Source organism: Novosphingobium mangrovi (assembly GCF_022818885.1).
Taxonomy (GTDB): Bacteria; Pseudomonadota; Alphaproteobacteria; order Sphingomonadales; family Sphingomonadaceae; genus Novosphingobium; species Novosphingobium mangrovi.
In genome coordinates, this window is record NZ_JALHAT010000024.1 from 1 (window position 1) to 56,909 (window position 56,909).

The window sequence follows — 56,909 nt, forward strand, 5'->3', positions numbered from 1 at the left end:
CTCCGCCGCCAGCGCCGCGCGCGCGCGTGTCCGCGCCTCGCCGGGCGTGATCGCAAGCCCCGCGCGCTCTTCCGGGATTTCCAGCAGGCTCGCCATGGGGTAGGCGAAGAGGCTCTCACTCTCACAACGCAGCTGCTGTTCGCCCGCGGTGAAGTACGAGACACCCTGCTCCTCCACCACGATCACGCAGGCCCCCGGTTCCAGAAAGCGCACGAGCCGGGGCGTGCGCGTGCCTTCGACAAGGCAGACCGGCCCGGACACATCATCCAGCAGCGGGGCGAAGAAAGCCCGCGTCGCCGCTTCCACCGCGAAAGGCAGCCTCGCGAGGCGCTCGACCACCACGCCCGCCGTCGCCGTGCCCAGATCCGGATCACAGGCGACATCGAGAAAGCCGCTTTCAGTCAGCGCCCGCGCAAAGTCCGGGCTGGCGGCCACCAGAGGCGCCTCGTGCACCGGAGCTTCCTCGAAGGGGCGGGTCAGGGCATCGAGCGCGTCGCGGATGGCGCGCTGGTCCTCGTTCAGGGCAACCTGCATCAGCGCGCCTCCCATGGCAGGCCCAGCACGTCGCTGGCGATGATGTTGAGCTGGATCTCGGCGGCGCCTGCCGCAATTCCCGCAACGATGCCGCGCTGGTGGTGCATCTTGAGATAGGGGTGCGCGTCGGCCAGCGCTTCGGGCAGATGCTCGACGATGAATTCGCACACCCGCCGCTCGCACATGACCGTGGCATAGCGCGCCGAGGAACTTTCCTGGCCGATGGTCTCCCCCTCGGCGCGGCGGGTGACGATGGCGTAGCTCGCGAGCCGGGCCGCCTCGCACAGCGCAGCCGCGCCTGCCGCCTCGATCCGCACCGCCTCGCGCACGAAGTCCCCCCGCTCCTGCAGGATGGACACGGCGCGGTCGAGCGCACTGCGCGCAAGGGCATAGCGCGGGATGCCCAGCCGCTCGTTGCGCAGCGAATAGGCGATGATCTCCCAGGCCTGCCCTTCCTCGCCCAGCCGCGCGCTGGCGGGCACGCGCATATCATCGAAGAAGACCTCGTGGATGTCCCCCTCGCCGATGATCGAAGGGATCTGGCGCACGGTGATGCCGGGCGTGTCCATCGGCACAAGCAGAATGGTGATGCCCCGCTTGCGGTCCTCGCTCGTCCGGCACAGAAGGAAGCAGGTGTCGGCAAGCCCGGCGTAGCTGGTCCAGATCTTCTGCCCGTTGACCACGTAGTCCCCGCCATCGGTAACCGCGCGCGTACGCAGCGAGGCAAGGTCCGAGCCGGAACCGGGTTCGGAAAAACCTTGGCACCACAGCGCCTTGCCCTGCGCAATCGGCGGAAGGTAGCGCGCCTGTTGCTCGGGTGTGCCGTAGCGGATCAATGTGGGGCCGATCCAGTTGACGTTCATGTACTGCCCGCCGCGCGGCTCGCCCGCGATCCACATTTCCTCGGCCAGAATCGTCTGGTGCCAGGGGTCCTGCCCCTGCCCGCCGATCTCGACCGGCCAGTGCGGGATGAGCAGGTCTTCCTCGGCCAGCGCGGCGCAGAAGGTCTGCGCATAACGCGTCAGGTCCGGGGAGGCCGGGCCATGCTGCGAGAAGCGGTCCCAGTCGTCCGGCAGGGTCGTGTCGAGAAAATCGCGCAGGCGCTCGCGGAAGGCCTGCTCGTCGGGCGTCCAGTCAAAGTCCATGCACAGGGGCCTAACCCGCCCCACCCCTGCGCGGTAGCATCGTGCGCCCGATATCGCGGCGGCGGGCTTGAAGGTCGCGCGCACAATGGGGCCTAGCTTGCTCCATGACGCAAGAAGACGACGCCTTGAGACGCGAAATCCGCGACTGGATCGCGCGCGAAGCGCCCCGGGACTGGCGCACGGCCTCCACGCACGAAGCCTTCGTCGCTTCGCAGCGCTCCTGGTTCGCCAAGCTGGTGGGCGCGGGTTACGCCGTGCCGCACTGGCCGAGGGAATGGCCTGGTGGTGGGCGCTCGCTGGCCGAACAGAAGATCATCTACGAAGAACTGGCGCGCGCCGACACGCCGCGCCTCCTCCTCTCCTTCGTGTCGACCTATCACGCCTTTGCAACGCTGGCCGAATGTGCAAGCGCACGGCAGCGCAGCCATTACCTGCCGCGCATCCTCGAGGGCGAGACCTGGTGCCAGGGCTTTTCCGAGCCGGGCGCGGGGTCCGATCTGGCCGCGATCCGCAGCCGGGCCGAGCGGCGCGGCGATGTCTATGTCGTCTCGGGCCAGAAGGTCTGGTCGACCATGGCGCAGTACGCCGACATGTGCCTGCTGCTGGTGCGCACCTCGGCCGATGGCCCCAAGCAGGCAGGGCTCACCTACCTTCTGATGGACATGCGTCTGCCCGGCGTCAGCGTGCGCCCGATCCACCAGATCCAGGGGGACGAGGAATTCGCCGAGATCTTTCTCGACGAGGTCGAGATCCCGGTCTCCCAGCGCGTGGGTGAGGAAGGCGCAGGCTGGGCCGTCGCGCAAGCCACGCTCGCCTCCGAACGCGGGCTGACGCTGATGGAACTCTCCTACCGCATGCGCGGCGCAATGGTGCGGCTGAGCGAAGCGGTCCACGCCGCCGGGCGCACCTGCGATGCCGGTGTCCTGCGCAAGCTGGGCGCGCTCGCGACGCGGGTCGATGCGGTCTGCGCGCTCGCCGACCGCTTCCTGCAAAAGCGCATGGACGAGGACGAACGCGTGGGCGATGCCTCTATCGTCAAGCTCGCCTACTCGCGCTGTCTGCGCGCCTGGACGAACCTTGGCGTCGAACTGGCGGACCTCGCCGGACAGATGCAGGCGCCGATCACCTTCGGCGATCTCAACAGCGGCAACTGGATGGCCGATTTCATGAACAGCTATGCCTGGACCATCGCGGGAGGAAGCGACGAAGTGCAGCGCAACATCATTGCCGAACACATGCTGGGCATGCCCCGCGAGCCGAAGAACTGGGTGCTGGAGGCGGGACAATGAGCGAGATGCGCCGCGAACTGGAGGACAGCGCCCGCAAGGTCTTTCCCGACTGGCAGGCCGCGCAGGATGCCGAAGGCTCCTGGGCGCAGATGGCCGAGCTGGGCTGGTTCATGGCTGGCGTGCCCGAAGCACTGGGCGGCCTTGGCCTCGAACGCCGCGACCTCGCCGTGATATTCACCGAGATGGGCCGCGCGCGCATGCCCGGCCCGGCTCTCGCCCAGTTCCTCGCGCTTGAGGCCCTGGTCCAGGCCCCGGACTTTCCCGGACGTGCAGAGCTTCTGGAAAACGCCATGGCGGGCGCAGCGATCACGGCCTCACTCACCATCGCCGGAGACGGCCTTACCGCGGTTCCCGATGCCGATACGGCAGACCGGATCCTTGTGCGCAGCGCCGACGAGGTGACCCTGGCCGACCTTGCAGGCGCAAAGATCACGCCCTTTCCCACCTGGGATGGCTCGCGCCGCCTGTTCACCGTCGCACCGGCGCCCGATGCCCCGCGCATCCCGCTGGCGGCGGGTGTCGAGGCCGCGGCCCTGACCGAACGGCTTGACGGTCTTTTGTGCCTTGGCCTTGCAGGCGATGCGCTGGGCGGAGCCGACGCCGTCCTGGCCATGGCGATCGAGTACCTCGGCACCCGCCGCCAGTTCGACCGGCCGCTCGCGATGTTCCAGGCCCTCAAGCACCGCGCCGCCGACCTCAAGGTCGCGCTGGAAACCGCAACCGCGCTTTACGAGGCCAGTAGCGAAGCCGCTCCCCTCGCGCTCGGCGCGATGAAGGCCCACTGCTGCGAGGTCTACAAGCAGGTCGCCGAAGAGGCGGTGCAGTTCCACGGCGGGATCGGCCTCACCGTCGAGTATCCGGTCCACCTGTTCCTGAAACGCGCGTTCCTGAACCGCGCGCTGGGTGGCAGCGCGGCATTCTGGAACGAAAGCGCGGGCGATGCGGTGCTGGAACGGACGTCTGCGGGGTAGTCAGGAAGAGATTTCCAAACGGGCAACCACACCTTACTCGCGCTGCCTTGGCCGAGACTGGTGAGGTCGCCCATTCGGGGGTCAAGGGGCGATGGCCCCTTGAATCAAACCGTTCTTCTTCACCCCATCAGCGCCTGCGCAGCGGCCACCATCTGGTCAGGCTGAACGATGTAGGCGTCTTCCAGCACCTTGGCGAAGGGCACCGGGCACTTGGGCGCGCCAAGGCGGCGAACCGGGGCCTTGAGAACTCCGAACAGTTCTTCCGAGACAGTCGCGGCGATCTCCGCTCCGGGCCCAAAATCGCGCACGGCCTCGTGCGCGACAAGGAGCCGCCCGGTCTTGCGCACCGAGGCGAGCACGGTTTCGCGGTCCCAGGGCGAGATGGTGCGCAAGTCGATGAGTTCGACCGACAGGCCCGCCTCGGCCAGTGCGGGGAGCGCCATCTGTGCACGCACGGTCTGGCTCGACCAGGTGACGATGGTCAGGTCCGAGCCTTCCTGCACAACACGCGCCTTGCCGAGGGGGATCGGCCCCTGGTCGTCGGGCACTTCGGCGGGCACGAACAGCGAGCCCGCGCTCTCGATGAAGATGCACGGGTCCGGATCATCGATGCACGAAAGCAGCAGGCCCTTGTAGTCGACCGGGTTGGACGGCGCGACGACCTTGATCCCGGCCGCGTGGGCGTACCAGCCTTCGAGGTGATCGGCGTGCTGGCCCGCGGTCTGCCAGCCGGCGCCGGTCAGCGTGCGAATGGTGATCGGCACCGAGGTCTGCCCGCCCGACATGAAACGCAGCTTGGCCGCGTGGTTGAAGATCATGTCCATCGCGACCGTGGTGAAATTCATCAGCATGATCTCGGCCACCGGTTTGTACCCGGCAAGCGCGGCGCCGATGGCCGCCCCGATGATGGCCTGCTCCGAGATCGGGGTGGAGCGCACGCGCTCGCCCCCGAACTTCGTTGAAAGGCCCGCCGTCGCGCCGGTCACGCCGCCGCCTTCAGGATCCGCAATGTCCTCACCAAGCACAAGGACCTTGTCGTCGGCGGCCATGGCCTGGTGCAACGCCGCGTTCACGGCCTGGAGGCTGTTCATCTTGCTCGTGCCGGCGGGCTTAACCGCGCTGGTTGTCGTCGTGCTCATGCCATCATCTCCTGGGCAAAGACATCGCGGCGGATCTCGTCCACCGGGGGCAGTTCGCTGGCGAGGCCGAAGTCACGGGCCTCGGCCACCTCGGCCTCGATCTTCTCCTGCATCGCGGCAAGCGTCGCCTCGTCGACGTGCCCTTCGTCGAGCAGGCGCTGGCGGAACAGAGGCAGCGGGTCCTTCTCTTTTGCGGCGGCCAGTTCGCCCTCGTTCATGTACTTGTTATCATCGCCAAGGACGTGCCCGAGGAAACGGAAGGTCGTGCATTCGAGCAGGGTTGGCCCCTCTCCGTCGCGCGCGCGCGCAATCGCAGTGGAGACCTGCGCGTACATCTCCCAGGGGTCATTCCCGTCGACGGTGAAGCCGGGCATGCCGTAGCCGATCGCGCGCTTGGAGATCTGGTCGACCGAAGTGCCGTTCTCGAAGCGGGTGTGTTCGGCAAAGCCGTTGTTGGGGCACACGAAGATGACCGGCAGCTTCCAGAGCGAGGCCAGATTCAGCGACTCGTGAAAGGCCCCGATATTGGAGGCGCCATCGCCGAAATAGGCAATGACCACGCGCCGCGAACCGTCGAGCTTGGCCGCCCAGGCAAGGCCATTGGCAATCGGCATCGAGGAGCCCACGACGCCCGTCGTCACCATCACGCCCGTCGGCGGATGCGTGAGGTGCATCGGGCCGCCCTTGCCCTTGCAGGTGCCATCGACGCGGCCCGCGATCTCGGCCCAGAGGGGCTTGAGCGGCATGTCCTTGGCCACCATGTCCTGGATGCCGCGGTAGATCGTGCAGATCTGGTCCTCGTCGGTGAGGAAGTGGGAGATCGTTGCCGGGATCACCTCCTGCCCGCGCGCGGAGTAGTAGGGCATCTGCAGGCGCCCCTTGCGGATGGTGGAGAGGATCGCGTTGTCGTTGCGCTCGATCCGCAGCATCCGGCGGAAGATGTCGGTCAGCGCGGCGGAATCCGGCTGGGGGGCGTTACTGGGTTGGGTCATGGGAAAACCTCGCTCGCTTCAGGCGTCGAGGGGAACTGTCAGGGGCCACGCGGGCAAGGTCAACGAGAGCCGCTGCGCCACGGCGATATCTCGGGAACACCCCGAACAAGTAGCTGTAAACGAAACGTATTCAGACAACCTCGGACAGTGCGATCCAGCGCCTTTCCGCCTGGGCGCGGGACATCGCTTCCTGACAGCGCTCGACCTCCAGCGCACGGGCGAAGTCGGGCGCGGCGGTGCCCTTGCCTGCGATTGCCGCGACCATGCGCTGCATGGCCAGCGCCATCGGGAAGCAGGGGGGGATCGGGAAACTGGCATCAATGGCCAAGTCCGGGTCCACCCGGTAGGCCTCGGGAATGTCGAGCGCACTCAGGTCAGTCGGCGCGTGCGGGTTGGGCTTGTCCTGCGCCCTCAGGCCCCAGAGCGTGCAGTCCTGCGCGCTCGGAAAGGTCGGCGCGCGCGTCACCAGTCGCCCGTGTGTTCCGTAGATGTCGAGCAGCCAGCCATCGTGCATCGTCATCGCCCAGCCCGCCTGGAGCTGCACGATCGGCCCGTTCGCAAAGCGCAGCAGCGCGTTGCCGGTGTCGGTCGTCTCCGGGGTAACCCTCTCGCCGTCCTCGTAGACCCATTCGGAGAGGACCTGGCGATCATCGGCCACGACCTCTTCGACCGGCCCCAGCATGGCCAGAAGCGGGTAGAGCGCGTGGCTGCCATTGTTGCGCAGGCCCGAAACGCCCGCATCGCTGCGCGCGAACCAGTTGTAGGGAAACTGCTTCGAGGCGCGGTTGAACAGCGAAATGTTGAGATGGCAGGTCCCGCCGATGGGCGTGCCGATATAACCTTCGTGCACCAGTTCGATCTGGCGGCGCACCGCGGGCACGTATTCGATGAAGGCATCGACGACGCCCACCGCGCCCGAGGCCTGCCAGGCCGCGTCGATGGCCTTGGCGCCCTCCCATCCCGGCGCGTGGGGCGAGGCGTTGTAGACGTGCTTGCCATGGGCGAGCGCGGTCTCGAGCCAGGGCTGGCGGAAATTGGGCCGGGTGCCCAGGTCGACGATGTCGATATCGGGATCGCGGCACATTGCGTGGGCGTCCCAGAAGGCGCGCTCCACCCCCAGCTTCTGCGCGGCCGCGCGAGCCGTCTCCTCGCGCGAGGTGCAGATCGCGGTCACCTCGACGCCGGGCACCGCGCGCCAGGCGGGAAGATGGGCCATGCCGCCCCAGGCAGCGCCGACGATACCGACCTTGAGCGTCATCGGCTGCGCCTTACTCGATGGTGCCGACGATGGTGCCGACCTGGACCGTCTCGCCCTCGGGCACGGTGATGCGCAGGATGCCCGACGCCGGGGCCTCCACCTCGTTGGTGGACTTGTCGGCTTCGAGCAGGAACAGGCACTCGCCCTCGGTCACTTCCTCGCCCTCGCCAAAGGTCCACTCCGCGATCTGCCCCTCGGTCATCGAGAAGCCGATCTTGGGAAAGATGATCTCGGTCGCCATGCTGCTCTGCCTCCGCCCTCATGTTCGTGAAGTAATGTCGGGATCTGTTCTGACCCCGCGCCCGACCGGCTGCAATTGCGCGTTTGCCTGCCCGCCATTCTATCGGCCCGGCGATGGCGCGCGGGCCGGGGATGCAGGCTCAGGCCTGGTTGCGCGTTGCCCAATCGTCGACCTCGCCCGGCTTGAAGGTACGGGTCGGCCCGTCCCCCGAAGCGGTCTTGAGATCGAAACCGATGGGATCGACATCGCCCTCTATCGGCACGCCGAAGGAGGACAGGGCCCAGCTCGTCATCACGTAGTGGCCAATGGACATGACCAGATCCATCATCTGGCGCCGGTCGTAATGGCGCGCGAGGCCCTCCCAGGTCGCCTCCGAAACGATGTGCCTCTCCATCAGATCATCGACCGCATCGAGCACCAGCCGGTCCGCCTCGACCCAGCGCACCGCGCCTTCGGGATAGTCGCGGATCGCGGCGATATCCTCAATGGTGAGCCCGGCGTTGAGGCCATAGCCGACATGGTTGTGCCATTCGTAGGCGCTCTTCACCCGCCAGGCGACACGCAGGATCAGAAGTTCGAGCGCGCGCGTGGGCAGCGTGTTGGTCATCAGGAGGTGCTTTGCCCAATGGTTGTAGGGCATGGCCATGTCCGGATGGTTGGCCAGCACCATCATGATGTTGGTGCGCGAGCCTTCCTCACGCGCGTTGGGCTCGCCCCAGAAGGCGAAGACCTCGCGCGCAGGATCGCTCCACTCTTCGCGGGGCAGATTGGGCAGGCGGCGGGGCGGTGTCGTCATCACGGGGTCTCCCTGTCGGGATGGGGGATGTCGGGCCGCCCGGCATCGCGGGCGAGCTGGCGTTCGCTCTCGGCAAGGTCCGCGCGGTAGTGGCGTGCGGCCATGGCGAAGCTGAAGGTGGCGGGAAGCGCCAGGACCGTGCTGGAGAGGAGCGCAATGCGCAGCGCATCCTCTCCAAAGGACGGGGCAAGCGCATCGCTGAGGACGCCCAGCAGCGCCGGTCCGAAACCGTAGCCCACGAGGTAGACCGCCATCAGCGTCATCGCCGCCGTCGTCGCGCGGGCCCAGACGGGCGGCAGCGTGGTGCAGACCATGATGAGCGGGGCCGCGAAGATCCCGCCGGTAAAGGAGAGAAAGCCCGCAAGGCCATAGAAGACGGCCATCGAAGGCGCGTTGAAGAGCACGACGATGGTGAGCGCGGCGCCCAGACTGGCGGCGATACCGATCCCCATCTGGCGGCGCGGATCGCGGCGCCCCACCCAATCGGCGAGCGGCCCGCCGACAAGGTGGCCAACGAAACTGCCCGTACCCACCGCCGCGCCCAGCCAGGCGCCGAACTCGACCGGCGCGAGCCCCTGCGTGCGGGTGAGATAGGCCGGAATCCAGCGCAGCAGCCCGTTGACCATGAGCGCGAGGCAGGCGAGCGCCACGATCATCCAGAGGATCGTGCGCAGGGCCGCGATAGCCTTGAGCGTCCGCCCCAGCCCCGGCTGCGGAGGATCGGCGCGCAGCCCGTCCGCCAGCCCCTTGGGAACATTGCGCACGGTGAGATAGAACAGCGCGGCCAGCACCAGGCCGGGAAGCCCGGCAACCAGGAATGCCGCGCGCCAGCCATAGCCGGCCACCACGTAGCCACCAATCGCATAGGCAAGGCCCATCCCGATCGCGGGGCCTGTCATGTAGATCGAGGTCACCGTGCCGCGCTGGTGGCGCGGGAAGAGATCGGACAGGAGCGCGGGGCCGGGGGAACTGAGCCCCCCCTCGCCCAATCCCACGCCCATGCGCGCAACAAACAGATGGGTGAAATTGCGGGCAAGGCTGGAGGCGGTCGTGGCCAGGCTCCAGATGACGATGCCCGCCGCAATCACCACCTTGCGCGGATAGCGATCCGCCAGCCGCGCGAGCGGAATCACGGCAAGCGCGTAGACACCGGCATAAGCGATGCCGTTGAGCGCCCCGAGCTGGCCGTCGGAAAGGCCGAAATCGGCGCGGATCGGCTCGACCAGGATGTCGAGGATCTGCCGGTCCACCGCGCTCAGCGCCGAAATCAGCGTCAGGAGAGCGAGGACATAGGCGCGGTAGGCCATGCCCGGAAGTTCGGGCGGCGCGGCAGTTGGACCGGCCCCCTCTCCGGTCGCACCCTCGCCCTCGGCGATGGAGGTTTCGGTCAGCACGCGCCTCAGTACCTGTAGCCGATCTCGACACCCCAGGTGCGTGGCTGGCTCCAGGTCGCGCCGAAACCGAAGTTGTTGTACTGGACCTGATTGACGTAGCGGCTGTCGGTCACGTTGTCGCCGAAGACGGCGAGGAAGAAGCGGCTTTCAGGGTCGTCCCACTGCGCGCGCAGCGCGAGGGTCTCGTAGTCACCGCCCTGGAACTGGGTGCCCGACGGGCCGAAGAAGAACGAGGACGTGTAGTAGAAGTTGCCCGACAGCGCGAGTTCGCCGCCGGCCAGTCTCACGTCCCAGCGCGCGCCAAGATTGCCGGTGAACTCGGGCGTACGCTGCATGTCGACGTTCTTCAGATCGACCGGCACATTGAGATAGGACACACCGCTGCCCGCGCACGAGGCCGCAACATCCGGCCCGAAATCGGCGCAGGGCATGTAGACCGGGGCGCCCGGGAAGTCGGTGTAGCGGCCATGGACATAGGCGCCTCCCGCGGTGATCGAGAACCCGCCGCCCAGCCGCAGCGCCAGCGCGGCTTCCGCGCCGTAGACCTCGGCCTTGGCGGCGTTGATGATCTCGGCCCGGCCATCGGTGAAGAGCGAGACCTGCAGGTTGCGGTAGTCGTAGTAGAAGGCCGCCGCCTCGAAGCTGAGCAGCTCGCTCTCGGTCTTGAAGCCGATCTCGAAGGCATCGATGTTCTCGGGCGAGACATCGTTGCACACGAAGTCGGGCGGGTTCTGGCACGAGCCGCCGACATCGAGGATCGCCGCCTTGTAGCCGCGCGCGTAGGAGGCGTAGATGCTGGTCGTATCGCTCGGCTTGTAACGCACCACGAGGCGCGGGGTGAAGCGGTCGCTTTTCACGTCCGCAACATCGAAGGCCTCCTCCCCTACGTTGTAGAACGCGTTGGTGATCGTGTCGTGGGCATAGCGCAGGCCGCCTGTCACGAAGAGGCTGGGCGTGACTTCATATGTGAGGTCGACGAAGGCCGCGTAGCTGCGCGTGGGCGCGTCCGAGCCGCCCAGGCGCACTCGGACAAAGCCAAGCGGCACGGCGTTGTCCGCGTACGTCTTGTAGCGGTCCGAATTGAACAGGTAGAACAGCCCCGCGGTATATTGCAGCGCCGGGCCAGGCTTGGAGGTCAGCAGGAATTCCTGCGTGAAGGTGCGGTTGAAGACCGGCAGGCCGTACTGGAAGATCGTCAGCGCGGTCTTGTCGAGATCGAGCGAGGCATCGACGTCCTGGTCGCGGTACTGGGTGAAGGAGGCGAGATCGGCAAAGCCCAGGTCTGCCTCGAGCGTCAACTGCACGATGTCGTTGTTGGTTGTGATGAAACTGCGATCCGGCCCCGGCGCGTAGAAGTCGGGATCGGTGGTGTAGGTGGAGGGCGGCGCAAAGCTGGGCGCACCGACCCCCAGCACATCGTCGACGAAGATGTTGTAGAGCAGCGGGCGCGGATCGTCTGTCTCCACATGCTGGTAACGCAGCTTGGCAGTGACATCCCCCAGATCGAGTTTCAGCCCCGTGCGCACCTGCCAGTTGCGGTAACGCCGGTCGCGCTCCCCGCTTGCCATGTTGCGCTGGAAAGCCTTGCCGGTCGCGTAGTTGACTTCGAGGTCGAGCGCGAGGCGGTCGGTCAGCCCTGTCGTGACGTAACCTTGCGCGCGGATCGCCTCGAAGCTGGCAAGCGAGGCGCGAAATTCCATCGCCGGATCGACACTGGGATCGGCGGTCTCGACCAGGATCGCCCCGCCCGTGGTGTTCCGGCCGAAGAGCGTCCCTTGCGGGCCTTTCAGGACCTGCACACTGCGCACCTTGAGCAGGTCGAAGTCGGCCTCGGCCGGGTTGGGCGAATAGAAGCCGTCGACATAGATCCCGACATTCGAGCCCCCGCCCGAAGTGGTGATGCTGGTCCCGACGCCGCGGATGGTGGGCTGGACGAACTGGCTCTGACGATCAAAGCGCAGCGCGGGGACCATGCTCTGGATGCCCGAAAGCTCACGCACATTCGCGGTTTCCAGCATCCCGGCATCGAGCGCGGTGATCGAGATCGGCACGTCGACTTGCGCCTCGGCGCGGCGCTGCGCGGTCACGACGATGACCCGCTCGGCCTGAATGCTCTCGCCCTGAGGGATGGTGTCCCCGGCTGCCCTGTCCTGCGCCGCGACAGGCGCGGCGGCCAGCGCGAGCGGCAGGCATGGTGCCGTTGCAAGAAAAGCCCTTCGGGTCCTCACACCCTTCTCCCCTTTCGGGCACGGCTCATGACAGGCGCGCTGCAGGCGCCTTCACGTCCATGCACTCTCTCAGGACGCGAGGTTAGAGCGCCCCCCGTGGCCTGTCACAAGGAAAGGGCAAAGTTCGCTCCCGCGATCACGCCCTACGATCACGCCCGACTGCAGGTGAGCTGGGCATCACGCAGTTCGTAACTCATCAGCTGTGCATTCCAGATGATGTCGGGCGCACGGGCCAGCTCAATCCCGGGCACGCGCAGCAGCTGATCGATGAAGGTCCGGGTCTCATGGAGCGCCACCTGCCAGCCGGGACAGTGGTGTGGCCCATCGCCGAAGCTCAGGAATTCGGCCTTCTGCCCTTCGCGCCGCGCGCGCTCGGCATCGATCGCATGGGGGCAGGCACCCACCGACTGCGCATCGCCATGGACCGCGCGAAGGTCGATCGCGAGCCGCTCGCCGCCCGGAACCTCACCCAGCGCCTGGTCGCACAGGCCTTCGCCCGCGCGGCGGTAGAGCACCGAGGCAATCGGTTCGAGCCGCAGGATTTCGAGGAGGATCGCCATCTGCGCGTCCTCGTCGCCTTCGAGGAACTGGGCGCGCAGTTCGGGATTGTCGAACAGGTGCCAGGCCACCATGACGATGAATTCGCGCGTCGTGACCATGCCCGCGGTCGCATAGGTCATGCACTCGATCAGGATGGCCTTGTCGGAATAGCCCTTGGCGAGGCACTGCGAGATGATGTCGTCGCCCGGCTCGGCCCGCCGCCGCGCCACGGCCGGGCGCACATCGGCGTGGTAGAACCAGACGCCATAGACGCTGCGGATGATCCGGTCGCGCAGCTTGCCCAGTCCCGTCGCCGGACTGAATGCGGTGCGCAGCAGGCACTGGAGGCGCGGCGCCATCTGGCTGGGCGAGGTCTCGGTCAGGCCGACGATGTTCGCGGCCACCGCCACCGTCAGCTCAAAGGCGATGCGGTCGAGCCGGGCCGAGCCGGTCGCGCGCAGATCATCGAGCAGGCGCGCGGTCGTCTCCTCCATGATCGTGCGGTAGCGGGTCTGGATCGCCTTGGGCGTGAAGAAGCGGGCGATGGCCGCACGGCGCTGCGCGTGCGCGGGCCCGTCGAGATAGAAGACAGGGACGTGCTCGGGGTTACCCCCGGCCACATCCTCCGATCCCGGACCGTCCTGAAGCAGGCCGGCGCTGCGCAGCGCCGCGCGCGATTCGCGCAAGCTCGCCAGCCGCCGCGCCTTGGCGTCGAGACGAAACCCCTCCTGCGCCACGGCGGCCGACTTGCGATGGTCTGCAAGAGCCTGTGCCTCCATCGTCCCCTCTCCTCGCTCTCTTTTTATGATGCGCAAAGTATCATATCGAGACGAAGGCCCGTCAAGATCGGGGAAGCTACGAGGCGCGCCTCAGTAGCTGAAGGGGCGGGGCTGATCGGGGCCGGGATCGGGCACATCGGCACGCCAACGCACCGATCCGAAGGGCCGCATCAACCGCCGACGCAGCCGCGAGCCATCGCGCAGCGTATTGAAAGTCTCCACCTTTTCCTGGAGATCGAGGTCGGCCTGGGTGAAGCGGTTGCGCATGTGCAGATAATCGCCCCAGGTCGGGCATTCGTAGCGCTCGATCCACAACTGCGTGTCCGCGATATCGCGCGCCAGCGACCAGGCGAACCCGCCGTTGCGCCGCCGCGCCTTGCCCACCTCCTGCATCAGGCGGAAGAACTCGCGCGCATTGGCCGGCTCCACCCGATAGTCGATCTCGATCTCGACCGGCCCGGAGCGCGCGGTCAGCCCCAGCGCCACCTCGGGGCTCTTGCCCAGCGACACCGGTGCGCGGCGGTCCTCGCCCTCGTGCGCCATGGGTAGGACGAAGCCCAGCGCCACCGTCGCCGCCAGCGCCAGGCCCGAAACCAGCACCGTTGTCTGGAGGCCGAGCCCGTTGCTGATTGCGCCCCAGCCGATCGAGCCCAGCGCGATGCCCCCCGTGACCGCCGAGGAATAGAGCGAGAGCGCGCGCGCCGTCACCCAGCGCGGCGCCGAAAGCTGGACAGCCACGTTGAGCATCGCGAGCACCATCATCGTCCCCATGCCCTGAAGCAGGAAGCATGGTGCCGCGACCCAGATCGAGCGGCTATAGGCAATGCCGACAAGCGCACCCGCGGTCACCAGCGTGCCGATCCGGATGGCGAGTTCAGGCCCCAGCCGCGCGCGCAGGGTCGCGGTCGAGAGCGAGCCCAGGATCGCACCGACACCGCCCGCGCCCAGAAGAACGCCATAGGACGCCGCGTCGCCCGCGAGCTGGTCGCGCGCGATCAGCGGCGCGAGCGCAGAGGCTGTCGCCACGCAGAAGCCGAAGAGGAAGACGCGCACGATGGCGTTGCGCACCCCGCCTGCGTGCAGCGCGAAGCGCATGCCCGAGACGAGCGCACGCCCCAGGCTTTCAGGTGGCAGGCGCGAGGCGGGCTGCTCGCGCTTCCAGAAATAGAAGGCGAGGAGGAAAGGAATGTACCCCAGCGCATTGGCCCCGAAGGCGACGTGCGCGCCGGCGGCCAGCACCAGAAAACCACCGATGGCGGGGCCAACCGAGCGGGCCAGGTTGAAGCTGACCGATCCCAGCGCGACCGCAGGAGGCAGCAGGCGGGGCGGGACCAACTCGCTGATCGAGGCCTGCCAGGCCGGTCCGAAGAGCGCCACGCCCGAGCCGATTGCGAAGATGAGGCCCAGCATGAGCCAGGGCGTGACCAGTCCCATAAGCCCGCACAGCGCCATGACGCTGCCGCCAAGGCACGCGAAGGCCAGACCGCACATGGCCACGATGCGCCTGTCGAACATGTCCGCCAGTGCGCCTGCGGGCAGCGCCACCAGCATGAGCGGCAACATGAGCGCGGTCTGCACCCCGGCCACCATGGCTGGCGAATCGGTGAGGCGGGTCATTTCCCAGGCCGCGGCCACGCCCAGGATCTGGTGCCCGAGATTGGAGCACACGCTGCTCGACCAGATGCGCCGGAAGGGCGCCACGGCCAGCGGCGCGAAGGTCCCGGGCGGCGCTTCAGATTCGCGCACGGTACCTGACACGGTCTCGGGCGCTGTCTCCTGCCCGTCCTTCGCGTCCTCAGCCATTACCCCTGCCCCATTTCCAGCTCGCCCATCCCTGGTGCGCATTCTCGTTTCATCCCGCGATGATCCGGCCCCGTGCCGGACAGGTCCAGTCATATTCGACGCGCCATCGCCCGGGCGGAGATATGCCCCGCACACGCGCCCGAGCCTTGGCCTATCCCGCCTGCGGTGCCAGACCAAGATGCACGCGCCCACAGTCCGTCCAGCGGAACAGCGCGTGGCGGGGACCGCCAATTGCCAGGGGAGAGCTTGCATGGCCGAGGCCTACATCATCGACGCGGTGCGCACGCCGCGCGCCATCGGGAAGACTGGCAAGGGCGCCTATTCGGGCCTGCACCCCCAGCACATCGCCCGCACGGTGCTCGCCGCGATCCGCGCGCGCAACGGCCTCGACACCGCGACCATCGACGACGTGATCTGGGGCACCAGCGCGCAGATGGGCCTGCAGGGCGGCGACCTTGGCCGCATGGCCGCGCTTGATGCGGGCTACGACGTGACGGTCAGCGGCGTCACGCTCGACCGCTTCTGCGCCTCGGGCCTTACCGCCACCAGCCTGGCGGCAGGGCAGATCATGGCGGGCCTCGAAGACTGCGTGGTTGCCGGGGGCAGCGAGATGATGAGCCATGTCGTCGACTACGGCACGATGCTGCGCGAGAAGAAGGTGCACATTGCCGGGGGGCTTGGCACCAACAACCCCTCGCTCGATGCCCGCCACCCCCAGACCAACCAAGGCGTGGCCGCCGATGCCATTGCCGCGATGGAAGGGATCTCGCGCGCCGAGCTCGACGCCTTCGGGCTCGAAAGCCAGCGCCGCGCGGCACAGGCCATCGCACAAGGGCGCTTCGAGGGCTCGCTCGCCCTCGTGACCGACGCAGACGGAAAGGTCCTGCTTGACCACGAGGAATATCCCCGCCCCCAGACCACCGCCGAGGGCCTCGCCGAGCTGAAACCCGCCTTTGCCATGTTCTACGATCTGCCCGCGACGCGCGAGGGCACCAGTTTTGCCGGCCAGATCCGCAGGCGCTATCCCGATCTCGAGTTCGCGCCGGTCCACCATGTCGGCACATCCTCGGGCGTGGTCGACGGGGCCGCCGCGCTGCTCCTCACCTCGCCCGGATACGCCAAGGCGCACGGCCTCACCCCGCGAGCCCGCGTGGTAACCGCCATCAACATCGGCGATGACCCCACGCTCATGCTGAACGGGCCGGTCCCCGCCGCGCGCAAGGCGCTCGCCCGCGCCGGGCTCACCCCGGACGACATCGACGTGTGGGAAGTGAACGAGGCCTTCGCGGTCGTCGTCGAGAAGTTCATCCGCGATCTTGGCCTTGCCCGCGAGAAGGTGAACCCCAATGGCGGCGCCATCGCGCTGGGCCACCCCATCGGGGCAACGGGCGCGGTCCTCCTCGGCACCGCGCTCGACGAACTGGAACGCACCGGCGGGCGCTACGCCCTCGTCACGATGTGCGCGGCTGGCGGCATGGCCCCCGCGATCATCATCGAAAGGGTGTGAGCGGCCCGCTGCCCCACGCGGCCTCGGCCACCTGCCCGGGCCTTCCGGATACGTCCGGGACGGACGGCCGCAAGGCCGCGCCCGACACGCTCAAGCGCGACGTGGCGCTCAAGATGGCGATCGTCTCGCGGCTCATGCGCAAGCACTTCGACGAGGCAATTGCCGAACTGGGCGTCACCCGCTCGCAATGGACGGTCATTGCCGTCGTCTCCTCACGACCCGGCGCCACACAGCGGGTCATCGCCGAGACGCTGGAAATCTCGGAAGTCTCCGCCGGCCGTCTGGTCGACCGGCTGATCGCCGAGGGCATGGTCGAACGCCAACGCAAGCACGACGACCGCCGCGCCCACGCCATCTACCTGACGCCCAAGGGCCAGGAACTGACCGGCACGCTGAGCGATGTCGCAACGCTCAGCGAAGAGGCGACCTTTGCCGGCCTCTCCGACGAGCAACTGCGGCAGATCAATGCCACGCTCGAGGCGATCTCGGCGAACCTCGGGAACGTCCAGTAGCAAGTTCGAAAGAGGAGCCGTTCCAAAGAACCATCGCCCTCGGGCTCCCCGGACTGACGGCGCACCTATCGGCACGAAAAAGGGGCTGCCGAAGGATCGGCAGCCCATATCCGCCTGTGCGGATCCTCGGGGGCGTCAGCAAGGCCCCACGGGAGAAGACGCTTAGCGGCCGGACACGACCTGCGAGCGGCTGAGCGTGGTGGCGAGCTTTCCGTCCTTCTCGATCAGCGTCTCGGCAGGAACGATGTGGCTCTGACCATTGATGACGACCTGCGCATCGCCGTTCTCACGCACACGGAAGACCTGGCCGATACGCTTGCCGTCGCTGTAGATCATCGAGCCCTTGCGCGCCTCGACCGCCGGAGTCTGGGCCTGCGTGCCCTGGGCGACCTGCACGATTGCGGCGGCGCTGGTGGTGGCCTCTTCCTGGGACGTGGCGGCCTGCGCGCTGAGCGGCAGGAACGCAGCGGCGGCGCAGAGCGATGCGAGCATCTTGGTGTTCATCATGGGCCTCACTTTGGTTTGGACCTGCTGGTCCGCGTTGGGATTTGGAATCTGTCTGGGGCCTTACCCCGAAATGCTAAGCAAGGTTAGTATAAAGTGGGGCAAAATGTCAACCTAGCTTAGTATTTCTTTGTGCAACTGCGAATGCAATTTTCGCAAACAAGGTTTGCTGTCGCAGTTCCGATATCGAGCAAGCAGGGGCCAATATTCTGAAATACAGTCAGAAATCACACATCTGAGCCTCCCTGGACAGGTCAGCGCGGCGGCATCCGGATCGCGCCGTCGATGCGAAATGCTTGCGCGTTGAGGTAGCTGTTCCCGGCAATCTCGACGACGAGACTGGCAAATTCCTCAGGGCGGCCCAGCCGCTTGGGGAAGGGAACAGACGCGTTGAGCGCGTCCCACATCTTGGCGTTGAAGTCCTTGAAGCGCAGCATCGGAGGCGTCGCGAAGATGCCCGGCATGATCGAATTGACCCGGATCCCCAGATCCATGAGATCGCGCGCCATGGGCAGGACAAGCCCGTTCACCCCCGCCTTGAGAGAGCCATAGGCGACCTGGCCGATCTGGCCGTCCTGCGCAGCGGCACTGGAGGTGAGGATGATCGCGCCGCGCTCGCCGTCCTCGCCAAGCGGGTCGCTTGCTGCCATGCCCAGCGCCGCAATCGAGGCGACGCGGTAGCTCGCAACCAGGATACCCTCGGCCGAAAAGGCATAATCCTCGGTGCTGAGACGCTTCCAGGCGCCGGTTTCCTTGTCCCGGCTCACCGTCTTGCCGCCCTTGGCGACCATTGCGCAGTGGACCAGCACACGCTCCTGCCCGTGCGCAGCGCGCGCGGCGGCGAAGCCCGCCTCCACGCTGTCCTCGTCGAGGATGTCGACCTTGTGGAAGGTTCCCCCGATGGACGCGGCGACTTCAGCGCCCGCCTCTTCGTTGAGGTCGAAGATCGCTACCTTCACGCCCTTGGCCGCGAGCGCCTCCGCGCTTGCCCGGCCAAGCCCCGAAGCGCCGCCCGTCACGATCGCACTTGTCGCGCTGCCCAGTTCCATCTGCTGCTCTCCCACGTCCGGATGTTGCCTTTGCCGTCCTGCTTGCGAGGCCCACCGCACGAAATCCACCGGAGCCGCGGGATATCGCCACGGCGCGCGTGCTAGCCTGCGCTATCGTTGGAGCGATGATCGCGCCTCGCAGCCCCCCGAAAGGGTGACGCTGCGCCGCCGCCGCCTTATCCCTGATGCCAAGACAGAAACGGGGAGACGTGCAGATGGCGAGAGTCATGGAAGGTGTGAGAGTGCTCGAGGTGGCACAGTTCACGTTCGTCCCCGCGGCAGGGGCCGTCCTTGCCGACTGGGGGGCCGATGTCATCAAGATCGAGCACCCGGTGCGCGGCGATACGCAGCGCGGCTTCCTCAACATGGGCGGCGTGACCCTCGACCCGCAGCGCCACACCCTGTTCGAGCATCCCAACCGCGGCAAGCGCTCGGTCGGCGTCGACTTCACTACTCCCGAGGGGCAGGAAGTGCTCTACGAACTGGCAAAGCACTGCGACGTGTTCCTGACGAACTACCTTCCCAAGCACCGCCGCAAGTACAACTTCGATGTCGAGCACATCCGCCGGGCCAACCCCAACATCATCTACGCGCGCGGCAGCGCCTGGGGTGACAAGGGCCCCGAGCGCGAACTGGGCGGCTTCGATGGCACCGCCTTCTGGAGCCGCAGCGGCATTGCCGATTGCATGACGCCTACCGAGATGGACGGGCCGCTCAGCCAGGGCATCCAGGCCTTCGGCGATTCGATCGGGGGCATGTTCATCGCAGGCGGCATCTCGGCCGCGCTGTTCCACCGCGAACGCACGGGCGAAGCCAAGGAGCTCGACGTCTCGTTGCTTTCGACCGCGACCTGGGCGGCGGGCGCCAACATGGCCCAGGCCCTCGAAACCGGGATTATCACCCGCAACCCGATGCCCAGTTCCGGCGGCAACGCGCGCAATCCCTTCATGGGCAATTTCCGCACGAGCGACGGGCGCACGATCAACTTGTGCATGGTGAGCCCGACCGGATTGATCGAGGATACCTTCGCCCACGTTGGCCGCCCCGAGGCGGCACAGGACCCGCGTTTTGCCGATCCCTTGAGCCTCATCACGAACGCTGCGGCAGCGAGCGCGATCCTCGTCGAAGCCTTCGCCGCGCAGCCCTTTGCCTACTGGCGCGAACACCTGCGCACGATGAAGGGCCAATGGGCGCCGATCCTCAACCTTCTCGAACTTGCCGAAGAGGAACAGGTCCAGGCCAACGACCACATCCTCGAAGTGGAGGCCGCCGACGGCAGCGACAAGCCGCTCAAGCTCTCGCGCAGCCCGGTCGAATGGGACCACGAGGCAATCACCACCACGCGCTCCCCCCAACCCAGCGAGCACACCGAACTGGTGCTGATGGAACTGGGCCTGGAATGGGACCGCATCGAACAGTTGAAGGCGACAGGCGCCATCGCCTGATCTCCGCCCCCACCCCGACGCCGGGCCGCCAGCGGCCTTGCGCAGCAAGCACGACAGGAACGAGCCATGAAACCCGGAACCCGCCTCAGAAGCGCGACCTGCGATACCGAAGTGATGGTCATCCGTGCCGGACAAGGCACCATCGAGTGCGGCGGCGCCCCCATGGCCGAAGACAAGCAGAGTTCGGGCGAGCCTGCGGCCGACCACGCCAATGGCACGCTCATCGGCAAGCGCTACGTCGATGCCGAGGCCACCTTCGAGCTGCTTTGCGTAAAACCGGGCAAGGGCTCGCTCGCGGTCGACGGCACCCCGCTCGTCACCAAGGATGCGAAGCCCCTCCCGGCCTCGGACTGAACGAAAGGCCCCCCGCGCGATGAACATCGCCCTCTTCCTCGAGATGGCCGCACAGGCCGCCCCCGAACGCACCGCGCTGGTGTGCGATGGCGCACGCTTCACTTACGCCGAGCTCTTTGCTGCCGCACAAGGCGCGGCGAGCACGATCCGCCAGTCGGGCGCGGAGTACGTCGCCCTGCTCGACGAATCGAGCGAGGCCGCCGTGCTCGCGCTGTTCGGCGCGGCCCTGGCGGGCGTGCCCTACGTACCGCTCAACTATCGCTTGGCCGATCCCGACCTTGCCGCGCTGCTCACCCGGATCACGCCCTGCCTGCTGGTGGGCGATGCCGCGCGGGCCGGGACGCTTTGCGAAGACCCCGCCAATACCCTGCTGGAACGCGCGGATTTCGTGACAAGTGCCCGCGCGGCACCGCCCCTGGAAGAGGCCGATCCGGGCCTGGGCGTTGCTGTCCAGCTTTTCACCAGCGGCACGACCGGAGCGCCCAAGGCCGCGATCCTGCGCCACACCAACCTGTCGAGTTACGTGATCGGCACCGTCGAATTCGGCTCGGCCGAGGAAGACATGGCCCGCCTCGTCACCGTCCCGCCCTACCACATTGCCGGGATTGCCGCGCTGCTCACCTCGATCTACGCGCAGTGCCGGATCGTGCTCCTGCCCGCCTTCACCCCCGAGGGCTGGCTCGATCTGGTGGCGAAGGAGAAGGTCACCCACGCCTTCGTCGTGCCGACCATGCTGGCCCGCGTCGTCGAAGCCATCCGCGCGGGCACGCCGGGCGATGTGTCCTCGCTGCGCGCCCTCTCCTATGGGGGAGGCAAGATGCCACGCGAACTCATCGAGGACGCCCTCGATCTCTTTCCCGAAACCGCGTTCACCAACGCCTACGGCCTCACCGAGACGAGTTCGACCATCGCGCTGCTTGGCCCCGAAGACCACCGCGCGGCAAAAGCCTCCGGCGATCCCAGGGTGCGCGCCCGGCTCGCCTCGGTCGGTCGGCCGCTTCCCACTATCGAGCTGGAGATCCGCGACGAGGACGGCACGGTTCTGGGCCCCAACCAGGCGGGCGAGATCTTCGTGCGCGGCGAACAGGTTTCGGGCGAGTACAAGGAACGCTCCGCGCTGACCGCCGATGGCTGGTTCCCGACACGTGATGCGGGCTACCTCGACGAGGAGGGCTATCTCTTCCTCTCGGGCCGCGCGGACGATGTGATCGTGCGCGGCGGTGAGAACATCTCACCCGGCGAGATCGAGGACGTCCTGCTCACCCACCCCGCGATTGCGGATGCCTGCGCAACCGGCGTGCCCAGCCTGGAATGGGGCGAAGCGGTCGGGATCGCCATCGTCACTGCGCCCGATTGCGACTGCCCGCCGCATGACGAGCTGTGCCAGCTGGTGCGCGCCCGCTTGCGCTCCAGCCGCGTGCCCGAGCGCACGCTGGTGGTCGAGACCCTCCCCTACAACGAGATGGGCAAGCTCCTGCGCCGCGAGGTGAAGGGCTGGTTCGGCGCGTGAAGCCGTGATCGCGCCCGCCATCCCGCTGACGCGCTGGGCGCAGGGGGAACTCGATGCCCTTGCCGCGATGGCCCCGGGCGCGGCACTTCCCGAAGCCGGAGCCCTGCTCGCCGAACGCGCCATGCTCCATGGCCTCACGGTGACGGGAAACATCTCCTGCCGGGGTGGCTGCCGGTTTCATCGCACCCGCGATGGCTGGGTCGCACTTAATCTCGCGCGGCCCGGCGACAGCGAGTTGCTGCCTGCGCTCTTCCACACAGATGCTCCCATCGACCTTGCCACCGGCTTCGCCGCCCTGGACGAGGCCGAGGCGGTCGCACGTGGGCGCCTGCTGGGCATGGCCATCGCGGGCCTTTGCGAGCGCCCCGCCTCCCCCGCCCTTGCGACCAGCGCGCAAGGCCTGGACCGACCAGCACCTCATCGCCCGCCCCGCGTGCTCGACCTCTCCGCGCTCTGGGCCGGCCCCCTTGCCTCGCGCCTCCTGCGCCTGTGCGGCGGCGAGGTCACGCGGGTCGAAAGCCGGGGCCGTGAGGACCGCCTGCACGAAACCGATCCCCGCCACTTCCACCGCCTCGCCGAGGGAAAGCGCACCGTCGCGCTCGACCTGCGCTCCGCCGCGGGCCGTGACCGGCTTGCCCAACTGATTGCACAGGCCGATATCGTGATCGAGGCCGCCCGCCCACGCGCACTGCGCCAGCTCGGCTTCGACGCCGACGCGTGCGTGCGTGCGCAGCCCGGCCTCGTCTGGCTGACCATTACCGGGCACGGCATTGCGGGCGAGGCGGCCAATTGGGTGGGCTTTGGCGACGACACCAGCGTCGCCGGGGGAATATCGGCCCGGCTGCACGCGGAAACGGGCGAAATCGGCTTCGTCGGTGATGCCATCGCCGATCCGCTCACCGGCATCTTCGCCGCCCGCGCCGCGCTCGAACGCTATCGCACCGGACACGGCGCCCGCCTCATCGTCGCGATGAGCGGCCTGGTCAATGAGGCCGTGGCCCGCGACCCGCACCTTTCTCAAGATCTCACGGCTTGGAATGCGCGGCGCGGCCGACCTATTCTCATGCCGGAGGCCGTCCCATGCTGAGCGGCTCCATGCTGATCCGGGATGCGCAGATCGCCTCGGGCCCGGTCGATGGCCCGCGCGCCGATATACGCATCGCAGAAGGCCGGATTGCGGCCATCGGCGCCCTTTCTCCCCTGTCAGGCGAGCCCATACTCGAAGCGCAGGGCGGCGCGCTCCTGCCCGGCCTGCACGACCATCACATCCACCTTGCCGCAAGTGCCGCCACCGCCCATTCGGTCCCTTGCGGCCCTCCCGAAGTGGACGACACCGCAACCCTGCGGCGCGTCCTTCGCGCTGCACCGGGCTCCGACTGGCTGCGTGGCACCGGATACCATGAGGCGGTTGCGGGAATGCTCTCGCGCCACCAGCTCGACGCATGGCTACCGAACCGTCCGGTGCGCATCCAGCACCGGACCGGGCGCATGTGGTTCCTCAACAGCGCCGCGCTTGCGCAGCTCCTGGAGCGCGCCGCCCCTCCACCGGGGCTGGAGCGCATCGACGGCGACTGGACGGGGCGCCTCTTCGACGAAGACTCCTGGCTTCGCACCACCCTTGCCGCCAGCCCCCCCGACCTCACCGCGCTGGGCGCGCGCCTGACCGCCGGGGGCATCACCGGCGTGACCGACATGTCGCCCGCCAACGCGCGCGACACCGTAGCCTGGCTACACGCCGCACGCACGGCCGGCTTTGCCCCTGCGATCATGGTCGCGGGAACGCCGGAGCTGAGCGATGTCGCCCTTCCTCCGGGGCTGACCCTGGGCCCGGTCAAGCTCCACCTCCACGAGAACGCCCTGCCCGATCTGGATGCGGTGACGGAGACCGCGCGGGCCGCCCACGCGCGCGGCCGGGCGGTCGCGATCCACTGCACCACCGAAGTCGAACTGGTCTTCGCACTCGCCCTCCTGCGTAGCGCAGGCCCGCGCCCCGGCGACCGCATCGAGCACGCCGGGATCGCGCCCGATCCGCTCATCGCGCAGATGGCCGAACTGGGCCTCCAGGTGGTGAGCCAGCCCGCCTTCATTGCCGAGCGGGGCGACCGCTACCGCGCCGACGTCCCCGCCGCCGACTGGCCGCACCTCTACCGCCTGCGCGCCTTTCGCGAGGCAGGCGTAACCCTCGCGGCCGGAAGCGATGCCCCCTACGGCACGCTCGATCCCTGGGCCGCCATGCGCGCGGCCTGCACCCGGCAGACCCGGGCAGGCATGGTCCTCGGCCTGGACGAACGCCTCTCTCCCGAAGAGGCGCTTGACCTGTTCCTGGCCGATCCGGCTGACCTTGCACGCAGGCGTCGCATCACTGTGGGCGCGCCGGCTGACCTGTGTCTGCTTGATCGCCCGTGGCAAACGGCCCGCAAGGTTCTCGACACCGCCATGGTCCGCGCCACCCTGATTGCCGGACGGCTAGTCCACGAGCGCGTCGACACACGAGTCGGCAAGGCCCCAGGCCAGCGCCGTCTCCACGCCGATGCGGCGGCCGGATAGGATCATGAGCGCGGTGCGCTGACGGCCGATCCGGCGCGACAGCGACACGCACCCGCCCGCGCCCGGCAGCAGCCCCATTGTCAGTTCCGGCAAGTGGAAGATCGCATCCCGGCGCGCCTCGATGCGCCCGAATGCGGCAAGTTCCAGCGAGGCGCCCACGCACAACCCCTGCACCCGGCTGACCAGCCGCTCGCCGCACCGCACGGCCGCCAGGGCGGGCAGCGTCTGCATCCGAATGGCGTGCGCCCGGGCCGGATCGCGCGTTGTCCCGAACTCGGCCAGCTCTGCTCCCACCCCGAACGTGCGTCCCGCGCCGCGCAGCTCCACGCGGCCGATGGTAGGGTCGATTACCGCCAGGTCCAGCGCCTCGCGAAGGGCATCGCGCAGCGGAGCATCGATGGCGTTGTGCGTGCCGGGCCGGTCCATTTCCAGGCGCAGCACATCGCCTTCGCGCGTGACGTGAAGCTGTCCTGCCGGAACATCTTTTGGCGCGGCACGTCGTGCGGCGAGCCACTGGGCGTGCTCATCGCCGCCCTGCAAGGTCGCGTAGGCCAAGGATTCCGCCACCAGCGCACGGGCCGGGTCCATGCCCTCGATCAGGCGCAAGAGTTGCATAAGAACGCTCGCAGCCAGCGGCCGCGCACAGATCGCGGCAATGAGCCCGTCCAGGCGTATCGGCGGTTCAACGAGGCAATCGAGCTGCGCAGCAAGTGGATGGCGCGAATCACCCAGGCCAATGACTGGACACGGTGGCAATGACAGTCGTTTACACGCCGGATCGAACGGGTCGATCCGATCAAGATCGAGCACCACGAGAGGACTGTGAACCGCTCCAGCCCCCTCGCCGAGCGCGGCGACGTCAAAATTGTAATCCCTGTGATCCACGCTGAACCCTAGCTCTTCCGCCATTTTCGATCCACTCTTCCGATCAGGGTGCGCCACAAAAACGATATGGTGTCATTTTTGTTGACTTCCCCTGCCAGCAAGTCAACACTGCTGTTCAATAAGAGAGTTGAGGAGAGAGATATGCTGGCACAATCATCGAATAAGGCGAAGATCGCGCGTCGTGTTGTCGAGGTCCTGCAGTTCTTCGACGAGGCCCATCCGCACGCGACCGTGATGGATATCGTGCGGCGCTATGACCGGCCGCAGTCGAGCACCTCGGAACTGCTTTCGAGCCTCGTCGAACTGGGCATTCTCTACAAGGACGGGCAAAACCGCTCGTACCGACCGACGCCGCGCGCCGCGATGCTGGGCGGCTCGACGCAGGCCCCGATCATCCGCGATGGCCGCCTCACCGTGCTGCTCGACCGCCTGCAGGCGCAGTCGGGCCTGACCGTGGCACTGTTCGGCCTCGTCGGCGTGGAAGCGCAGGTCTTCAACTGCCGTTCGGCCGGCAATCGCCGCGTCGGCATGTTCTGCGAAAGCTTCACCGGAGGCCAGACCGAGCGCCTGACCGACAGCGCCGTGGGCCGCCTGCTGCTCTCCACCCTCTCGCGTCCGCGCCGCGAAGGCATCGTGCGCCGCCTGAATGCGGAAGCTGAAGGCAAGCACATCCCCTATGCCGACATGCTCACCTTGCTCGACCAGTACGAGCGCAAGGGCATGGTCGTGGGCGAAGCGGGCTTTGGCATCGAGGCCGAAATCTGCGCCGCGCTGCTTCCGGCCTACGCGGTGGACCAGCCCATGGCCATCGGCTTCGTCTACCGCCCCTCGGCCAATATCGACGTCGAGGCGCTGGGCGACATGCTCAAGGACGCGATCAACCAGGCGGTGGAGCGCGAGGACAACCATTCGGTCACCCCGCTCGTCGCAGCGGCCTGACCCTTTCCTTTCTACAGTCCCAACGAGAAGGGGCCGGGTCTTGCGACCCGGCCCCTTTTTCATGGCCTGTGCAGCCGGTGCGAAAGGAGGCTCCCGAGGCGCTCTCCTTCAGGCGCTCTCCTTCTTGCGGCGGTCATGCTGCGAGAACATGCGCATGAGATCGCCCGAGGTGATCGGACGGGTGGTGCCCTCTTCCACCGGGCGATCCCCGCCCGAGCTCTTGGGCGCGGTATCGACACCGGCGTCCTCGGCGCGCTGGCGCAGCGCGCCCACGGTGAGGTCCTCCTTGCGGCCCAGGTCAAAGAGCGGGAAGTTGAACCAGCGCATCGCGTTCTGGTGCGTGATCTTGTCGATCTGCGCATCGGTCAAATGCCGCAGCGACTTGTAGAGATGCTCGGGCACCTCGGGCCAGAGCGTGTCCGAATGCGGGTAGTCGGTCTCATAGGCGATGTTGTCCTCGCCGATGTACTCGATGTTCTGGAGGCCGAACTGGTCGTCGATGAAACAGTTGAGGAAGTGGCGCTTGAACATCTCGCTGGGCTTCAGGTCCTGGAACACCGAATTGGTCCAGGCCTTGTGCCGCCAGTTGGAAAAGTCCGAGCGTTCGAGGAAATAGGGCACCCAGCCGATCCCGCCTTCGGACAGCGCGATTCGCAGGCTGGGGTACTTGTGCAGGGCCTGGAGCTGGAGCCAGTCCGCCGCGCCATAGGCGATCGACATCGGCATGGTCGTGATCCAGGCCTCGATCGGGGTTTCCTCCGAAGCGTGGGGCGCCGGGTTGCCCGCACCGATATGGCAGCAGATGGTGAGGTCGGTGTCGACGATCGCCTTCCAGAACGGCTCCCAGTATTCGTTGTGGATGCTGGGCAGGCCCTGGACGGTGGGCGCATCGCTGACCGAAACGGCCTTGAAGCCCTTCTTCGCGAGGCGATGGATTTCCGCGACGCAGGCGTCCATGTCCCAGGTCGGCAGGATGCCGCAGGGAATGAAGCGGGCCGGGTAGGCGTCGCACCACTCGTCCTTGTGCCAGTCGTTGTAGGCGCGCAGGTGGACCAGCGCGCGGCCCTTGTCCTTGGCGCGGTGCAGGCGCCCGCCGGCAAAGTCGAACACGCTGCCGAAATTGACCGACGCCGCGATGCCGTTGACGTCCATGTCGCCGACGCGCGCATGGACATCGTAGACGCCTTCGCGCAGCTGCTCGAGCGCGGTCGGCTCCATCCCGTATTCGTTCATCGGCCGTCCGACCACGGCGTTAAGGCCGACCGAGGGAAGGTACATCCCCTGGTACTCCCACGCCGCCTTTCCGTTCACATCGGTCACGAAGCGCGGCGCGTCCTCCAGGTCCTTGGCCGACAGGTGATTCTTGAACATGTCGGGCGGCTCGCTGATGTGATCGTCGACGCTGATCAGCACCATGTCGTTCATTTCCATGACCATCTCTCCAGCACGTATTTATGGTTTCGTCGCAGTCTAGCGCGCACCCTCAGGGAAGCCCATCGAGCGGCCCATGGATCGCGGTGGTGAAATCGTGGATCCCGCTGACGCGCAGTGCATGTTCGCGCTGCCCGGGTTGAAAGGTGTGGCAATTGGGCGGGATGCGCGTGGCATCGGACTGCTTTTCCATCGGGATCTGCCGTCCGTGCGAGATCACCGCGACACCGCGCAGGAGCCGCGCCATTTCCGCGTCCGCAGGAGCAAGCGAGGCGATCCAGGGGCCCATCTCCTTGTACCCCAGCCCGGCTATGGCGGCAGGTACCAGGAAGCGCTTGTCCTTTTCGATCCAGGCCATCCGCACTTCGCCGTTTCGGGCAATGTCCATGGGACGCACGCCTTCGACCGGGTCCTCGACGCGCAGGTCATAGCGGGTAGGCTCGGTGTCGCGGGCATGGGCCGCCGCCAGCACGGCAATGTCGAAAAGGTGGGTGCAGTTCTGCTTCTTCGCGCCGACCGCCGCCGCGGTATCGAGCGCCGCGCCCGTGAAAGTTTCGGCCAGCGCCAACCTCGCTCCCGGACAGGTCGACCACGGCGCACGGATCATCTCGCCCTCGACGCAGGTGATGACCTCCCCATCATGATCGAGAGTGACCCTCATATGGTGCAGGTCGTCCTCGACCAGAGCGGTCACCTGCCCCGCCTCGGGCCGGATCACGATGGCGCGGTGGAAGGCCGGGCGGACCATCAGCTCTCGCGCGTCAGCAGCAGGGCTGCGGCCATCGGCCCGCCCCCGCTCGTCGCCACCGCCACGCGGGGGCTTCCCGGCACCTGTCGCGCGCCGCCTTCCCCACGCAGTTGCACCACGCTTTCATGCGCGAACCCGAAGCCGTGGAGGCGCCCCGCCCCCAGCTGCCCACCGCCCGTGTTGAGCGGCAGTTCGCCATCGAGCGCAATGCGCGTGCCGCCTTCGATGAAGCGGTGCCCCTCGCCGATACCGCACACGCCCAACCCTTCGAGCCAGGTGATCGGGTGGAACGCGAAACCATCGTAAAACTGCGCGACGTCGATATCCTCGGGGCCATAATCGCAATGCTCCCACAGCGCCTTGCCGGTGGGATAGGAGCCCGGCCACTCGGCCTGGTCCCAGCTGTAGCGCTCGACCGAACCGGCGCTCGCCGCAATGCGGATCGGGGTGGCCGTGACCTCGTCCAGCGCTTCGCCCGCCGAGACGATGACCACCGTCGAGGCGTCCGTGAAACGGTCGCAATCGTAGAGGCAGAACGGTGAGGAGATCATACGCGCAGAGAAATACTTCTCCGCGCTCAGCGGCTCCTTCACGAGCGCACGCGGGTTGCGGGCGGCGTTGCGGTGGGCGTTAAGAGCAACCTCGCTCAGCTGCTCGCGGGTCATGCCATAGCGGGCCATGTGGCGCGTCGCATACTGCGCCACCCAGGTCGCCGCCGAGATCGCGAAGAAGGGGGCCGTCCACTGCGAGGCACCGGTCAGTTCGGTGCGGCGCGGTGGGGGATAGTCGGCCGGATTGGCCATCGCAGCCGCCTCGTAGACCGTGCGGAAGCACAGCACATGGCGCGCGCGGCCCGCCTTCACCGCCATCGCGGCCGCCGAGATCGCGCCCAGTTGCGCGGTCATCTCGGCCCCGCCCAGGTGCCAGCGGGTGGTAAGGCCCAGCGCCTCGATCACATCGTCGGACGAAACCGGCGAGAAACCCAGGAAGCTCGGCATCTTGCCCGGATAGGTGGCGACACCGTCGATCTGCTCCGGCTTGAGCCCCGCATCCGCCAATGCCTCGCGCACCGCATCGAGCGTCAGCAGCAGCGGATGGCGTTCAAGCCGGACGCCAACCTCGGACATCCCGATCCCGGTGATATAGGCTTCGCCGCGCGCCATCAGGCGTCCTTCTCGAACAGCGGGAAGAAGATGCCGTCCTCTTCCTCAAACATGACATGCACAGCATCGCCAACGGCAACGTCCTCGACCGGACAGCCCACGATATTGGTGGTCAGGTAGATCGCGGGCTCCTCTTCCAAAGCCACGCGGGCGATCACGAAGGGCACCGCCAAGCCCGGCATCCAGGGCTGGTGGTTGACCGTGAAGCTGTCGACGGTGCCGCGCCCCGAGACGGGCTGCGGCGCCACGTTCTCGCTCCAGCAGGCCCGGCACACCGGCTGCGGGGGATGGAGCCACTGCCCGCAATCGCCGCAGCGGCAGATCATCAGCTTGCCTTCGCCCCCGCCGGTCCAGAACGCGCGGTTGTCGCGGTCAAGACGCGGACGGGGCCGGGAAACACCCAAGCTCATGCGTCCCAGAAGAGATGGATCTGGTCGGGGCCGATCACGTTGCCGCCGTGGAACGTCACAGGCTTTGCCGGATCGAGCCGGAATTCGGGTAGCGCCTTCAGCATTTCCTCGTAGAGGACCTGGAGTTCGATGCGCGCGAGGTGCGAGCCCAGGCATCGGTGCGGCCCGGTGCCAAAGGCGATATGCGCCTTGTTCTCGCGCGCCAGATCGTAGGCCTCGGGCGAAGGGAATTCCTTGGGGTCGAGGTCGGCCGAGGGCAGGAACATGAGCACCATCTCCCCCTTCTTCATCGCGATCCCCTCGAACTCGGCGTCCTGGTGGACGAAACGCGGGGGGACGGTGAAGGTATAGCGGCGCAGGATCTCGTCGGCGGCCTCGGGCACCAGCGCCATATCGGCGCGCAACCGGGCCTGGAGATCGGGGTTCATGGCGAGGTGGCGCACGCCCAGCCCCATCCCGTTCATCACCGTGTCGAGTCCGGCGACGAAGAGCATAACGGCGTAGTTCTCGATATCGTGGAGCGTGGCCGGGCGCCCATCGAACTCGGACTGCCAGAGCATCGAGAGGACGTCGCCCTGCGGCTCGTCCCGGCGCGCGAGGATCGTCTCACGCATGACGTCGGCCACTTCGCGCAGCCGCTGCTGCACCGCAGCCGGGTTCATGTCGGTCGAATGGAGGTGCTGCGAGACGAGATCGCGGTATTCGCGCTGCTTGTCCTGGGGCATGCCGAAGATGTCGAGGAAGATCGTGGTCGGCAGCGGCTCGCCGACCTCGGCCATGAACTCGCAGTGGCCCTTGTCCTTGACCTTGGCGACCAACTCGGCGGCAAGCGCGCGGATGCGATCCTTCAGGGCCAGCATGTTCTTGGGACTGAAGGTCTTGTTGAGCGGCTTGCGGTACGTCTCGTGCACCGGCGGATCGACCGTGATCGGAAGCGGGATCAACGACTTCTTCTCGTCGGGAAGCGTCGCGTTGTGGGCCGCGATCATCTCGTAGGGAACAGGCCCGTTGCTGAAGATCTCGGGGCTGCGCTGCGCGCTGTAGACCGCCGCATGGCTGGCCACGATCCAGTGCCCGCCCTGCCGCGGGGTCCAGAAGACCGGCGGCGCCTCGCGCGCGATCTGCGCAATGCGCGCATGACCTTCGCTAAGAAGACCCGGGTCGTAGTGAAAGTCGAAATCATAGACCAGTGCGTCGGGGACATGGTCGGGCTTGGCGACAGCTGGGCTGACCGGATGCGATGCCATCGAAACTCTCCGCAAAGTGCAGTGTGAACCTGTTTGCCGCTCATGTTGCATGGGCCGCGGTGAATTTCAGCACGGCCTCGCCCGATACCGCCCGCGCGATTGCCCTTGCAGGAAACCCCACTTGCTCGCCTTCCCCCGCGCCTATCGTGCGAGCGATGAGGCGTCCCGTACCGTTGATCGCCCAAGGGTCTTGCGGTCTAGCTGAAGGCTGGAAGAGGAGACCATGGCTGCCATGAAAGTGCGGATCAGGAAGGGCGAATGTGTCGGGAACGCGCGCTGCCAAGCGATCGCTCCGGCGCTCTACCCGCTCGATGAGGAAGGCTACATCGACACCGAGGGCTTTGCTGTTTCTGCGGGAGACGAAAAGGCCGCGCTCAACGGCGCACGGGCTTGTCCTGAACGCATCATCTTCGTTCTCGAGGACGACGACGGCACCGAGCGCCAGGTCTGGCCCCCGGTCAAATCCTGATTCCCCAGCGCAAGAGAGGATAGAGAAAAATGAGCGATTTCCTGGGCTATGCGGGCAAGCGCGTGGTGGTCTCGGGCTGCTTCTCCGGCATGGGGCATGCAACGGCCAAGCTGCTGCTCGATCTCGGCGCCGAGGTCCACGGGCTGGACTTCAAGGCCTGCGACCTGCCGCTCGCCAGCTTCCACACCGTGGACCTGCGCGATCCCGCCTCGATCGAAGCCGCCGCCAGCACTCTGGAAGGGCCGATCGACGCGCTGTTCAACTGTGCAGGGCTGCCCACCTCGTTCCCGCCGCTGGACATCATGAAGGTGAACTTCATCGGCCTTCGCCACCTCACCGAACAGCTCCTGCCCAAGATGCAGGCGGGCAGCGCCATCGCCAACATCGCCTCGACCGGGGGGCTAGGCTGGAGCCGGCGCATTCCCGACAACATGGGCTTCGTGACGACAAAGGGCTGGGACGCCGCGCTCACATGGTGCGAGGCCAACGCCGAAACGGTTGCAGAAGGCTATGCCTTCTCCAAGGAAAACGTGATCGTGTGGACCCAGTTCATGGGCGCCCAGCTCATCAAGCAGGGCATCCGCATCAACTGCACCCTGCCCAGTCCTACGCAGACCCCGATGATGAAAACCTTCCACGAAGCCTCGGGCAAGGACGTCGTCGATGCCGCGGCCGAACCGATGGGCCGCTACTCGACGCCCGAGGAACAGGCAGGCGGGCTCGTCCTTCTGAACTCCGCGCTGGCCTCGATCGTCAACGGCGTGGTCCTGCCTGTCGATGGCGGCTTCATGGGGGCGCTCGCCACCGGCCAGATCGACATGTCCAAGCTCATGGGCAAGCGGCAGGGATAGGCCATGAACTTCGAGATCACCGCCGAACAGGAGATGATGCGCGAGAGCTTCGCGCGATTGTTCGATGACCGCCTGACACCCGAACGGCTGCGCGCGAACGAACAGGCCGGCTTCGACGCCGCGCTGTGGGGCGAGATGGCCGAGCTGGGCGCCTTCCTCCTGCGTGTCCCCGAAACCCGCGATGGGCTCGGCCTGGGCACCTTCGATGCCGCGGTGCTGATGGAGGAAGTGGGCCGTACCCTGCCCTCCGGCCCCATCGCCGAGACGCTGCTCGCCGCGCGCCTCATCGCGATGCTGGGGGACAGCGCCTTCGACGAAACCCTTGCCGCGGTGGTCGCAGGCGAACGAGTCGCCTCGCTCGCGCTGCGCGATGTGGGCATGGCGCCCCGGCAGTTCGTCCCCTGCGGCGAACACGCCGAACTGGTAATCGCCCGCAGCGACGATGCCATCGTGCTCTACGAAGTGCCCGAGGCGGCCCGCAAGGGCGAGGCGAACCTTGCCGGTGATGGCCTGTGCGAGGTCGATTTCGCGCAAGGCGGTCCACGCGTTCTTGGCGAGGGCAAGGAGGCTCTTGCCCTCTTTGCGGCGACGCTCGAAGAGTGGAAGCTCCTCACCGCCGCTGCACTGGCCGGGCTCGGCCGCAAGGCGGTACAGATGGCGGCCGACTATGCGTGTGAGCGCAAGCAGTTCGGCCAGCCCATCGGCCAGTTCCAGGCGATCAGCCACCCGCTGGCCGACAACCTGTGCGAGGTCGATGGCACGCGCCTCCTCACCTGGCGCGCGATCCGCGCACTGGCCGATGGCGCGCCGAACGCGGCCGCGCTGGTCTCGCTGGCGCTGTGGTGGGGCGCGGATGCAGCCGCGAGGGCCGTCAGCCAGGCGATCCAGACCTTCGGCGGCTATGGCCTCACCACCGAATACGACATCTACCTCTACGCCCTTCGCGCCAAGTCCTGGCCGCTGGTGCTGGGCGATCCCGCGCAGCTTCTGATCGAGGCGGGCGAACGTCTCTACGGTGAGGTGCCCTCGCCGCTACCCGACGTCGGCGAGCTCCCCATCGAGTTCGACATCGGCGAGGAGGCACGCGCCATGATCGCCGAGATCGACGCCTTCATGGAGGCGAGCGTCACGCCCGAAATGCGCGCGAAATTCCACTACAGCTGGGAAGGCTGGGTGCCTGAACTCCACAAGATGATGGCCGAGGCAGGCCTGCTCTTCCTTTCCAGCCCGGAACTGGGCGGGCGCGGTGTAGGGCCCTATGCCCGCGCAGCTTCGCGCCGCGCGCTGGAAAAGCACGGCTATTCCAACCCGGCGGCGGGCGTCGCCGAAATGGTCGGCCTGATGATCTCGCGCGCCGGTTCGCAGGAGCTGAAGGACGAGGTGCTCACCCGCATCGTCGCGGGCGATGCCATCGCCAGCCTGGGCTACTCCGAACCCGGTTCCGGCTCGGACGTCTTCGCCGCGCAGACCCGCGCCACGCGCGATGGCGATGGCTGGCGGATCGAGGGCACCAAGATGTTCACCAGCGGTGCCAACCTCGCCGACTACGTGCTCATGCTCACGCGCACCAACACCGAGGTTGCCAAGCACAAGGGTCTGACGATGTTCATCGTGCCTCTGAAGGCGCCGGGTATCACGATCCAGCCGGTGCACACCTTCCAGGACGAGCGCACCAACATCACCTTCTACGACAACGTCTACGTGCCCGACAGCTGGCGCCTCGGCGAAGTCGACGGGGGCGTACGCACGATGAGCCTGGCGCTCGAACTGGAGCACGGCGGCGGCTTTGCCAACGCCATGTACGCCAATCTCGAAGCCGCCGAGGAGCTGTGCCGCGTCATTCCCAACGGCAACGGGCGCCTGATCGACAAACCGCAGGTCCGCGCCCGGCTCGCCCGCGCGCTGGCCGCGATGCTCGTCTCGGAACTGTTCGAGCACCGCGCAGGCTGGGCCTCGGTCGAAAAGAAGCCCAACCTTGCCTACGGCCCGATGGCCAAGATGTTCTCCTCCGAACGCTTCATGGACGATGCGCGCGACCTCCTGGACCTGACCGCCCCGCTCTCGCTGACCAAGCGCGACGGCGCGGCCCAGCTCATCAACCAGAGCTACCGCCATGCCCACGGCACGCGTATCTACGGCGGCACCAGCCAGGTCCACCGCTCAATGATCGCCGAGCGTGCGCTGGGCATGCCCCGGACACGCGCATGATGTCCCGCCTGAACCGGAGAATCGCCGCATGAGCGAAGACGCCCCGCACCTCCTGAGCGAGGTCATCGACGGCGTTCTCGTCGTGACCCTGAACCGGCCCGACAAGCTCAATGCCCTGTCGGCCCAGACCATGGCGCTGTTCGACGAGGCCGTGGCCCGCCTGCGCGACGATCCGGACCTGCAGGTCCTGCTGATCCGGGCACGCGGGCGCTATTTCTGCTCGGGCGCGGACCTGCGCAGCGGGGCGCCCTCGGCCCAGGCCCGTAGCGCGGGCGCTATCCGAGAGAACCACCGCACCGGCCTGTTCGGCATGCAGCGCATCTACGACGAGATGGAGCACATCGAGAAGCCCATCGTCTGTGCGGTCCACGCACCTTGCGTCGGCGGCGGGCTGGAGATGGCACTTTCCTGCGACTTCCGTCTGGCCGCCCAGAGCGCCGAGTTCGCCTTCCCCGAAGGCATCTTTGGCGTGCTCCCGGCCTCGAACGGGGTCAGCCGCCTGACCCGGATCTGCGGCCCCCACTGGGCGCGCTGGCTGGTCATGGCCAATCGCAAGGCCGATGCCGACAAGGCCCACGTCATGGGGCTCGTCCACGACGTGCTCCCCGACGAGGGGTTCGAGGAGGCTGCCCTCGACTTCTGCCGCCATCTGACCAGGAACAGCGCCGAGCAGATGGGCGCTGCCAAGATCGCGATCGAGATGGCCGCCGAAGTGGGCCGCGACACCGCCCGCCAGGTCGAACGCATGGCCAACAGCGCGCTCATGCTGAACCCGGACTACCTCGCACGAATCGAGGCCTATGTTGCCAGGCTGGGTAGTTCGAAGTCAGACTGAAGAAGACGAACAGTTCCGAGGGCCATCGCCCTCGGGCTCCCGGAACGGGCGAGCGCAGCGCCTTCAATCAATATTCCGTCCATAGCGTAAGGCCGGTCAGATAAAGGGGGCTTTGTCCCCAATTCCAGCGCCACGCAACCTCGCCATTCAAACGCAAAATAGCCGCGCGAAATGCCCCAGACAGGATTGGGGGAGCCCGAGGGCAATGGCCCTCGGAACCACCTTCTTGGTTTTCCTACTCTTCTCGCCACCTCACGCGGCTGCGCGCTGGTCCTTGATCGCCAGAGCGAGAAGACGCGACTGCTGGCGCAGCGTGGCGCCTTCGAAGCGAGGCTTGATGTCGGCCGGATAGCAGGCTTTGAGCTCGGTGTCGGTGGCGATGGTCACCACGCGCTCAAGCCCTGTGTAGAGCACACTGGCAAGGTCATAGGGCTCGCCCGTGGCCCCGTCCGGATCGCCGCCCATCTGCCAGCCGAGCAGGCGCACGACCGTGCGTGCCATGGCAATGCGCTGGAGAAGAACGGAGCGCTCGTGCTGGTCGGCGAGGCGATTGCGCAGGTGCAGGAGCCGGCTGTGGCGCTCCCAGTAAGCGTAGAAGGCCTGAACCAGTTCGGTTGCGCGGGCATCGATCTCCCCGTCCTCCCAGCGCGTGCGTAGCAAGGTGAGGTACGCCTCCTCGGCCTCGCGCGCGACGGGATCGAGTACGGCCAGAAACAGGTCGGGCAGATCGGCAAAGTACGTGTAGATCGAAGACATGCGCAGGCCCGTGTGCCGCGCGACTGCGCTGAGCGAAAATTCACAGGCCGGATCGGCGATCAACTCACGCGAGGCGCTCAGGATACGCTCGCGGGTGATCTTGCCCTTCTTGCCCAGCTTCTGTCCTTGCTGGTTGGTATCGTTCAGGCCTTCTCTCACGTCATCTTCAATCCATCACCACGTCCTGACCTGTGTCAGGAGGCACCTACTTCAGCCGGCGAGGCGCGTCGCGATGACCTTGCTGTCGAGGAACTCCTCGATGCCCGCAAGGCCCCACTCACGCCCCATTCCGCTGCCCTTGAACCCGCCGAAAGGCAGGTCACCGGCAATGCACATCCCTCCGTTAACGCTGATCGAGCCTGTCCGTATCCGGCGGGCCACGCGTTCGGCGCGGAGTTGATCGGCGGAAACCACCCCGCCCGAAAGGCCGTACTGGCTTTCGTTCGCAATGCGGATGGCGTCCTCGTCATCCTCGTAGGGGATCACCACCAGGACCGGGCCGAAGATTTCCTCCTGCGCGATGCGCATGGAATTGTCCACATCGACAAAGCACGTGGGTTCAATGAAGTAGCCCCCGCCCTTATCCGGTCGGGCCTTGCCTCCGGCGAGCAGCGTCGCGCCTTCCTGCTGTCCCAGGTCGATGTAGCCCAGCACCCGTTCCATCTGCCGCGCGCTGACGACGGGGCCCATGATGTGGGTCGGCTCGTCCATACCGCCCCAGTTGTCGCCAAAGCCCTGGTAGGCCATGGCGAGGCCCGCCTTGGCTTCTTCGTAGCGGCTGCGGGGGACAAGCAGGCGCGACTGCACGGCGCAGCCCTGCCCGGCGTGGAAGACCAGCATCGACTGCGCGCATTCGCGCGCGAAATCAGGCGCATCGTCGAGCACGATCTTGGCGCTCTTGCCGCCCAGTTCGAGGAAGACGCGCTTCAAGGTCGCCGCGCCCGCTTCCATGATGCGCTTGCCCACCCCGGTGGAACCGGTGAAGCTGACGAGATCGACGCGCGGGTCCTGGACGAGCTGCTCGCCCGCCGCGGCCGGGTCCTTGCCGAAGACGACGTTGAGGACACCCGCAGGAAAGCCCGCTTCTGCAGCCAGCTCGCCCCAGATCGCGCCCATGCCGGGTGTATCGGGGGCAGGTTTGAGGACAACGGTGCAGCCCGCCAGCAGCGCGGCGACGACCTTGCCCACGTTGACGTAGTGCGGCACGTTCCACGGCGTGATCGCCGCAACCACGCCAACCGGCTCGTAGACGACCTTGCGGTGCGAGGGGAAGCCGCGGAAATCACGATTGCCCAGGTCCTCTTCCCAAGTCACCTGGTCGAAGACAGCCAGGTAATCGTCCCAGCCCTGGTTGGCGGTATCGACATGCGCCATGCCCACCGCGCCCAGCGCCGCGCCCGCCTCGAACCGGGCCAGCGCGGCAAGCCGGTCCTTGTTGGCCTCGAACAAGGCGCGCAGCTTCGTCAGCAGCGCGACGCGGCTAGCCCGGTTGCCAGGATCCCCCCAGTCGGTTTCATCAAAGGCCCGGCGTGCGGCGGCAATGGCCGCATCGACATCCTGCGAGGTAGCATCGGCCGCCTCACCCGCGACCTCGCCCGTCCAGGGATTGATGACCTCGAAAGTCTTGCCGCCTTGCGCATCGCGCAATTCGCCATCGATGTAGAGGCGGGCCGGAGGAAGAAGCGTCATAGGGTGTCCTGTCTTCAACAAGGTCAGACCGGGCGACGCGCGCCCAGGGTCACGAGATCGAGATTGAGGTCCTCGGGCGAATCCACGATCGTGCGGAAAGTCGGCAGGAGCGAGGCGAAGTCGGTAATTGGCTGCTCCTGCATGGGCATGCCCGCCTCGGCACAAGCCTTGGCAAAGCGCATCGTCGTCTCCATCGACCACCCGCTCCCGGTCTTGCCTTCACCGAACATCTTGCCCGCGCGCACCGTGGTCACGCGAATGCCCTTGCCCGCCAGTTCTTCACGCCAGCCCTTGCCGATACGCTCGACCGCGCCCTTGGTCGCGGCGTAGAACCACAGCATCGGGATCGCGAGGTCGACGCTCTCGCTGGTGACGTTGATGATGTGCCCGCCCGAAGGCATCGACTTGACCGCCTCACGCGTGACAAAGACAGGCCCTGCAACATTGGTGGTGATCTGCGCGAGGATATCGGCATCCTCGGCGTCCTCCAGCGTGAAGGGCACGTAGACGGCCGCGTTGTTGATGAGAACGTCGATGCCCGCATGCACCTTGGCGATTTCGGCAAAGGCCTCGCGCACCGAAACCGGATCGCCGATGTCGCAGCGCACCGCCATGCAGTCGGGGCCGAATTCGGCGGCTGCGGTCTCCAGCTTGGCCAGCGTACGCCCCAGCATCACCACCTTGTCGCCGTCTTCGCAAAAGCGGCGCGAGAGCGCCTTGCCCAGCCCTTCGCCCGCGCCCGTGATCACGATCGTCCTTGCCACTCAGGCCTCCTGTCTTGGCTGGCGTTCCCAGTTCTCCGGGTAGGCCGAAAAATCGCCTGCGTAGGCGATGCCCCCGTCCCAGATTTCGCCACTGATCTTGGTGAAGAAGTGGACCGTGCGCGCGAACGAGCCGGCCGTGGAGCGCGGCTCCATCGCCACGCCGCTGGGCGAGACTCCGCGGGCGCGCGCCGAGAAGTCCTTGACGCTGAAAAGCAGGTTGTCGGTCTGGTGTGCGCAGACCACCAGCTCACCTCCCGGGCAGTAGCGCCGCGGGTTGCACTGGGTGCCCGCGAGCCTCCCGCGCTTCATGCCGACAAAACCGGGCACGCGGCTGACTTCGGGGATATGCACTTCATCGTACCAGCGGTGGTAGTCTTCCTCGCGCCCCTGCACGAAGTTGGCCGGGATGATGAACAGCCCCGAGAGCGGCTTGCCCTGCTGCCAGTTGGGGCCGACGTGCCAGTCGGAATACATGTTGTAGGTGTAGAGCCGCTCGCTCTCGTCGCCATCGTCGATGAGCCCGGCGCAGCGCGGTCCTTCGAGCAGGCGGCCCAGCTTGGGAATGTCCCTGTCGGGGACCTGATAATCGAACTCGTAGAAGCTGAGAAAGCGCCAGGGCTGATCGATGTCGGGCATGATCTGGATCGGGGCGATCTCGAAGCGATCAGCCGAGAGGAAGCCCTCCAACCCGGCAAGCCGGGGGCGGTGCTCCTCCTCAAACCACGCGGCGTAGTCTGCCTCGCGCCCCGCCGCGATGTTGTGCAGGTGCAAGGTCACGTAACGGGCCATGAAGCCTCCTCTTCCGCTCTCCATCCTAACTCGCAGGCCGGCGCGGGCAACGCCCGGCACCAACCATCGCTGCCGCGGTGGGTCACGCCGGATTCCGGCATGGCCCACCCACGCCTGTCAGCGCGCGCCGAAGGTGAAGCGGATGTTGATCCCGAACTCGCGCGGCGGGGTCATCCGGATGTTGGTGTAGGTGCTGGTGAACGAGGCGTTCTGCGGCGATCCGAAGATCGGTCCGGTCGGCCCGAAGCCCTGCAGCGGCAAGGTCTGGTACTGGCTGCTGAGCGGCAGCGAGCGCTGGGTCACGCGTTCCATCTCGAACAGGTTCTTGGCAAACAGCGTGACTTCCCAGGCCCCTTGCGGGTCGCGGATGCCGGTGAAGACATTGAACAGGCCGTACTGCTTGACGCTGTCCCAGGCGTTGGTCGGATCGCCCGCGCTCTTGCCATAGAAGCTGTAAAGGCCACGCACGAAGCCATCGACCTTGTTCGAGATCGGGCGCGAATATTCCGCCATCGCCGTGGCCGAGAACTTGGGCTGGCTGGAGGCGGCCTGGTTGACCGTGCAGGCCGAGATATTGTCGCTGCCGACAACGCCCATGAGCTCACCCAGGCTCGGCGCGCTGGCCGGAGAATCCGGTACACCATCCGGGTTCAGGAAGTCGTTGCAGGGAATGACCCCGTCCTTGATCTGGCCGTCGGCATAAGCGGCAACGAGGCTGATGTTGAGATCGGGCGTCGCCTCCAGGGAGAGTTCGCCTTCCATGCCCCAGACCTCGACCGGAACGCCCGAGACGAAGTTGAAGCGGTTGACGCGCGGATTGACCGTCTGGCTCGCCTGGTCATACGAATAGTCGACGAAATAGACGCCGCTGATGCCGCTCGAACCCGGAACGCGGTAGGGGTAGTTCTGGAACTCCTGATAGTAGCCCGCGACGTTGAGACGCATGCGCCCACCCATCAGCGTGGTCTTCAGGCCCAGTTCGTAGGACGTGGAGGTCTCGTCGTCGGTCCGCTGGAACGAGCGTTCGAGCGCGGACTGGTTCACGCTGAAGTCGCCCACCGCGAAGAGGCCCGGACGGAACGAGCTGCCGACACTGGCGTAGAGCATGATGTCGGGCGTGAAGTTGTGCTGGGCGCTGACCTGATAGATCAGCTTGTCGGTATCGATATTGGATTCGTTGAGCCCGATGCCCAGTGGTGTCGAGACGAGCAGCGTGCGATCGGCCGGATCGAGCTGGTTCACCGCGTTGAGCGTAATGTTGTTGCTGGACTTGAACTTGATGTAGCGCGCGCCGCCCGAGATCTGGGTCGCATCCCCGATATGAACGGTCAGGTTGCCGAAGAACGACTTCTCGTCGGTCACGGAAAGCGAATAGACATCCTGCTGCGTGAGCGCCGCGATGCCCCCACCAAACACCGCCGGCAGCGTGATCGGACCATCCCGGAAGACGGTGTTGCCCGAGTCCGTCTTGCGGAAGAAAGCGCCGACCACGTAGTCGAACATCCCCGCGACCATTTCCTCGTTCTGGAGGCGGATCTCGTGGCTGGTGGCGACCGCGCCCCCGATGGTCTGCTGGTAGTAGTCAAAACCCTGGAAATAGCCGCCGTGGTCGAGCGGCTCGACGCTGGCGATATCCTGTTCGAGGCGCGAGCCGACGTAGATCAGGCTCTGCCCGGCAAAGCTGGCCTGCCCCTGCCAGTTGAAGATTTCATACTTTTCCGTGCTGTGGCGCGAGTCCTCGGCCACGGCGTTGCGATCCCCCGGGGTCACGAGGACCGGACTGTCGCCCAGCACGTCGCTGACCAGACTGAAGGATTCGGCCTGATCGTAATTGCGGCGCTTGCGGTCGACACGCTGGTAGCCACCCTCGAAGCGCAGCCAGTCGGTCGGCTGGACGACGGCGGTGATGCGCCCCCCCTTGGTACGCGCAAAGGGATCGCGGCCATCGAAGGTCGGGTTGATGGTGGTGACGCGGTCGACCTCGTCCTCGGCAAAGATGCCCGCAACGCGAATACCCGCCACCCCTTCGATCACCGGAATGCCGAGCGCCCCGTTGACGTTGATAGTGCCGATGTCGTTGGCCGTGCTCGCAACGTAGCCGCCGATCTCGTAAAGGTCGGGCTTGTGGGTGGTCACGATCATCGAGCCCGAGGGCGAGGCGCGGCCCCGCAGCGCGCCCTGGGGCCCGCGCAGGACTTCGACCTGGGCAATGTCGAAGGTCTGCTGCAACACCACCTGCGGCAGGATCGGCGCATCGTTCTGGTAGAACTCGATGGTGTTGTTGAAGCCGCTGGCGTTGACGTCCATGTTGACGCCGCGGATCTGGGCATTGGCACCGAACGAATTGGCGTTGGTGCCCAGCTGCAGGCCCGGGACAAGCTGCTGCACATCGGTGAAGTCACGGATGTTGAGTTCGGCGAATTCCTCGGCGGTGACGGTGTTCACCACGAGAGGCACGTCCTGCACGTCCTCGGCACGGCGGCGCGCGGTCACGACAATGGCATCGAGGACGAGGTCATCGCGCATGCGGATCCCTGAGTCCTGCGCGTCCCCCGAACCCGTCTCCTGCGCCTGCACCGCGGCCGGCTGCACCAGGGCGCAGACTGCAGAAGCGGCAAGAAGCTTCGCCAGATAACCCATCTCCATCTCCCGTTTTCGCCAGACGGGGACACTTCGCTCCGCGTCTGTTGCTGTTATCGTTGTATCTCGGGCCGATCTTCCCCCGTGGGCAGGTGCGCCCCGCGCATCCGGACGGACGCATCGGAGTATCGTCGCCGGCATTACTGGTACGAGAGGCACTGGATCGTTGGAATGGCGATGCGGACTTTATCGCAGCGGCGTTATGCCTGAGAAAACCGCCGATTTCCGCCCCAGTCAACTGTCCCGTACCGCAAAATCAATTCTCCAGAACAAGGGCTTGCATGAAGGGAGCGCACGGGCGATCAGCCACGATAGCCGCGCAGGCGATTTCCCGCATCAACCGGCAGCACGAGGTTATTGAGGAAGCTACCCTCGCGCGAGGCAAGATAGAGGCAGGCCTCAGCGATATCGGACGGGCTGCCGGGCCGTGAAGGTGCGAGCTGCATGCCGGTGAGGCGCGCCATCGCCTCGTCGCCAAGGGCACCGGTGCTGGCCTCGGTCTCCATCATGCCCGGCGCGATCGCGACGCAGCGCACCCCCTCGCCCGCAAGCTGGCTCGCCAGCCCGAAGGTCACCGCGTTGAGCGCCGCCTTGGTCACCCCATACGCGGTTCCCGGCACGTTGCTCGCCATCGAGGACTGGTTGATGATGAGCCCACGCGCGCGCGCCAGCGGGGCGCGCAGGTGTTCAGCGAGGAGCAACGGCGCCAGTGTGTTCACGGCCAGATAGTGCTGCCACTTGGCAAACCCCAGCCCGAAGAAGCCACTGGCGATCTCGCCATAGGCAAGCCCGGCGTTGTTGACGAGGACATCGAGGCTCGCGTGCGCGGTGCAGACCTCGTCGGCCAGGGCCCGAATCGAATCTTCCTCGGACAGATCGGCAACCAGCGAAGAGCAGGATGCACCTGCCGCGCGCAGTTCCTCGACGCTTTGGGCCAGGCGCTGCGCGTCGCGATCAACCAGCACGGCATGTGCGCCCTCATCTGCGAACGTACGTGCAATGGCAAAGCCCAGCCCGCCTGCAGCGCCTGTCACGAGGACGGTCTTTCCCTCCATCCGGGCCATCAATGCGCTCCTCGCGTGGCCGGAGGATCGAGCGTGATCGCAACGTGGGGGATCTCGCCCGCGAACGCGTCCTCGCCGCCCGGATAGGCGGCGACATCGACGCCGGTGTCGCGGCCCAGATCCAGCGTCTCACCCAGTCCGGCGGGCATCAGGAAGGTCGAACGCACCGAACCGCTGGCCAGCGTGTCCGCGCCCGACCGCAGGGCCAGTGTCGCGCCCTGGCGTGGGCCTGGCGTCTCAAGCCGCAGGACCAGTGGCTTTCCCGGGTCCACGCGGTTTCTGGCGCGGATCGTCACCATATCGTCCGGGTGGGTCGAGGCGGCGTAGGTAAACATCGGGCGGCCCTTGTCGAGATAGAGGCTCCAACCGGCAAAACGGCTGCCATAGGCCACGATGACACCCGAAGCATCGGCCGATGCCGGAGCGATCTCGGCGCTGAGGGTAAACGAGCGCCCGGCGAACATCGGCGCGCTCTGGGCCGGAACGCTAACGCCCTTTCCCCAGTAATCGAACTGGCTGCGCCCCTGCGGACGATGGCCCGCCGCGCGCAGGAAGCCGAAGCGGTGGTCGAGCGGATAGACATGGTTGGCCTCGGCCTCGCGCTCCCACAAGGCGACCATCTCGGCCACCTTCGCCGGGTTTGTGGCGGCGACATCGCGGCTCTGCGAATAGTCCTCGCGCAAGTTGTAAAGCTGCCAGTCGCGCGATGCATCGGCGGGCGGCGCCAGCATCCAGGGTGTGCGGCCATCGTCCTGGGCAAGGAACCAGCCATCGTGCCACAGCCCGATCTTGCCCCCCATCTCGAAATACTGGGTGCGGGTATGGTCCGGCGTGCAGGCCTCGAGCGTGGAGAGCAGGCTTCTCCCGTCCATGGGGCGCTGCGCCACCCCGTTCACGCGCGCGGGCACGGGCAGTTGGGCGGCCTCCAGGATCGTGGGCGCGATATCGACAAGATGCCCGAAGCGCGCGCAGACCGAACCGGGCGCCGCCGCGCGGTCATTCCAGCGCAGGATCATGCCATTGCGAATGCCTCCCAGCATCGAGGCGTACTGCTTGGTCCAGCGCAGCGGTGTGTTCATCGCCCAGGCCCAGCCCGCGGGGTAGGCCTGGTAGGTCATCGGACCGCCCATGCGATCGAGGTTCGACGTCAGCCAGGCTTCATCCTCGGTCAGCCCGTTGATCTTGCCCAGTTCGTTGAGCGTTCCCTCGTTGCCGCTTTCCGCGCTGGCACCATTGTCGCCAATGACGAGGATGGTGAGCAGGTTGCGTCCCTCACCAGTACGCTCCAGTTCGTCGAGCACACGGCCCAGCTGCGCGTCCTGATAGGCCAGCATCGCGGCCGCCACTTCCATGCTGCGCGCGGCGAAGCGCTGGCGCGCGGGCGACAGACTGTCCCAGGCCACGATCTCGGCGGGACGCGCGGTCAGCTGCGTGCTTTCGGGAATGATCCCTTGCGCCTTCATGCGCGCAAAGCTCTCGTCGCGCATCGCATCCCAGCCGCCATCGAAACGCCCCGAAAAGCGTGCGATCCAGTCCGCCGGGGCCTGGTGCGGGGCATGGGTGGAGCCCGGCGCGTAGTAGAGGAAGAAGGGTTTGTCGGGCGCGGCGGCCTGCTGGTTGTGCACCCAGTCGATGGCCTCGCTCGCCATGCGCGCCTCCATCATCGGCGCGTCCTCGGCCACGTCGGGCAGACGGGTGGTGCCCCGGTAGATCGCGGGCTGGTACTGGTCGCTGTCGCCCCCGACGATGCCCCAGAAGTATTCAAAGCCCTGCCCGGTCGGCCACTGGTCGAAGGGCCCGGCCAGGCTTGCATCGGCGTGGCGCACATTATGGGTCTTGCCGAACATCGCGGTGTTGTAACCGTTCAGTTTCAGGATCTCGGCGAGCGGCGCGGTCTCGCGCGGGATCTGTGCGGTATAGCCCGGATAGCCCGCGGGCAGGTCGGCCAGATGGCCAAAGCCCACGTTGTGGTGGTTGCGTCCGGTCAGGAGCGCGGCGCGGCTGGGTGAACAGATACCGGTCGTATGGAACTGGTTGAAGCGTACACCGGCCTGCGCGATGCGATCCAGATTGGGCGTGGGCACCGGCCCTCCGAACGTGCTTGCCATGGCAAGGCCGACATCGTCGCTCATGAACAGGAAGACATTGGGCGCGTTCGCGGGGGCCGTCACCCGAAAGGGCGATGCAGGCCGCGAGCCGCTCACGTCCTGCGCAATGGAGCCATCGAAGGCCGGTGCCGGGATCGGCAACACGTTGCGCGAAGGCGCCGAGCCCGTCTGCGCGCAAACCTGCGCGTTGGTGGCCAGAGCCAGCGCCGCCGCGCCGACACGCGCGATCCTCTTCCAGTGCATCGTATCCCCCTCCCCTTCGTTCGCCTCTTATTCGGTGCGGTCGAACGCCACCCGGCTTATTCTCCAGACGCCATCTGTGCGCCGGAATTCATCATGGTAACGGCCGAAGACAAAATCGACCTGCCCGCTGCCCCGCCGTTTCATGCGCACGTTCACGGTCCAGTCTGCGCTGGCCGTGTCACCCTCGATCGCGATGCATGGCGAATGCAGGTTGTGGACCATCCATTCGCTGCCCCCGCCGATCTTGTCGGTGAGCAGCGTGCAGATGGCGCGCGCCTCGTCCATTTCGCCAAAGCCGTAGTCGGCGGTGACGTCCGGGGTGAACAGCGCCATCAGCCGCGCGATGGCGGCCTCGCGATCCTGCGTGGAGGAATCGGCGGCCTGGCAGTAGCGAGCCTTGAGATTCTGGATCTCCTCGAAGTCGGTCATGCCAGCTCTCCCTCCAGCCGCCGCGCGGCCATTTCGCGCAGGTCCGCCGTCTTGATCTTGGCCGATCCCGTAGTCTTGAGATCCTCTTCGGCAAAGAACAGCACGCGGCGCGGCACCTTGTAGCTGGCGAGCGTGCGCTTCGCGAAGGCGCGCACGTCCTCCTCCTCCAGCGCCGCGCCATCCTGCGCGACGACGGCGGTGACAACGATCTCGCCCAGCAGGTCATGCGGCACGCCCACCGTCTGGTTGAGCCGGACGCCGGGACACTGGCGGATCACCGCGTCGATCTCCAGCGGCGAGACATTGGCCCCGCCGGTCTTGATGATGTCGTTGAGCCGCCCTTCCCAGAACAGCCGCCCGGCCGCATCGACGCGCCCGCCATCGCCCGTGCAGAAGAAGCCCTCGTCATCGAGCGTCTCGTCGAGCGGGATGCCCAGGTACCCCATCATCAACGTCGGCCCCTTGACCGCAATCTCGCCGCGTTCGCCCACGGGCACGGCCTTGCCGGTCAGCGGATCGACGATCTTGAAGGTCATGCCCGGCTGCGGCACGCCGCTCGAACCCGCCTTTTCGGCCTCGGGCGTCCCCGAAGGATAGATCGCGCTGATCGTGAAGGTCTCGGTATTTCCATAGGCCGCCATCGGCTCGTCCCAGTCGGCCGTGATCGTGGGATGCTGGCCAAAGGCGTGGCGGGCCGAGATATATTTCATCGCCGACAGGTCGACCTCGGCAAAGTTGGATGCCGCGGCAAGCTGCGCCCACTGGTGGGGCCAGGCAATCGCCATGCTCACGCGCTCACGTGCCATGAGGTCGAGCGCCTCTTCGGCCTGGAAGGTCGCTTGCAGCACCAGCGTACCGCCCGCCGACAGCGTGCCGCCAATCGCCATCCCGAAATTGCCCGAGAAGAAGAAGCCGTTGGCCGACCAGGTCCGCGCATCAGCCTTCGTCTGGTAGAAGCGACGCCAGCGCCACAGCTGCAGCGCAACCGCACGGTGCGAAGAGAGAATGCCCTTGGGCATCGCGGTCGAGCCCGAGGAAAAGAACAGGACGCCCGGATCGGCCGGTGTGACCGTGGCCGCGCTTGCCTCGACCAGCGCGGGGGAAATGGCCTCTCCGCGCGCGAGAAACGTAGCCCAGTCCTCGATCCCGTCGCTCTCCTGCGGCGCAGCACCCACCGCCGCGACATGGCGCAGGAAGGGCAGGCCTGGCGCATGGATCGCCGCGCCGCGCGCCTCGGCCACGGCCGGTTCGATTCCCCCCAGCATGGCCGCAAAGTCCTTCTTCAGAACCTGGCGCTCCATGAGGAGCACCGAGACGCCCGAGACCTTGAGGAGATGCGCCAGCTCGGCCTGCGTCGAGAAGGTGTTGAGCGTGGTTGCCACCCCACCTGCCAGCGCCGTGCCCCAGACGGCCGCGAGAAACTCGGGCCGGTTGGTCATCAGGACGCCCACCCGCGTGCCCTTGCCCGTGCCGCAGGCGAGCAGCGCACGCGCCACCTTCTGTGCCTGTTCCAAAAGATCGGCGTAGGTCCAGGCGACGCGCACGCCGCCTTCGTGGAAGACCAGCGCCTCGTTCGTCCCGCCCGCCTCGCAGACCTCGCGGAGCCAGCCCGGCAGGGTCAGAGCGCCCAGCCCCTCCTCGTCGGCCAGAGGGGGGCCGTGGATGACAGAGAGCGGCGTTGCCATGGCGCGCCCCCGCTCAGGCGTTGACGTCGACGATGTAGCGGCCCTTCACCTCGCCCGACATGAACCGCGCCGCCGCATCGATGGCCTCGCCAAGGCCGATCTCCTGGCCGATGGCATCGAGCTTGGCCGGATCGAGATCGCGCGCGAGCCGCTCCCAGGCCTTGAGGCGCTTGGCCTTGGGCGCCATCACGCTGTCCACGCCCAAGAGGCGCACACCGCGCAGGATGAAGGGCATGACGGTTGCGGGCAGATCGAAGCCTTGCGCCAGGCCGCAGGCCGCGACCGCGCCGCCGTACTTCGTCTGCGCGCAGGCGTTGGCGAGCGTGAAGCTGCCCGCCGTATCGACGACGCCCGCCCACAGTTCCTTCTGGAGCGGCTTGCCCTTCTCGCTCATCGTCGCGCGCTCAATCACCTCGTCGGCGCCCAGGCCCTTGAGGTAGTCGGCCTCGGCCATCTTGCCGGTCAGCGCGTGGACGGTGAAACCCGCTGCCTTGAGAAGAGCGATCGCCACCGATCCCACCCCGCCGGTCGCACCGGTGACGAGCACCGGACCCTGCTCAGGCGTGACGCCCGCCTCGACCAGCGCCTCGACGCACAGCGCCGCAGTGTAGCCCGCCGTGCCGATGGCCATGGCCTGCTTCTCGCTGAAGGCCTCGGGCAGTGGCACCAGCCAGTCGCCCTTGAGCTTGGCTACCTGGGAAAGGCCACCCCAATGCGTTTCGCCCACGCCCCAGCCGTTCAGCACAACCTTGTCGCCCGCCGCATAGTCGGGATGCGAACTTTCGCGCACGGTTCCTGCCAGGTCGATGCCCGGCACGATCGGCCAGATGCGCACCACGGGGCTCGAGCCGGTGATCGCGAGGCCGTCCTTGAAGTTGAGAGTCGAATAGGCGACGTCGATGGTGACATCGCCATCGGGCAGCGCGCTTTCCTCCAGCTGGGTCAGCGAGACCTTCTGTCCCTCGTCGGTCTTCTCGATCTGGATGGCCTTGAACATGGACGCTCTTCCTCAATCCGCTGTGCGTGAACCGGCCCACCCGGGCCGCTATGTGTGGGAAGCACTCTTGCAAAGGCGCGCGGCAATTTCAGCAGCGAAACCCGCGCGCAGGCGATTCATCGCCCGCCCGCTATATCGATCTCGTCGTCGGGGCTGATCGGGGTGCGCAGACGCGCGACCACCTCGGGAAACATCTCGGGCTTCATCGAGCCGAACATCGAGAGGCGCAGGATTTCCCGGCTCATGCGCAAGGCGAGCTTGGCGCGGTCGCCCTCGTCGGCGGCGTGTGCGCGCACCCAGACCGGCCACAGGAAAATGCCCGAAAGGACCAGCACCGACATCGCCTCGGCGTCGACATGCTCCTGCGCCAGTTCGGTCTGCGTGAAGCGTTCAAGTGAGCCCTGGAATTCGCGCCAGAAGGGGTCCGCGGTCGGGTTGGGCGAGGCCAGGATCTGGAGCAGCCAGCTACGACAGATATCCGCGTTCTCGGTCGCAAAGCGAACGAGGCGGTACATCGTGTCGGGAATGTCGACGTCTTCGACCTGGCGTTCGACGACCTCCTCGGGAGCGCCGAAGACCGCACGCATCAGCCGATCCGACACCCATTCCATGGCCGCAGCCACCAATTCGTCGCGCGACTGGAAGTGCTGGTAGGCGGTCCCGCGGTTGACCTTGGCAAGATGTGCCACGGCCGAGACGCTGACCGCATCGCCGCCCTGCTGGGCGATCAGCCGGGTCGCGGCCTCGAGGATCGTGCGCCGCGTCTCGGCAGGGTTGCGCACGCGCTTGGTGCGCGCGGGGGCCGGCGGGGGGACAGGCTCGCTCATCCCTCGCGCGCTACGTCATAGCGCGCCAGATAGCGACCGAATTCTGGCCTGAGGCTGGCTTCGTCGAGGCCAAATTGCGCCAGCTTGTATTCGTGGCGGCCGAACTTGTCCTGCGGGTTGGCGGCCAGCCAGCGGGTCATGCCGTCTTCCGCCTCGGGGGTCCATTCATCGCCCAAGGCGGCGTAGAGCGCCTTCATCTGGCCCAGCGGATCGTCCCTCAGCGCGGCGTAGTGCACATCGACGATGCTCTCTTCACCGTGGCGTTCGCGGTAGTCCATGATACGCCTTGCATGTTCCACCGCCTGAAAGGTGCAGTTCTGCGCGATCCATTGCGCATCGACCCGCCCGGCATAGCCCTTGTGCGCCAGACTGATGATCGAGCAGAAACTGCCCATCGCGGTCAGCGGATCGCGGTGCGTCCAGACCAGCCGTGCGTCGGGATAGACCGTCTTCAACGTGTCGAGCCAGAGCGCGTGGCTGGGCATCTTGAGGTTCCAGATCCCGCCCTGGTGGTGCTGGAGCACCTGCAGGAACTGCTTGTGGTAGGTGTAGGCGCTGGTCATGTCGCACTGGAAGTACCAGTCCCGGTAATTGGGCAGCTTTCCCCGCGATTCCAGGCTCAAGGCCTTGAAATCGTGCGCCATAAAGAAGATGCACTCGTTGGGATAGGTCGCCGAGTTGCGGTAGTACTTGCCCATCTCGGGCATGGCTTCCAGCAGCATCTTCTCCTGCTCCAGCTTCTTCACCGCGCGCATGTCGCGGGTGAGCGCCCCTTCGGCCACCGGCGGGAACGGGTCCTCGATCTCCCAGGTCAGCGCCGAGCGGCGCGCCGGATCGGCGTTGAGGAGATTGGAGAGAAGCGTGGTGCCCGTGCGCGGAATGCCGAAGACGAAGACCGGCTTCTCGATGGCCCGCGCGCTGATCTCGGGATGGGCCTTGTGGTAGTCGATCGTCTTGAGACGCAGCGCCAGATTCTGGACAAGATCGCCCCGGAAACGCTCGACCAGGGGCGCAGGCCGGTCATCGGCGTTGATGTCGGCGACGAGGATCTCCAGTCCTTCGCGAAAGCTGTCGCTGCCAAAATCCTCGCGCCCGGTGCGAAAGCAGGCCGTCTCGATCAGCTGGTCGACGTTGAGCCCTGACATGGAATCCCTCTCCCTCGTGTTTGCCGCAGGATTGACCCTGCAGGCAGGGCGCGGACAAGGACGGCGCGGGCCATATCGCTTGCACGATTGTCACCCTGCGTCGCTGGACCGCCCCTTCGCCGCGTGATGATCTGCGCCCAACGCGCCGGAGCACGGCGGCAACACGAGGGAGAGCGTGGATGGGTTCCGGCCTGTTTGACTGCAAGGGCAAGGTAACGCTGGTGACCGGCGGCAACAGCGGCATTGGCCTGGGCTTTGCACGGGGCGTGGCGCAGATGGGCGGCGATCTCGTGCTGTGGGGGCGCAATCGCGAACGCAACGAAGCCGCGCAACGCGAACTTCTGGATCTGGGCGCCGGGCGCGTCTCGTGCCAGCAGGTCGACGTGACCGACGAGGCCGCGATCATTGCAGGCTACCACGAACTCCTGAAGCACATGGGCCGGGTCGACTGCGTCTTTGCCAATTCGGGCATGTCCGCCGCCTCGCGCAGCCTGCTCGACATGAGCACCGAGGAATACCGCGCGATCATGAACCTCAACCTCGACGGGGCCTTCTTCACCCTGCGCGAGGGCGCGCGCGCGATGGTGCGCCGCGCCGAGAACGGCGAGCCGGGCGGCAGCCTGGTCGCCTGCGGCAGCCTCTCGATGTTCATGGGCCTTGCCGGCAAGCAGAGCTACGCGGGCTCGAAAGCGGCGCTGGGTGCCATGATCCGTGGCATGGCCGTGGAATTCGGCAAATACGGCATTCGCGCCAATGCCATTGCGCCGGGCTACGTCGTCACCGGCATGATGGATAATCCGCAAGGCAAGATGGTAACCAGGATGTTCGCCGAGCGCACGCCCATCCCGCGCGAGGGCTACCCGGCCGACTTCGAGGGCATCGGCGCCTACCTCGCCTCCGATGCCTCGCGCTGGCACAGCGGCGACACCATCGTCATCGACGGCGCCTACCTCGTACGGCCGATGTGAGGAGAGAGACCATGGGAAGACTCCTGCGAATCCATAACGTCGACGATGTCCGTCTCGACGAGTACCAGCGCCCCAGTGCCGGGGCCTCGGACGTCGTCATCCGCATGAAGGCAGTGGGCATCTGCGGCAGCGACCTCTCCTACATCAAGCACGGGGGCATCCCCGCCCCCGGCACGCTCACAGCGCTCGGCCACGAGGGCGCGGGCGAAGTGATCGAAGTGGGCGGCGATGTCGCGGGCGTGGAGCCGGGCCAGCGCGTCATCGTCAACCCGATGATGACGCCCAGCTACATCGGCAGCGGCGGGCCGGAAGGGGCCTTCACCGAGGAACTGCTGGTGCGTGACGGGGTCGCGGGCGTGAACATCCTGCCGATCCCCGAAGGCGTCTCCTACGAGGTCGCGGCAATGTGCGAGCCGCTCGCCGTCGCCCTCCACGGCGTCAACCGGGCCGAGGCGAAAGCGGGCGAGAGGATCGCGATCTTCGGCTGCGGCCCCATCGGTCTTGGCATGGTGCTCTGGGCGATCGACCGGGGATGCCGCGACGTGATCGCGCTCGACCTCTCGGACGACCGGCTCGAACGCGCCAAGGCGCTGGGCGCCCACACGATCAACCCCGCGCGCGAGGACGTACAGGCGCGCATCAAGGAAATCCACGGGACCGAGAGTGTTTTCGGAAAGGAGAAGTCGGGCACCGACGCCTTCATCGACGCAGCGGGCGGCCCCAGCATCCTCTCCGACGTCGTCGCGCTCGCCAAGAGCCACGCGCGCCACGTCATTACCGCCGCGTACCTCAAGCCCATCGAGCTTCCGGCCGGCCCCATGCTCACCACCGAAATGACCATCACCACGGCGGTCGGCTATCCCACCGAAATGCCCGAGGTGGTGGCCGCACTGCCCCGCCTTCAGGACGCCATCGCGCCGATGATCAGCCACACGCTGCCCTTCGCGCATGTGCTCGAGGGCCTCAAGATCGCCGCCAGCCCGCAATCGGGGAAGGTGATGATCGCCTTCGAGGAGGCCTGATGGCCGACGCTCAGGAAAAGGCGCCCGCCCTCGCATCGCTCGTCCGGCAGGGCGATGCGCAGACCGAGGCCGATGCAATCGCCCCCGGCATCTTCGGCGTACGCGACATCTCGAACGCCTATCTCGTCACCACGGGCGACGGCGACGTGATGATCAACACCGGCTTCATGGACAACGCCGCGCGCAACCGGGACCTTCTTGCCCCCCACCGCACCGGGCCCTTGCGCGCCGTGGTCCTGACGCAAAGCCATGCCGATCACTTCGGCGGGATCGATACGTTCTGCGAAGACGGAACCCAGATCCTCGCCGGGCCCGGCTTTGCGCGCAACTGGCAGGACATGAAGTCCCTCCAGCCCTTCTTCGGCCCACGCTCACGCAAGCTCTGGGGCGCCACGCTCAACCGCGGCACGCGTCCCGCCCCGCCGCCCGAAGTCACCCCGCAGGAAGTCGCGGACGGACATGCCTTCACGCTGGACGAACGCCGCTTCGAACTGCTCCACACGCCCGAAGGCGAGACGACCGACGCGCTGAGTGTCTGGCTGCCCGAAGAGCGCATCGCCTTCACCGGCAACCTGTTCGGGCCGGTCTGGCTCTCGATGCCCAACTTCAACACGCTTCGGGGCGACCGGCCGCGCTCGGTGCGCACCTTTCTCGCCTCGCTGGAACGGGTGCGGGCCCTGGGAGCGGACATCCTCGTGACCGGGCACGGCGATCCCATTGTCGGCGCCCAGCGCATCCGCGCCGATCTCGACCGCGTCGAGGCCGCCGTTTCGCATGTCCTCCACGCCACGCTGGACGGCATGAACGCCGGAAAATCGCTGCACGAACTGATGCGCACAGTCGAGATACCTGAAGACATCGCCATCGCGCAGATGCACGGCAAGACCAGCTGGACTGTCAAGGCCATCTGGCACGAGTACGCCGGGTGGTTCCGCTATGAGAGCACGACCGAACTCTACGGCGTGCCGCAGACTTCCGTCCACGCCGACCTCGTCGAGCTGGCGGGTGCCGATGCCCTCGCTTCGCGCGCCCAGAACCATGCCGCCAAGGGCGAGCCGCTGGAGGCGATCCACCTGTGCGACATTGTCCTGCACGTTGACCCGGATCATACCGAAGCGCTGGGTGCCAAGCGCGAGGCCCTGGGCCTTCTCCTCACCGCATGTGGCGGCGCGAACCTGTCCGAGACGATGTGGTTGAAGTCGCAAATGGCCGCGTGCGAGGAGAAGCTGGCAGGCGCTTAGAAGAACAGGGATGATTTCCGAGGGCCATCGCCCTCGGGCTCTTCATACTGTCGAGCTCACTTGGCGCGCGCCATGTCGGGTATGGAAGGTGAGGTTCCCTGACCTCGCGTTACGCGGCCGACATGGCTGGACAACCCTGAGGTAGACAATTCCGGGAGCCCGAGGGCGATGGCCCTCGGAAATATCCATTTATATAACTGTATTTATTGATAAGTTTTATCATTTCCAACCACAAAGGCCCTCGCAATCCCCTTGGGATCACGAGGGCCCATGAACCATGTCCTCAGCCCTTGCTCGGCAGCTGTGCGATGGCAGTCCCGATCGCGCTCATCTCGCCGCGGTGGGTTTCGGCGCGTTGCTGCACCTCGACGAACTTCTTGCCGCCCTCCTCGAACTTGCGGACGACTTCGCCGGTGATGAAGATGACGTCGCCGTCGGGATTGTGGCGGCGGATCTGGCAGGTGTGGCGGGTCAGGAAGCCGTCGTCGCCGATCCAGTTGGTCATGTGGTGGGTCAGCCAGCTGCAGCGCTCAGGCCCGTAATCGTAGGCGCCGGGCGTTCCGACCTCGCGCGCGAAGTCATCGTCCCAGTGGACGCGCTCGGGCACGTCCTTGATCCCGAACTTGTTGGGGATGCCCAGCCCCGGATGCGCGTCGATCAGCTGGAAGTGCAGCTTGTTGGTGCGGATGTAGAGCCCGCCCCAGCCTTGCGCGTAGCCGATGAAGCCGGTCACCGTCATCGGGCCCTTCATCATCTTGGGGAGCTTGTCGCCCACGGCGACGTCCTCCCAATAGCGCGGTGCGGCCCCGCGCACTTCCTCGTTGCGGTAGAGGTCGAACCATTCCTCCAGCTGGGCCGGGTCGATGGTTTCCACCTTGCCCTTCACGCTGTCGTACTTGCTGCCGCGCTCACGCGCCTCGTCGCGGTCGGTGCGGAAGACATAGCTGTCGCACTCGGCCACGTGGTCGCCGTGCTGGTTGTAGAAATCGACGTGGTAGATCTGCTGATAGGCGCGCCCGGCGAAGCGGGTCTGGTGCTCGATCAGGTCCTTGAGATGCGCCTCGGTACGGATCGTGTCGCCGCGCAGGACCGGCTTGTGCCAGGTCCAGTCCGCGCCCGCCCACATCGCATGGACACCGGGCAGGCCACCGCAATAGCCCGAGACGATGCGGCTGGTGGTGAAGAGGAAGCTGGGCAGCGCGACAATGCTTCCGTAGCTGGATTTCTCCGCGTAGGCCGGATCGCACCACAGCGGGTTATCATCGCCGATGCCGTGGGCGTAGTGGCGAATGCTGTCGCGCGTCGCCTCGTAGTTCCACGGCTCAACCGTGTTCTCGATTGCTACGCCGATGCGCGCGCGCAGATCCTCGAGGCCTTCCTCGGTGATCTTGGGAAACTTCTTCTCCTGGGCCTGGGTTGCCATGGGTCCTCTCCTTGAAACTGCTGTTGTCGGGTGTCAGGCGGGGGTGGCCGCCGCCGCTTCACGGTCGCGCAGGACCTTGCGGTTGACCTTGCCCGCAGGGGTCTTGGGCAGTTCGTCGACGAACTCGACGATGCGCGGGAATTCATGCTGGGCGAGCCGCGTGCGGGTGAAATCCTGAAGCTCCTTCACGAAGCTTTCGGCAGGTAGGCGAGGCGAGATCACGAAGGCTTTCACCACCTGGCCGCGCTTCTCGTCGGGCGCGCCGATGACCGCGCATTCGCGCACATCCTCGTGCTTGAGCAGGGTGTTCTCGATCTCCACCGCACTCATCGTCCAGCCCGCCGAGATGATGACGTCGTCGGCGCGGCCGCAGTGGTAGAAGTACCCGTCCGCATCGATCTTCGCGCGGTCCTTGGTCGAGAGCCAGCCCGATTTGCGGCGCAGCATGAGCTCCCCCACCTCGCCCGGCTCCACGGGGGTTCCATCGGGACGCTGCACCTGCAGTTCGAGCCCGGGCACAGGTTTGCCGAGCGAACCCGGCTTGACCGTGAAGTCCTTGGCGCCCGGGTAGTTCACCAGGACCACCCCGATCTCGGTCGTGCCGTACATCGAGCAGGCATCGACCCCGAATGTCGCGTCGATCCAGTCCAGCGTCGCCGGATCAATCGGCTCGCCGGTGTAGGACAGCTTGCGGATCGCGAACGTGAAATCGCCTGACCGGCCGGTGTTCTTCATCATGCGGTAGTGGGTCGCGGCGGCCGACATGTTGGTGATTCCGAACTCCTGCAGCGCCTCCATCAGGCGCACCGCATCGAACTTGCCACGCCCCATCGTCCCTGTGGTGATGCCCAGCCCGAGCGGGGCCAGCGTACCGTGCCACAGGCCGTGTCCCCAAGCGGGCGAGGAGGGGCAGAAGAACTCATCGCCGGGGCGAATACCGGTGCCGTAGAGCGCAGCGAACATCAGCGTGACGAGCGAGCGGTGCGTGTGGCGCACCGCCTCGGGCAGCTCGCGCGTGGTCCCGCTGGTGTACTGGAAGCAGGCGAGGTCCTCGCCCGAAGTCTGCGGCGTGTAAGTCCCGGGATACCCCTCCAGGGTTTCCAGCAGCGCATCGTCCGCCACAACTACGCGCGGCCCCGCGATGGTGCAGGCCATCGGCGCCTTCTCGGCGTTGGTAAGCAGAATGGCCGGAGTACAGTCTTCCACCCGCAAGCGCAGCGCGTCGGGCCCGAACAGCGTGAACAGTGGCACCGAGATCGCGCCGTGCAGCATCGCGCCGAACAGGCAGACGTAGAAAGGCAGCGAAGGTTCGAGCATGAAGGCGATGCGCTCCCCCTTCTCGACGCCGTTGGCATCGAGCCAGTGCGCAAAACGCGCCGCGCCGCTGGCGAGCACA

The 56,909-nt window shown here is 66.7% G+C and carries 49 protein-coding genes and 1 pseudogene (1 of these 50 running past the window's edge); 17 read left to right on the forward strand and 33 right to left on the reverse strand.

Annotation, left to right across the window (positions count from 1 at the left end; translation table 11 throughout):
* Together MTR65_RS13060 and MTR65_RS13065 are read right to left on the reverse strand one after the other, a co-directional pair.
* Positions 1-534 (reverse strand): annotated as a pseudogene (locus MTR65_RS13060) (acyl-CoA dehydrogenase family protein); the annotation flags it as partial.
* Complete coding sequence (locus MTR65_RS13065) at positions 534-1,679, reverse strand: acyl-CoA dehydrogenase family protein (protein ID WP_243800891.1); 1,146 nt, start codon at positions 1,677-1,679, stop codon at positions 534-536. The pseudogene MTR65_RS13060 and the gene MTR65_RS13065, both read right to left, overlap by 1 nt.
* Positions 1,680-1,783: 104 nt before the next feature.
* Between MTR65_RS13065 and MTR65_RS13070 the strand changes: the two genes are divergently transcribed.
* Positions 1,784-2,968, forward strand: a complete 1,185-nt coding sequence (locus MTR65_RS13070; RefSeq protein WP_268739432.1) for an acyl-CoA dehydrogenase family protein — start codon at positions 1,784-1,786, stop codon at positions 2,966-2,968.
* Complete coding sequence (locus tag MTR65_RS13075; protein WP_243800896.1) at positions 2,965-3,939, forward strand: acyl-CoA dehydrogenase family protein; 975 nt, start codon at positions 2,965-2,967, stop codon at positions 3,937-3,939. Before MTR65_RS13070 ends, MTR65_RS13075 begins: the two co-directional genes overlap by 4 nt.
* 119 nt (positions 3,940-4,058) lie before the next feature.
* Here MTR65_RS13075 and MTR65_RS13080 read toward each other — a convergent pair whose 3' ends face one another.
* The 9 genes from MTR65_RS13080 to MTR65_RS13120 all read right to left on the reverse strand — a co-directional run bounded on the left by MTR65_RS13080 (position 4,059) and on the right by MTR65_RS13120 (position 15,109).
* Positions 4,059-5,078 (reverse strand): alpha-ketoacid dehydrogenase subunit beta, encoded by a 1,020-nt coding sequence (locus MTR65_RS13080; RefSeq protein ID WP_243800897.1) that lies wholly within the window; start codon positions 5,076-5,078, stop codon positions 4,059-4,061.
* Positions 5,075-6,070, reverse strand: a complete 996-nt coding sequence (locus MTR65_RS13085) for a thiamine pyrophosphate-dependent dehydrogenase E1 component subunit alpha (RefSeq protein WP_243800898.1) — start codon at positions 6,068-6,070, stop codon at positions 5,075-5,077. The genes MTR65_RS13080 and MTR65_RS13085 overlap by 4 nt, the downstream gene beginning before the upstream one ends.
* A gap of 130 nt (positions 6,071-6,200) precedes the next feature.
* Positions 6,201-7,328 (reverse strand): Gfo/Idh/MocA family protein, encoded by a 1,128-nt coding sequence (locus MTR65_RS13090; RefSeq protein WP_243800899.1) that lies wholly within the window; start codon positions 7,326-7,328, stop codon positions 6,201-6,203.
* 10 nt (positions 7,329-7,338) lie between these two features.
* The gene (locus MTR65_RS13095) at positions 7,339-7,569 is read right to left on the reverse strand and encodes a biotin/lipoyl-containing protein (protein ID WP_148627270.1); all 231 of its coding nucleotides are present in this window, start codon (positions 7,567-7,569) and stop codon (positions 7,339-7,341) included.
* Between the two features lie 139 nt (positions 7,570-7,708).
* Positions 7,709-8,365: a carboxymuconolactone decarboxylase family protein gene (locus tag MTR65_RS13100; RefSeq protein WP_243800900.1), complete on the reverse strand. Its 657-nt coding sequence runs from the start codon at positions 8,363-8,365 to the stop codon at positions 7,709-7,711.
* On the reverse strand, positions 8,365-9,759 hold the full coding sequence (locus MTR65_RS13105) for a spinster family MFS transporter (protein ID WP_243800903.1): 1,395 nt from the start codon (positions 9,757-9,759) through the stop codon (positions 8,365-8,367). The genes MTR65_RS13100 and MTR65_RS13105 overlap by 1 nt, the downstream gene beginning before the upstream one ends.
* Positions 9,760-9,764: 5 nt before the next feature.
* Positions 9,765-11,987, reverse strand: a complete 2,223-nt coding sequence (locus tag MTR65_RS13110) for a TonB-dependent receptor (RefSeq protein ID WP_243800906.1) — start codon at positions 11,985-11,987, stop codon at positions 9,765-9,767.
* Between the two features lie 149 nt (positions 11,988-12,136).
* On the reverse strand, positions 12,137-13,306 hold the full coding sequence (locus tag MTR65_RS13115; protein WP_243800909.1) for a cytochrome P450: 1,170 nt from the start codon (positions 13,304-13,306) through the stop codon (positions 12,137-12,139).
* Positions 13,307-13,396: 90 nt separating this feature from the next.
* Positions 13,397-15,109, reverse strand: a complete 1,713-nt coding sequence (locus MTR65_RS13120; protein ID WP_243800914.1) for an MFS transporter — start codon at positions 15,107-15,109, stop codon at positions 13,397-13,399.
* A 250-nt stretch (positions 15,110-15,359) separates the two neighbouring features.
* Between MTR65_RS13120 and MTR65_RS13125 the strand changes: the two genes are divergently transcribed.
* Entirely contained in the window at positions 15,360-16,616 is a 1,257-nt protein-coding gene (locus MTR65_RS13125) for an acetyl-CoA C-acetyltransferase (protein ID WP_243800916.1), read from the forward strand.
* Positions 16,613-17,128 (forward strand): MarR family winged helix-turn-helix transcriptional regulator, encoded by a 516-nt coding sequence (locus tag MTR65_RS13130; protein ID WP_243800918.1) that lies wholly within the window; start codon positions 16,613-16,615, stop codon positions 17,126-17,128. Before MTR65_RS13125 ends, MTR65_RS13130 begins: the two co-directional genes overlap by 4 nt.
* Positions 17,129-17,290: 162 nt before the next feature.
* On the opposite strand, the gene MTR65_RS13135 is transcribed toward MTR65_RS13130, so the two are convergent.
* Both MTR65_RS13135 and MTR65_RS13140 read right to left on the reverse strand, forming a co-directional pair.
* Positions 17,291-17,635, reverse strand: a complete 345-nt coding sequence (locus tag MTR65_RS13135) for a hypothetical protein (protein WP_243800921.1) — start codon at positions 17,633-17,635, stop codon at positions 17,291-17,293.
* 251 nt (positions 17,636-17,886) lie between these two features.
* The gene (locus tag MTR65_RS13140; RefSeq protein WP_243801110.1) at positions 17,887-18,681 is read right to left on the reverse strand and encodes an SDR family oxidoreductase; all 795 of its coding nucleotides are present in this window, start codon (positions 18,679-18,681) and stop codon (positions 17,887-17,889) included.
* A 215-nt stretch (positions 18,682-18,896) separates the two neighbouring features.
* On the opposite strand from MTR65_RS13140, the gene MTR65_RS13145 reads away from it, so the two are divergent.
* The 5 genes from MTR65_RS13145 (at position 18,897) to MTR65_RS13165 (ending at position 24,537) form a co-directional block, all read left to right on the forward strand.
* Positions 18,897-20,126: a CaiB/BaiF CoA transferase family protein gene (locus MTR65_RS13145; protein ID WP_243800924.1), complete on the forward strand. Its 1,230-nt coding sequence runs from the start codon at positions 18,897-18,899 to the stop codon at positions 20,124-20,126.
* A gap of 66 nt (positions 20,127-20,192) precedes the next feature.
* Positions 20,193-20,480, forward strand: a complete 288-nt coding sequence (locus MTR65_RS13150) for a hypothetical protein (protein ID WP_243800926.1) — start codon at positions 20,193-20,195, stop codon at positions 20,478-20,480.
* 19 nt (positions 20,481-20,499) lie between these two features.
* Positions 20,500-21,990, forward strand: coding sequence for a class I adenylate-forming enzyme family protein (locus MTR65_RS13155; RefSeq protein ID WP_243800927.1), 1,491 nt, complete (start codon positions 20,500-20,502; stop codon positions 21,988-21,990).
* Between the two features lie 4 nt (positions 21,991-21,994).
* Positions 21,995-23,077 carry a CoA transferase gene (locus tag MTR65_RS13160; RefSeq protein WP_243800928.1) on the forward strand — a complete coding sequence of 361 codons (1,083 nt, stop codon included), beginning with the start codon at positions 21,995-21,997 and terminating at the stop codon, positions 23,075-23,077.
* Positions 23,071-24,537, forward strand: coding sequence for an amidohydrolase family protein (locus MTR65_RS13165; protein ID WP_327194336.1), 1,467 nt, complete (start codon positions 23,071-23,073; stop codon positions 24,535-24,537). Before MTR65_RS13160 ends, MTR65_RS13165 begins: the two co-directional genes overlap by 7 nt.
* Here MTR65_RS13165 and MTR65_RS20260 read toward each other — a convergent pair.
* Positions 24,457-25,422: an enoyl-CoA hydratase/isomerase family protein gene (locus tag MTR65_RS20260; protein ID WP_243800929.1), complete on the reverse strand. Its 966-nt coding sequence runs from the start codon at positions 25,420-25,422 to the stop codon at positions 24,457-24,459. The two genes, MTR65_RS13165 and MTR65_RS20260, sit on opposite strands and share 81 nt — an antisense overlap.
* 141 nt (positions 25,423-25,563) lie before the next feature.
* Here MTR65_RS20260 and MTR65_RS13175 point away from each other — a divergent pair, with 141 nt between their 5' ends.
* Positions 25,564-26,361 (forward strand): helix-turn-helix domain-containing protein, encoded by a 798-nt coding sequence (locus tag MTR65_RS13175; RefSeq protein ID WP_243800930.1) that lies wholly within the window; start codon positions 25,564-25,566, stop codon positions 26,359-26,361.
* A gap of 108 nt (positions 26,362-26,469) precedes the next feature.
* On the opposite strand, the gene MTR65_RS13180 is transcribed toward MTR65_RS13175, so the two are convergent.
* From MTR65_RS13180 to MTR65_RS13200, 5 genes are read right to left on the reverse strand one after another with little or no spacing between them, the layout of a single operon-like run.
* A complete protein-coding gene (locus MTR65_RS13180; RefSeq protein ID WP_243800931.1) occupies positions 26,470-27,792 on the reverse strand; it encodes an amidohydrolase family protein in 1,323 nt (440 codons plus the stop codon).
* 52 nt (positions 27,793-27,844) lie between these two features.
* Positions 27,845-28,540, reverse strand: a complete 696-nt coding sequence (locus MTR65_RS13185; RefSeq protein ID WP_243800932.1) for a DUF2889 domain-containing protein — start codon at positions 28,538-28,540, stop codon at positions 27,845-27,847.
* Complete coding sequence (locus tag MTR65_RS13190) at positions 28,540-29,703, reverse strand: thiolase family protein (RefSeq protein ID WP_243800933.1); 1,164 nt, start codon at positions 29,701-29,703, stop codon at positions 28,540-28,542. The genes MTR65_RS13185 and MTR65_RS13190 overlap by 1 nt, the downstream gene beginning before the upstream one ends.
* Positions 29,703-30,113, reverse strand: a complete 411-nt coding sequence (locus MTR65_RS13195) for a Zn-ribbon domain-containing OB-fold protein (RefSeq protein ID WP_327194337.1) — start codon at positions 30,111-30,113, stop codon at positions 29,703-29,705. Before MTR65_RS13195 ends, MTR65_RS13190 begins: the two co-directional genes overlap by 1 nt.
* A complete protein-coding gene (locus MTR65_RS13200) occupies positions 30,110-31,360 on the reverse strand; it encodes a cytochrome P450 (RefSeq protein WP_243800934.1) in 1,251 nt (416 codons plus the stop codon). The genes MTR65_RS13195 and MTR65_RS13200 overlap by 4 nt, the downstream gene beginning before the upstream one ends.
* A 223-nt stretch (positions 31,361-31,583) precedes the next feature.
* Between MTR65_RS13200 and MTR65_RS13205 the strand changes: the two genes are divergently transcribed.
* From MTR65_RS13205 to MTR65_RS13220, 4 genes are read left to right on the forward strand one after another with little or no spacing between them, the layout of a single operon-like run.
* Positions 31,584-31,829, forward strand: coding sequence for a ferredoxin (locus MTR65_RS13205; RefSeq protein ID WP_242404810.1), 246 nt, complete (start codon positions 31,584-31,586; stop codon positions 31,827-31,829).
* 29 nt (positions 31,830-31,858) lie between these two features.
* Positions 31,859-32,680: a coniferyl-alcohol dehydrogenase gene (locus MTR65_RS13210; RefSeq protein WP_243800936.1), complete on the forward strand. Its 822-nt coding sequence runs from the start codon at positions 31,859-31,861 to the stop codon at positions 32,678-32,680.
* 3 nt (positions 32,681-32,683) lie between these two features.
* A complete protein-coding gene (locus MTR65_RS13215; protein ID WP_243800938.1) occupies positions 32,684-34,888 on the forward strand; it encodes an acyl-CoA dehydrogenase family protein in 2,205 nt (734 codons plus the stop codon).
* 28 nt (positions 34,889-34,916) lie between these two features.
* A complete protein-coding gene (locus MTR65_RS13220) occupies positions 34,917-35,723 on the forward strand; it encodes an enoyl-CoA hydratase/isomerase family protein (RefSeq protein ID WP_243800940.1) in 807 nt (268 codons plus the stop codon).
* Between the two features lie 252 nt (positions 35,724-35,975).
* Here the strand turns inward: MTR65_RS13220 and MTR65_RS13225 are convergent, their stop codons facing one another.
* From MTR65_RS13225 to MTR65_RS13280, 12 genes are all read right to left on the reverse strand, one after another.
* Complete coding sequence (locus MTR65_RS13225; RefSeq protein ID WP_243800945.1) at positions 35,976-36,638, reverse strand: TetR/AcrR family transcriptional regulator; 663 nt, start codon at positions 36,636-36,638, stop codon at positions 35,976-35,978.
* A gap of 51 nt (positions 36,639-36,689) precedes the next feature.
* Complete coding sequence (locus tag MTR65_RS13230) at positions 36,690-38,168, reverse strand: aldehyde dehydrogenase family protein (protein WP_243800946.1); 1,479 nt, start codon at positions 38,166-38,168, stop codon at positions 36,690-36,692.
* Positions 38,169-38,191: 23 nt separating this feature from the next.
* The gene (locus MTR65_RS13235; protein ID WP_243800947.1) at positions 38,192-38,932 is read right to left on the reverse strand and encodes an SDR family oxidoreductase; all 741 of its coding nucleotides are present in this window, start codon (positions 38,930-38,932) and stop codon (positions 38,192-38,194) included.
* Positions 38,933-39,721: a hypothetical protein gene (locus MTR65_RS13240; protein ID WP_243800949.1), complete on the reverse strand. Its 789-nt coding sequence runs from the start codon at positions 39,719-39,721 to the stop codon at positions 38,933-38,935. It lies immediately after the preceding gene.
* 117 nt (positions 39,722-39,838) lie between these two features.
* Complete coding sequence (locus MTR65_RS13245) at positions 39,839-42,361, reverse strand: TonB-dependent receptor (protein ID WP_243800953.1); 2,523 nt, start codon at positions 42,359-42,361, stop codon at positions 39,839-39,841.
* Between the two features lie 302 nt (positions 42,362-42,663).
* The gene (locus MTR65_RS13250; protein WP_243800955.1) at positions 42,664-43,425 is read right to left on the reverse strand and encodes an SDR family NAD(P)-dependent oxidoreductase; all 762 of its coding nucleotides are present in this window, start codon (positions 43,423-43,425) and stop codon (positions 42,664-42,666) included.
* A complete protein-coding gene (locus MTR65_RS13255) occupies positions 43,425-45,776 on the reverse strand; it encodes an arylsulfatase (RefSeq protein ID WP_243800957.1) in 2,352 nt (783 codons plus the stop codon). Before MTR65_RS13255 ends, MTR65_RS13250 begins: the two co-directional genes overlap by 1 nt.
* A 27-nt stretch (positions 45,777-45,803) precedes the next feature.
* A complete protein-coding gene (locus MTR65_RS13260) occupies positions 45,804-46,205 on the reverse strand; it encodes a nuclear transport factor 2 family protein (RefSeq protein WP_243800959.1) in 402 nt (133 codons plus the stop codon).
* The gene (locus tag MTR65_RS13265) at positions 46,202-47,890 is read right to left on the reverse strand and encodes a class I adenylate-forming enzyme family protein (RefSeq protein ID WP_243800960.1); all 1,689 of its coding nucleotides are present in this window, start codon (positions 47,888-47,890) and stop codon (positions 46,202-46,204) included. Before MTR65_RS13265 ends, MTR65_RS13260 begins: the two co-directional genes overlap by 4 nt.
* A 13-nt stretch (positions 47,891-47,903) precedes the next feature.
* Complete coding sequence (acuI, locus tag MTR65_RS13270; protein WP_243800961.1) at positions 47,904-48,887, reverse strand: acrylyl-CoA reductase (NADPH); 984 nt, start codon at positions 48,885-48,887, stop codon at positions 47,904-47,906.
* 116 nt (positions 48,888-49,003) lie between these two features.
* Positions 49,004-49,714 (reverse strand): TetR/AcrR family transcriptional regulator, encoded by a 711-nt coding sequence (locus MTR65_RS13275; RefSeq protein ID WP_039389563.1) that lies wholly within the window; start codon positions 49,712-49,714, stop codon positions 49,004-49,006.
* Positions 49,711-50,859 (reverse strand): sulfotransferase family protein, encoded by a 1,149-nt coding sequence (locus tag MTR65_RS13280; RefSeq protein WP_243800962.1) that lies wholly within the window; start codon positions 50,857-50,859, stop codon positions 49,711-49,713. Before MTR65_RS13280 ends, MTR65_RS13275 begins: the two co-directional genes overlap by 4 nt.
* 179 nt (positions 50,860-51,038) lie before the next feature.
* On the opposite strand from MTR65_RS13280, the gene MTR65_RS13285 reads away from it, so the two are divergent.
* Genes MTR65_RS13285 through MTR65_RS13295 form a run of 3 tightly spaced genes read left to right on the forward strand, consistent with a single transcriptional unit; the run spans position 51,039 to position 54,090 of the window.
* On the forward strand, positions 51,039-51,827 hold the full coding sequence (locus tag MTR65_RS13285; protein WP_243800965.1) for an SDR family NAD(P)-dependent oxidoreductase: 789 nt from the start codon (positions 51,039-51,041) through the stop codon (positions 51,825-51,827).
* 11 nt (positions 51,828-51,838) lie between these two features.
* The gene (locus tag MTR65_RS13290; protein WP_243800967.1) at positions 51,839-52,849 is read left to right on the forward strand and encodes a zinc-dependent alcohol dehydrogenase; all 1,011 of its coding nucleotides are present in this window, start codon (positions 51,839-51,841) and stop codon (positions 52,847-52,849) included.
* Entirely contained in the window at positions 52,849-54,090 is a 1,242-nt protein-coding gene (locus tag MTR65_RS13295; RefSeq protein WP_243800969.1) for an MBL fold metallo-hydrolase, read from the forward strand. The genes MTR65_RS13290 and MTR65_RS13295 overlap by 1 nt, the downstream gene beginning before the upstream one ends.
* A gap of 283 nt (positions 54,091-54,373) precedes the next feature.
* Here MTR65_RS13295 and MTR65_RS13300 read toward each other — a convergent pair whose 3' ends face one another.
* Together MTR65_RS13300 and MTR65_RS13305 are read right to left on the reverse strand one after the other, a co-directional pair.
* Complete coding sequence (locus MTR65_RS13300) at positions 54,374-55,513, reverse strand: FAS1-like dehydratase domain-containing protein (protein WP_243800971.1); 1,140 nt, start codon at positions 55,511-55,513, stop codon at positions 54,374-54,376.
* Between the two features lie 33 nt (positions 55,514-55,546).
* Positions 55,547-56,909, reverse strand: partial view of an acetate--CoA ligase gene (locus tag MTR65_RS13305; protein WP_243800973.1) — the 3' portion only. It continues 200 nt past the right edge of the window; 1,363 of the gene's 1,563 nt are visible here — the last part of the coding sequence; the start codon falls outside the window, past its right edge; its stop codon occupies positions 55,547-55,549.

Excerpts from the sequence above, each read along its gene's own strand:
- MTR65_RS13070 (WP_268739432.1), top strand. The coding sequence starts at position 1,784 with ATGACGCAAGAAGACGACGCCTTGAGACGCGAAATCCGCGACTGGATC.
- MTR65_RS13255 (WP_243800957.1), bottom strand. The coding sequence starts at position 45,776 with ATGCACTGGAAGAGGATCGCGCGTGTCGGCGCGGCGGCGCTGGCTCTG.
- acuI (WP_243800961.1), bottom strand. The coding sequence starts at position 48,887 with ATGTTCAAGGCCATCCAGATCGAGAAGACCGACGAGGGACAGAAGGTC.
- MTR65_RS13080 (WP_243800897.1), bottom strand. The coding sequence starts at position 5,078 with ATGAGCACGACGACAACCAGCGCGGTTAAGCCCGCCGGCACGAGCAAG.
- MTR65_RS13200 (WP_243800934.1), bottom strand. The coding sequence starts at position 31,360 with ATGGCATCGCATCCGGTCAGCCCAGCTGTCGCCAAGCCCGACCATGTC.
- MTR65_RS13165 (WP_327194336.1), top strand. The coding sequence starts at position 23,071 with ATGCTGAGCGGCTCCATGCTGATCCGGGATGCGCAGATCGCCTCGGGC.
- MTR65_RS13285 (WP_243800965.1), top strand. The coding sequence starts at position 51,039 with ATGGGTTCCGGCCTGTTTGACTGCAAGGGCAAGGTAACGCTGGTGACC.
- MTR65_RS13180 (WP_243800931.1), bottom strand. The coding sequence starts at position 27,792 with ATGGAAATGAACGACATGGTGCTGATCAGCGTCGACGATCACATCAGC.
- MTR65_RS13205 (WP_242404810.1), top strand. The coding sequence starts at position 31,584 with ATGGCTGCCATGAAAGTGCGGATCAGGAAGGGCGAATGTGTCGGGAAC.
- MTR65_RS13250 (WP_243800955.1), bottom strand. The coding sequence starts at position 43,425 with ATGGCCCGGATGGAGGGAAAGACCGTCCTCGTGACAGGCGCTGCAGGC.
- MTR65_RS13100 (WP_243800900.1), bottom strand. The coding sequence starts at position 8,365 with ATGACGACACCGCCCCGCCGCCTGCCCAATCTGCCCCGCGAAGAGTGG.
- MTR65_RS13195 (WP_327194337.1), bottom strand. The coding sequence starts at position 30,113 with ATGAGCTTGGGTGTTTCCCGGCCCCGTCCGCGTCTTGACCGCGACAAC.
- MTR65_RS13095 (WP_148627270.1), bottom strand. The coding sequence starts at position 7,569 with ATGGCGACCGAGATCATCTTTCCCAAGATCGGCTTCTCGATGACCGAG.
- MTR65_RS13215 (WP_243800938.1), top strand. The coding sequence starts at position 32,684 with ATGAACTTCGAGATCACCGCCGAACAGGAGATGATGCGCGAGAGCTTC.
- MTR65_RS13175 (WP_243800930.1), top strand. The coding sequence starts at position 25,564 with ATGCTGGCACAATCATCGAATAAGGCGAAGATCGCGCGTCGTGTTGTC.
- MTR65_RS13190 (WP_243800933.1), bottom strand. The coding sequence starts at position 29,703 with ATGGCGCGCGGCGAAGCCTATATCACCGGGATCGGGATGTCCGAGGTT.
- MTR65_RS13260 (WP_243800959.1), bottom strand. The coding sequence starts at position 46,205 with ATGACCGACTTCGAGGAGATCCAGAATCTCAAGGCTCGCTACTGCCAG.
- MTR65_RS13150 (WP_243800926.1), top strand. The coding sequence starts at position 20,193 with ATGAAACCCGGAACCCGCCTCAGAAGCGCGACCTGCGATACCGAAGTG.
- MTR65_RS13145 (WP_243800924.1), top strand. The coding sequence starts at position 18,897 with ATGGCGAGAGTCATGGAAGGTGTGAGAGTGCTCGAGGTGGCACAGTTC.
- MTR65_RS13240 (WP_243800949.1), bottom strand. The coding sequence starts at position 39,721 with ATGGCCCGTTACGTGACCTTGCACCTGCACAACATCGCGGCGGGGCGC.
- MTR65_RS13300 (WP_243800971.1), bottom strand. The coding sequence starts at position 55,513 with ATGGCAACCCAGGCCCAGGAGAAGAAGTTTCCCAAGATCACCGAGGAA.
- MTR65_RS13090 (WP_243800899.1), bottom strand. The coding sequence starts at position 7,328 with ATGACGCTCAAGGTCGGTATCGTCGGCGCTGCCTGGGGCGGCATGGCC.
- MTR65_RS13155 (WP_243800927.1), top strand. The coding sequence starts at position 20,500 with ATGAACATCGCCCTCTTCCTCGAGATGGCCGCACAGGCCGCCCCCGAA.
- MTR65_RS13140 (WP_243801110.1), bottom strand. The coding sequence starts at position 18,681 with ATGGAACTGGGCAGCGCGACAAGTGCGATCGTGACGGGCGGCGCTTCG.
- MTR65_RS13295 (WP_243800969.1), top strand. The coding sequence starts at position 52,849 with ATGGCCGACGCTCAGGAAAAGGCGCCCGCCCTCGCATCGCTCGTCCGG.
- MTR65_RS13115 (WP_243800909.1), bottom strand. The coding sequence starts at position 13,306 with ATGGAGGCACAGGCTCTTGCAGACCATCGCAAGTCGGCCGCCGTGGCG.
- MTR65_RS13280 (WP_243800962.1), bottom strand. The coding sequence starts at position 50,859 with ATGTCAGGGCTCAACGTCGACCAGCTGATCGAGACGGCCTGCTTTCGC.
- MTR65_RS13245 (WP_243800953.1), bottom strand. The coding sequence starts at position 42,361 with ATGGGTTATCTGGCGAAGCTTCTTGCCGCTTCTGCAGTCTGCGCCCTG.
- MTR65_RS13135 (WP_243800921.1), bottom strand. The coding sequence starts at position 17,635 with ATGATGAACACCAAGATGCTCGCATCGCTCTGCGCCGCCGCTGCGTTC.
- MTR65_RS13265 (WP_243800960.1), bottom strand. The coding sequence starts at position 47,890 with ATGGCAACGCCGCTCTCTGTCATCCACGGCCCCCCTCTGGCCGACGAG.
- MTR65_RS13230 (WP_243800946.1), bottom strand. The coding sequence starts at position 38,168 with ATGACGCTTCTTCCTCCGGCCCGCCTCTACATCGATGGCGAATTGCGC.
- MTR65_RS13220 (WP_243800940.1), top strand. The coding sequence starts at position 34,917 with ATGAGCGAAGACGCCCCGCACCTCCTGAGCGAGGTCATCGACGGCGTT.
- MTR65_RS13075 (WP_243800896.1), top strand. The coding sequence starts at position 2,965 with ATGAGCGAGATGCGCCGCGAACTGGAGGACAGCGCCCGCAAGGTCTTT.
- MTR65_RS13085 (WP_243800898.1), bottom strand. The coding sequence starts at position 6,070 with ATGACCCAACCCAGTAACGCCCCCCAGCCGGATTCCGCCGCGCTGACC.
- MTR65_RS13185 (WP_243800932.1), bottom strand. The coding sequence starts at position 28,540 with ATGGTCCGCCCGGCCTTCCACCGCGCCATCGTGATCCGGCCCGAGGCG.
- MTR65_RS13125 (WP_243800916.1), top strand. The coding sequence starts at position 15,360 with ATGGCCGAGGCCTACATCATCGACGCGGTGCGCACGCCGCGCGCCATC.
- MTR65_RS13065 (WP_243800891.1), bottom strand. The coding sequence starts at position 1,679 with ATGGACTTTGACTGGACGCCCGACGAGCAGGCCTTCCGCGAGCGCCTG.
- MTR65_RS13275 (WP_039389563.1), bottom strand. The coding sequence starts at position 49,714 with ATGAGCGAGCCTGTCCCCCCGCCGGCCCCCGCGCGCACCAAGCGCGTG.
- MTR65_RS13120 (WP_243800914.1), bottom strand. The coding sequence starts at position 15,109 with ATGGCTGAGGACGCGAAGGACGGGCAGGAGACAGCGCCCGAGACCGTG.
- MTR65_RS13290 (WP_243800967.1), top strand. The coding sequence starts at position 51,839 with ATGGGAAGACTCCTGCGAATCCATAACGTCGACGATGTCCGTCTCGAC.
- MTR65_RS13210 (WP_243800936.1), top strand. The coding sequence starts at position 31,859 with ATGAGCGATTTCCTGGGCTATGCGGGCAAGCGCGTGGTGGTCTCGGGC.